The organism is Micromonospora sp. NPDC049529, assembly GCF_055586685.1.
Genome location: NZ_JBVJHT010000027.1, coordinates 1 through 56,361 on the forward strand (window position 1 = coordinate 1; position 56,361 = coordinate 56,361).

Consider the following 56,361-nt stretch of genomic DNA (forward strand, 5'->3'; position numbering starts at 1 on the left):
TGGTGTGGGTGGGGGGGTGTTGTGGGGGGGCGGGGGAGAAAAGAGAACGGCTGGGGGAAAGGCCAACCCAAGAGCAGCGTGCGGGGGGGGGGGGGGGGGGGGGGCCGCCCCCCCCGCCCCCCCCCCCCACCGTGCGTCTCAGGCCGGTGGTCGCGGCAGCTCCAGCCGGGCCACCAGGCGGACCAGCAGGTCCAGGTCCGCACCGGTCAGGCTCTCCAGCAGGTGTACGCCGTCCGTCCGGTCCAGCGGCGCCTCGCTCGGCACCGCGAGTACGGCGGCTCCGGCGGCGACCGCACTGGCCACCCCGGCCGGCGAGTCCTCGATCGCCACACACCGCTCGATCGGCACCCCGAGCAGCCGCGCGGCGGTCAGGTACGGCTCCGGATCGGGTTTGGTGGCCAGCACCTCGTCACCACAGACGATCACGTCGAAACGGTCCCGCCCGAGCGTTTCGAGGGCGATCTCGACCAGTTGCCGCCCGGTGGAGGTGACCAGGGCGGTCGGGATCCCGGCGGCCCGGACCAGTTCGAGCAGCCCGACGGCGCCCGGTCGCCAGGGCAGACCGGCGACGAAGAGCTCGGCCATCCGCTTCTCCAGCCAGGCCGCCCCGTACGCGGGGTCCCGGTCCTGGCCGAGGTCGGTGTTCAGGAGCGCCATCGAGCTGGCCATGCTGGAGCCGATCATCGCCATCCGGGCGGGCGCGGAAAGCCGACCGCCGTAGTGTTCGGCGAGTTCGTGCAGGGCGACGTCCCACAGCTTCTCGCTGTCGACGAGCGTGCCGTCCATGTCGAAGAGCACGGCGGCGGGGTGCTGGCCAGTCAGAGGATCCTCCCGAATACGAGTACCAATCCCACGATCATGCCAAGCACTGGTCGCGGCGGTGTGCGTACACCGGGTGAACTGTGGCCGATGCCTCAGGAGGTGACGGTCCCGGTCGTGCGGTCAGGTGAGGTCGCAGGCGGTGTACGAGCGTTCGTAGCCGCGGAAGAAGGAGTCCATCCGCTGTTCGGCGGTGCCGTGCGAGCCCTCGTCGAACCACGGCTGGTCCGGGTCGTCGCCGACGGCGACCAACCCGTCGCGCAGTTCGTCCAGGTCGCCGGCCTGGAGGGTGAGCTGCCCGCCCTGCACCGAGTCACCGAGGTACGCCCCGGCCATGCAGTCGGCCTGCAACTCGGACTGGATGGTGAACTGGTGCTGGATGCGCAGCCGGGCCTGTACGGCGTGCGCGTACTCGTGGCCGAGCAGGAAGAACAGGAACGCGTCCCCGACCTGCCGGAACGCGGCGACGGCCCAGTTCACGTCGTACGCGATGAAGTCCCCGGCGGGGCAGTAGACGGCGTTGTTGCGGGGCAGTTCCTGCTGGGCGCAGGTGACCTCACCCGAGCGGGAGTACGCGAGCACCCGCCGGACCGGCTCGAACCGCTCACCGGACTCGGTGAACCGCTCGCCCCAGTACTGCTCGGCGAGGCGTACCGCACCGGCGAGGTCCCGCTCGAACTCCTCGACCGTCATCGAGCCGTCGACCGGCTCACCCGACGAGGGCGCCGGAGCCGGAGCCGGCTGCCGCTCGCCCGGGTTGCCGGGGCCGACCGCGCAGGCGAGCGTGACCACCAGCGCGGCGACCAGGCCGAGCGCGGCCACGCCCCGGCTGGTTCGGTGTCCGGTTGCAACGCTCACGGTGGCCTCCTCGGCTGATCAGGGCCGGCCGAACCATCGCACGGGGACGATCCGGGCCCGTGGTTCGGCGGTAGGTCCATAATCGCCGGCCGGTCGGATCCGTACCAAGTTCCACAGTGGCGTACCCGTCGGATGACGCCGGAGCCGGCCGGCCGCTGACGATGCGGCCGACCGGCTCCGGGTGTTCCTCCGATCAGGCTGGCGGTGCCGACGGTCTCCCCGTGGTGGCGCGGCCGGGCGTCGGTCACCTGCTGGCGGCGGCGACCGGGGTCGGCAGGGTCGCCGGGGTCGGCGCCGAACCGTCCACGGCCGGGCGGGACGCGCGTCGCACGGTCGGCACCAGCAGCGCCGCCGCGACGGCGAGCACCGAGAGCCCGGCCAGCAGGGCGAACCCGTGGGTGTAACCGGCCTCGCGGGGCAGCCCGCTGGCCTGGAGGTGACCGGTGACGATGCTGCTCATCATCGCGGCACCGATCGCGCCGCCGATGGTGCGGATGTTGGCGTTCATGCCGACCGCGGCACCGGTGTGGTGGGCCGGCACGCTCTTCACGATCAGGTTCGTCATCGCCGAGTAGGCCAGCCCGATGCCCAGGCCGAAGACGGCGGCGGCGGCGCCGAGCTGCCAGCGTTCGTCGTGTGCCACGACCAGTGCGGCGCAGGAGAGCACGCCGAACGCCGACCCGGTGACGAGTTGGGCCTTGGCGCTGAAGACCCCTTCGAGTCGCCCGCTGAGCAGGCCGGCGACGAACATGGTGACCAGCATCGGCAGCATCAGCAGGCCGGCCTCGGTGACGCTGGCGCCGAAGCCGTATCCGGCCGCCGTGGGAGTCTGGGTGAACTGCGGGAGGAAGCCGTAGAGGGCGAACATCGCCCCGCCGAACAGGAGCGCGACCAGGTTGGTGGCCCAGACCGCCGGCAGGCGCATCATCCGCATGTCGATCAGCGGGTTGGTCGAGCGGACCTCGGTGGCGGCCCAGGCCGCGAAGACCACAACCGCGAGCACCAGCAGCCCGATCACCCCGGTCGACTGCCAGCCCCACTTCGGTGCCTCGCTGACCGCCAGGAGCAGGGCGACGAGCCAGCCGGACATCAGGGCGGCGGAGAGCAGGTTGATCCGGCCCCGGTTGCGTACCGGCGACTCGGGGACCAGCAGGTACGCCGCCAGTGCGGTCAGCGACACGATCATCAGCGGGATCCAGAAGAGCCACCGGTAGCCGAGCAGGCCGACGATCGGTCCGGCGAGGACGACGCCGAGGCCGCCACCGACGGCGACGATGGCCGACATCGCGCCGATGGCGGAGGACATCCGAGCCGGTGGGAACTCGTCGCGGATGATGCCGAACGAGAGCGGGAAGACCGCTCCGCCGACGCCCTGGATCAGCCGGGCGATGATCAGCACCCCGATGTTCGGGGCGACGGCGGCGAGCAGGCAGCCGATCGCGAGGCCGATCAGGGTGATGACCAGGACGCGTTCCTTGCCGACCATGTCGCCGACCCGGCCGAGAATAGGTGTGAAAATCGCCGCCGAGAGCAGGTACGCGGTCAGTACCCAGGTGACCGTGCTCTGTGAGGTGTGCAGATCGTGCTGGATGGTGGAGAGCACCGGGCTGATCAGCGACTGCATCATCGCGAAGAAGCCGGCCCCGGCCGCGAGGACGGCGAAGGTCAACTGTCGAGGGGTACGTCTGGTGGTCGATGCCACGAGAACTTCCTTACGAAGTAGCTGGATGAGATGTTGCCGATGGCCCGACCGGCGCGCCTGGTCGTCCGGTGGGCGGACATCGAGCGAACGTGCTACGCCCACCCCGTTCCGACGGGGAGGTAGAGTATCTGGAGGGCCCCCTCCGCAAAGTACCGGAGGGTTGCCTCCGAAAACATTACCGGAGGGGTGCCTCCGGTCGCAACAGAAGAAGGGAGACCTGGCTGTGACGAGCGCCGCACAGGTACCCGACGCCCCCTCCCGGCGCCCCAAGCGGGCCGACGCGCTGCGCAACTACGAGAACCTGATCTCCGCCGCCCGGGACGCGTTCGCCGAGCACGGGTCCTCGGCGTCACTGGAGGACATCGCCCGTCGGGCGCGCGTGGGCATCGGCACGCTCTACCGGCACTTCCCCACCCGCCAGGATCTCTTCGAGGCCGTCTACGTGGACGAGGTCGAAGCACTGTCCCGCTCCGCCAGCGACCTGGCCGACGCACCGCCCTGGGACGCCCTGGTCGGCTGGCTGCACCGGGTCGTCGGCTACATCGCCACCAAGCGGGCACTCGCCGAGGAGTTGCTGCACGACTCCGAGATCTTCCAGCGGTGCCGTACCGAGGTCTACGACGCCGGGCGGCCGCTGCTCGTACGCGCCCAGACCGCCGGGGTGGTGCGGGCCGACACCAACATCGACGACGTGATGCGCCTGGTCAGCGGGATCACGATGATCAAGGTGGCCGAGCCCGGCCAGCTCGACCGGGTGCTCGACATGGCCCTCGACGGCCTGCGCCCGCAGCCGCCGAAGGGCTGACTCACTCCCCCGGCAGGTGCGTCACGCTGTTGTACTCGGCGAGCACCAACCGTCCGGTCCCGGCCGTCCAACGGGTGAGCGAGGCGTTTGCCACCATCCCGGCCCGGACGACCGTTTCCAACTCCGGCAGCGACAGCCCCTCGACCAGGTGACGCAGCATCAGGACGACGGAGTCGTGCGCCACCAGCAACACGCGCAGGTCGGCGTGCTCCCGGCGTACGTCATCGAGCAGCGACCCGACGCGGGCCGCGACGTCCAGTAGCGACTCGCCGCCCGGCGGACGGTAGTGGAACCCGTCGGTGCCGGCCCGGCGGGCCGCCTCGGCCGGATACCTTGCCGCGATCGCCGCGCTGGTGAGCAGCTCCAGCTCACCCATCACCCGGTCGCGCAGCCGGTCGTCGATCAGCGCCACCGGCAGGTCCGGGCCGCCCCCGGCCCGCGCCGCGTCCGTCGCCAGCTGCCAGGTCTGACAAGCCCGGCGGTACGGCGAACAGAGCACCACCTGCGGCCGACGATCAGCCGCAAGGGCGGCGAACCGGTGACCGAGTGCAACGGCCTGCGCCTGCCCGAGCGGCGAGAGGGGGATGTCGGCGTCCCGTCCGGTGACCCCGCTCTCCACGCTGCCGGCCGCCTCGGCCAGGGCGAACGCCGCGTTCGCCGTGCTCTGCCCGTGCCGGACCACCGTCAACTCCGCGACCTCGGTGGGTGCGGACCGGCCAACCACGGCACCCTCCCCTCTCCTGCCAGCTAGCGGGTCAACGGTTACGGCGGCGGCGCGACATCGCCCAGAGCACGCCGCCGAGCGTCGCGGCGAACAACGGCAGCAGGCAGACGACCGACAGTATGAGCAAATGCCACGGCTTGATCGCACCCATTCGCCGAACCCTACGGTGATCTCTCCCGTTCGGGTGACCCGGCGGTGCCGGGCTTGGCCGGTCCAGCAACCGCCACCCGCCGGCCGTAGTGCTTGGTCAACTGCGCTACCTCGATCAGCGGACCAACATCCCAGTCGGGGCTCAGCGGCGCGACGGACCGAGCCACTGCCCCGACGCTGTGCCGGTCGGTCGTAACATACCCCCGCAGTTGGTGTCGACAGATACATCACGACGGGCGCGAAACGCCGACTCCGCGCCGGTACGAATCTGAGATCGGCCGATAGGTTTGGAAGGTTGCGCCCGGTCCACCCACCGACACCGCCCGACCCCGGAGGATCAACCCGATGGCAAAAATCATCTCCACACTGTTCATCTCGGCCGACGGTGTGGCCGAGATCGACCCCGACTGGCACTTCCCGTACTTCGACGCGAACATGGGCCGCGCGGTCGGCGAGGACTACGACACGGCGGACGTGCTGCTCATCGGCCGGGAGACCTATGACAGCTTCGCCGGGGCCTGGCCTGACCGCGAGGCCGCGGGTGGGGAGGACGCACCGTTCGCCAAGCAACTCGGTGACGTACGCAAGGTGGTCGTCTCGCGCCAGCCGCTGGAATTCTCCTGGCGCAACTCCGAGTTGCTCAAGGGCGATCTGCTCGACGCCGCCAGCGCGCTCAAGGCCGACGGCGGCATCAGGGGCATCCTCGTCCCCGGGTCGATCTCCGTGGTGCAGCAACTGCTCGCCGCAGGGCTGGTCGATGAACTGCGCCTGTTGGTCCATCCGGTGGCGGCACGGAAGGGCCGCAGGCTGTTCGACGACGGCGATGCGCCGTACCACCTGAAGATGACGGCGACGGAGGTGTTCCCGACGGGTGTGATCCGCGTGATCTACTCGCCGACCGGAGAACCCGCCAAGGTCGGCTACGACGAGGTCACGGACCAGGTACCCGCAGGAAAATAGTCACCAAGGCCACCCACTGGACCTTGGGATCCGATGCCGGTGTCCGCCGGTGCGACTGCGGTCCGCGAGGAGTGGTACGGCGACGCATTGGGGCACATCGTCATGCTTGACCCCGAGGGCAACGAGTTCTGCGTCGCCTGAGGCCGTGGTGGGGTGCGAGTTCGAGGGCGGTGGAGATGGCGGGACACGTTGCCGTACCCCTGGTGTGTCTCCCACGGACCTGTCGTCCGGTGTCACTGGCAGCCTGAGGTGATGCGTTCCCTTGGTTGGCCGTACGACTTCCGTGGAGAGCCGTGGGCGGACATCGCGACACGGCTGCACGCCGTCCTCGACAGCAGCACGACCTATGAACCGGTGCTCGACATCGTCGACAGCGTGATCGCGTTCGAGGCCGACAATCTTCTGGCGGGCATCACCTCGATGACCGACCTCATCGTCACAGCCGTACCCGTCACACCAGCACCGGTCGACGTCATCGTGGTCCGGTCCGCCCACGACTGGGTAACCATCGAACACCTCGCGCACGCCGGCCGTAACGACCGGATAGCCAGACCGGCTCAAGACGGGGTTGCCCTGTTCTGGCGATTCGTGATTGAAAAGTTCGGAGTTCACCCCACGCCGACCGGCGCACCACCCGAACAGCCAGTCAGATTGCCGGACGACACGCCATAGACGCTACGACAAGGCGTTCGCAACGCGCTTCGCTGCATCCGTGTACGGTCCGAAGCGGCGACGTAACGGGGACCGCCAACGCGCTACCCGGCCCAACGTGGGAGCCGACATGACGCGACGCACCACCTTTGCCGTGAATCCTCGCTTCGGAGTCGAGGTCCGACGCCTACGCGAGGCCGCCGGCCTGTCACTGCGTGACCTCGGCATGGCCACCACCTACTCGCACACCTACCTGTGGGAGTTGGAGACCGCCCGGAAGCGTCCGAGGCCGGAGGTGGCCGCGCGGCTTGACAAGGCACTGGGTGCAAACGGCCAGCTCATCGCTCTGGTCGCCGACACGGCGGCGCCCCCCGATGACCTGGATCGGTTGACCGACGTCGCCACCCGGTCACGGGCGATGGACCCGACGGCCGCCGACTCCCTACTGACGATGCTGTCCCAACCGCGTCGCTCTGATGAACTGATCCGGTCCGAGCCGATGGTGATTCACCAGGAGCACGTCCTGGACGAGCGGACACGGGGAAGGGACTTCTCGGCGTTCGCGTCTCTGATGGAGCCGGTAGAGGACGGCACGGCTGAGGGCCAGACTCTCCAAGCACCGAGTGGGCGGTATTTCCCAGGCGTGCCGGTAGAGGTGGAGGTGTATCCGGCAGTCGACGACGGGCGGATCCTCGCGACAATCCCACACGGCGACGCTGGACGCTCGTGGCCTCGTCCTCTGCGGCGTCGTCTGGTCGCCGGACGGGTCACCGCAGCCGACGGCGAGGGATTGTTCGCGTTGGATTCCCGCCAGGCATTCCGGCGGCTGGTCGACATCGGCGACGACGCCCGCCTGCTCATCCCGCGCGTCTACCGGCTCGACACGATCAGCGGGGCGGTCCTGTGGGCGGTAGCGAACCTCGATCAGTCGCTGCTCCTGGACGATGCTCGACTGGACACCTCCCGAACCGCTGCCGCTGAGTACACCCACCTGACCAAGTCCGCCGGCAGCGGCGACGTCGGCCAGGATCTGGACATGGTGTCGCGGCTGTGGCTCGGTTCGGCGTTCTGCGCCGACCACATCAGCCGCCACTCCGGCAACCTGATGGAGGTTCCCATTTTCTGGACGCGGGAACAGCGCGGTGAGGAGGCGAGTACCTGGCTGTTGTTTGAACACAAGTTCCGCTACCTGGAGACGATGGCGGCACGATTCACGACCAACTCTCAGCGGTCGACGAGATTGTTCTGCGTCCCGCAGACCGCCGTTGCCGCATCGACGGAGTCGGAACGGATCCTCCTGCTGCTGGCCGTGGCGTTGATGGAGTCGTTCGGCATCAACGTCGCGATGACCGACGAGCCCGACTACGGCGCTTTGCCCGGCTTCGTCTTGACCCAACAACGGGCGATCGTGGCGACTTGGATCGGTGCGGACGGTGTGTGGCAGGTTGACGTCACGAACCGGCCTTCAGCTCTCGCCGAGTACCGCGCTGCCGTCGGACCTGTGCGAGCCCATTCCCTGATCGCCGCCGATACGCCAGGGTCACGGCTGCGGGTCCTCGCCGATTACCTGGGCCTCGACTGGGCCTGGCTACGGGGACGGTGTGCCGAACTTGGCGAACACGGCCTCAAGGGAATGGCTGAGCCACGCAGCCGCCTGCTGTCCCTCGACGGTGTTGACCAGGCGTGCCGCTTCGTCGGCGCGATGCCGTAATAGGCTCCCCGGACGTCCACCGCATAGCCCGTCGGAAGGAATCCGCGTGCCCTCGACGTCGAAAACGCCTGCGCCTCGGGTCGTGGTGTTCGGCCTCGGCGGCACCATCGCCATGACCAGCGCCAACGGCGACGGTGTCAGCCCCAGCCTGTCCGCCCGGCAACTCGTCGAGGCCGTACCCGGACTTGCGGAGACCGGAATTGAGATTGAGGTGGTCGACTTCCGTCGCCGCCCCGGTGCCTCGCTCACGTTCGCGGACATCACCGACCTCTCCGCTGCGGCAACACGCACGCTCGACTCGGGTGCCACAGGAGTGGTGATCACTCAGGGCACGGACACGATCGAGGAAACCTCGTACCTGCTCGACCTGCTGCATCGCCGACCCCAGCCCCTGATCGTCACCGGCGCGATGCGAAACCCCACTCTCGCCGGGGCGGACGGGCCCGCCAATCTCCTCGCCGCGATCCAGACCGCCGCCTCGCCGGCCGCTCGCGAGCAAGGCTGCCTGGTCGTCTTCACCGACGCGATCCACGCTGCCCGCTGGGTCACGAAGACCCACTCCACCAGCGGCGCGACGTTCCGCTCCCTCGACACCGGCCCGCTCGGATACATTCTGGAGGGCACGGCGCGGATGCTAAGCCGAGTGCCGCACCGGCTGACGCTGCCGTTCCCCCAACTCGGCGAGCACGTGAGCGTCGGCCTCTACACCGTCGCTCTCGACTCCGATGTCACCCTCCTGGACGCCATCGGCCCACACCTCGACGGCCTCGTGGTCGCCGGCTTCGGCGTAGGCCATGTCCCGGAGCCCCTCGTCAACACCCTCACCGATTTCGCCGGGCGGATTCCGGTGATCCTCGCCTCCCGAACCTCGGCCGGATCCACCCTCACCCACACCTACGGCTTTCCCGGCTCCGAACAGGATCTCCTGGCCCGTGGCCTTATCCCCGCAGGCTGGCTGCATCCCTACAAGGCCCGCATCCTGCTCCGCGTCCTCCTCGCGACCGGGGCAAAACCAGAGGACATCGGCACCGCAGTCACCACTGCGGGTGGACTTACCGAACCCGCCATCTGGCCCTGGCCGATGCCCATCGCCGACACAGGTCAACCGGAGAGGGGAACAGCGCATGCGTAGCCACGAACTCACCCAGGGACGCATGATCGGTGTTGTCTTCGACCACGGCGACGACTTCTTCACCGCTCTGACCAACACCTGCCGCGCCCACGGCATCAGGCAGGGTTACATCCCGATGTTCATCGCCGGACTCTCCACGGCCCAGGTTGTCGGCACCTGCCAACGCCTCGACAACCCCGACGCTCCGCTCTGGTCACACGTCGACCTGGCCAACATTGAGGCTCTCGGCGGCGGCACCATCGCCTGGGACGACGCCGCCCAGGCAATCAAGCCTCACATCCACATCACCGTCGGCCTCAAAGCACAAAGCGCCACCGCTCACACCAGCCACCTTCTCGCAGCCAGCGTCCAGTTCCTCACCGAAATGCTCATCATCGAGATCAGCCACCCCAACATGCACCGCGTACCGAATCCTGACCTCTACGACGTACCGCAACTGCACTTTCGCCCATGATCGTCGTAGCGACAATTCCGGGAATCTTTGCTGGTCGTCGCCTCGTAGACGATTCACGCATCGCGAAGTGACTCACCCTGCCGCCAGCAATTACGCCGTCCTGTGATTGGCCGACGTGGCGGGTACGGCATCTCCTGAAGTGACTCTGAATGTGGCCGTCAGCCAGGCTGTTTGCTGACGTGTGCCTGCTATCGGTGATCGGCCAGAGAGGGAACGCTTAGCCGCAAGGCGTGGCGACCTAACCTGCACGAGGAGTGGATGAGTCGCCGCACTTCCTGATCGCGTCGGGCCGGCTGCCCCCGTGGCTGGCCCGACGCCCCCGGTCACCCGACGGAGGTACGCGATGCGATGGCTCGATCCGCCCGACCCACCACCGGTACAGCCCGGCCCGGCAACCGAGTACCCCGACCGGACCGGTGCGTACCGGCCGGCCGACGCCCCGCCGGTCCCGATGCCACCGCTGGCCAAGGACACCCGGGCCCTGGTCCGGATCCTGTGGAACACCCGCCGCCCACGCTGGGTCTGGCGGCGGCGATGAACAACCAGCAGCACCCGCTCACCCGAGCCTCCCGATACCTGTGGCCGACCCTGCTCGGGATCGCCCGGTCCACCGTGCGCCGTCACGATGGCGGCGAGGAATGCGGATTGTGCCCGTCCTACAAGCCCGGCCGCTGTACCCGGCTCCGATGGGCGCGGCTGATGGTGGTTGACCCGGCGATGCTGGCCGCCGAAGCGGAGACGCGATCGTGACCGGTGTCATTCGAGTACCGGCCGACGCACGGTCTATACCGGCCGACACACTCCTCCACCTTCAGCCGGGCGAGTGGTACCTGGTCGGTGCCCTCGGCACGGAGGCGACCACGCTGCGAATGATCAGCATCGACCCTGAGTATCCGCGTATCCGCGATGGCGAGTTGGAGGTGTGGGTGTGGGCGCACCGGTCATGCAGGGATCCGAACCGGCCGGGGCACGTGGACTGCTGGGGCAACTACGTACGCGTCTCCGCCCTACTACGGGAGACGGAGGCTCTGCGGTGAGCCGGCACGATGAGCCGCTCACCGAAGCCGGGATCTGGGAGGCGGCCACCCGCACTATCCGAGCGCACCAACTCAGCGGCTGGTGCTACACCTGCACCACCGACGGCTGCCGGCAGCTCCGGTGGGCGTACGACGTTCAGCTCGTCAGGCACGGCGGCCGGGCGGCGACGGCGTCGCAGGTCCTGGCCGCCGAGTCGTGACCGAGCCGGAGCCGGACCGGTCGGCGCTAACGAAGGTCACGGTCAATCTGACCCCACGCGCTGTCGACGCTCTGGGCGCGGCGTGCACCCGGACCAGAGACACGAAGACGGACACGATCAACCGGGCCCTGGTCGTGTACGACCTGGTCCTGGAACTACTCGAACGCGGTGGCGGAAGCCTGACCGTGGTCCAACCGGACGGCGGCACCGAGCGGGTCCACCTGCTCTGATCACTGCGTTTCATCGGTCGATGTGACCTTTCACGCGAGTCTGCTCATCCGAGCCAGGCTCAACCCGAAGGTGGTCACCGCCCACGCCGGCCACAGGGGAGGCGATGACTTGGAGGTTCTACGCGCACCTCCGGCCGCGACGACGACTGTCGCGAAACGCCGTGGACGACGTGTTTCGACGCATGCACCGAAGGGCCTCCGAGAGAGACACCGTGATCTATGTTCACACAGGCCAAGCTCTTATGCCCGACCCTCCCCTGCCATTCCGCGTCGAGCTGGCAGGGGCAAGTGGACCATCGACACCCGACCCCTTGATGCTCAGGCAACGCCCACGGCGGCTACACCTGCGCCACCCAAGGGCTACTTGCACAGACAGTCCCCCGCCGTCCGTGACGGCCCGGGCCCAGTGCGCCCGGGTCGCCACTCAATCGGACACTTGACCTGGAGGAATGAAGAATCGCGGCCAGCATTGACCTGCTGGGCCAGGTAAATCCAGAAAAGTGCGTTATCGCCTGAGATATTGACTACTGGCAGGTGGATGGAGCGGCAACAGAAGAACTACGAGATCGGGTTGCCCACCCCGCACTACCTGGACGAATCTCGGTCTAGCAGCGGACGGCTCTCGGCGTCTCGCACCGCCCCTCCATCCTTGGCACTCTCGCGGACGGAATGCGGGCTGCCCAAGCATGCGCTCCCAAGGCCGCTCGACTCGGCCTGCCAAACTGCGTCTATGCAGTTCAGCGAAGCGTCGGTCGTCGCCCTGGCCGCCATCGGCGGCAACATAATCCTGACCTGGGCGACTCTCCGGAGTCAGCGCAAGTCACTCCACTTGGATCGGGTCTGGGAGCGGCGTACCACTGCTTACGACGACCACGTTGCAATGCAACGCGCGACGGAACAAGCTCGAAGTGAGGCGGTGGGCGCCGAACGATGGGAAACGGCACCGGCGTTGCCTAATCCGGACGAACAATCCTCTACCATCAGCAGAGTCGAGCTGTACGGCTCAGAGCCAGTTCGTGAGGCAGTGACAGACTGGGTCGGGGCCGATCGAGACTGGCATGCCAGCTACAACGCGTGGAGATCGCACCAGATGACCCCACACAGACGCGATACGTCCGCGGCTGAGGTAGCCGCCCGCGCCGATGAGCTCAAGGCCAACGCTAAAAGAGACGGGTTCCGAACAGGGGTTCTTGCTGGAGCTGTCACCGACACCATCCGACGTGAGGTACTGACCGCTCGGCCTCGCCGCCTCTATATCAAGTATCGGATGGAGCGAGACCTTGCCGAGATGGATCGATCGGAGGATAGGATCGGCGTATACGTACCACCGTGGTGGCCTCCCGGATGGGCTAATCGCATCGGCCGACTGCTCGGCATCGCTCGCGGGAAGGTGTAGCTTCCCAAGCGGCCAAACCCTCAGTGGGCGCATCGACGGCACCGGCAGACGAGCGGTAAAGCTCGGCCGGCAGTGGCAGTGCAGTGGAATTTGGAGATCAGGGACGGTTGATCAGGCGGCTGCGCATCTGGTCAGCTAGTCCACCATCATGATGCGGCGGCGGCGTCAGCGGGGAGCTTGGCTCTATGGATGGCGGTACCGCCGCAAGCCAGCACTGTCAGCTTGGGAATCGCGCCACGCTGGCCTCACTGGCATACCGTGGGCCGAGCCCGGCCGGAGGCGCACTGACCCAACCCCATACCATCCGGCGGTTCCTTGGACCTTCGCTTTCCGCACCAGCCGCTGGGCATGTTGCGTGCCCGAAGTCCGAGCGTCAGCGGCCCGATGGACGCGGACCCAGCCCGTCCAGGGCCGCCATGAAAACGTACAGGAAGTTCTCACAGGCATGCCGCCGGCAGCCAAGCCGAGGACCACTCCTTAGCCGGACAGGGATGGCCACCATACGGCGATCCGCAGTACGGCCCGATCATGGCATGGGGGGCACTCGACGGCCTTCCAGCGAAGGTCAAGGCGTGTATGGCGGCTACTTGGCGTTGAACTGGCACGAGCAGCCGACCTATCCGACAAGGGGTACCCATTCAGGCGCTGAGCTGCAAAAAGGTTCGTCATTGATGGTCGTTACTAGTCACTCTTGGTCCACCTTCGACGGCCCGGCGCGGACTGAGAAAGACAGCGGGCTCTCGGCGCGAGCGCTGATGCAGGCAACGGCAGCCCTACCCTCCGACGACAGCCAATGGAGAGCCGGAGGGGTAGGTGGCCCGGTAGGGCAAGACCAGCCACCGTCCCCCTCACCACAGGAGGAACCCAGCAGCTGTGCTCCAAGCATTCGCGCCCTCCCTGCGGCGACGCGGCAGCTACCACCCTCGCTTAGACAGCATGACGACGGTGGACCAACCAAGGAATAAGAGTAACCGACAGGACCGTAAGCGTTAGTGCCCCCACAAGGGCGATGGCGTACGGTGAATCTGCAGGCAATGACTCGTTGTCCTTGAAGCCACCAGGCAGGAAGAAAGCACCAATGCTGACAAGAAAAAATGATGCAGCGCTTATGGTGACTCCGAAATTCACAGCCCTATTCGACAACTTTCCTGCCGCTTGGAGCCATTCATGTAGACCAGTCACCTGCACATCAGGCAAAGGTTTTTTGGCGCATCTGTAGATGGCCTCCCCGCAGTCAACAGCGTTATTGCATATTTGTCACCAACGCGTAGCAGCGCTGGGCCGACCCTCAGCACTTCGTCGACGTAGCTTAGGGGAAGGTCGCTTGGTTCTTGACTTAGAATCGACCCACCGACATGAAGAGAGAACTCCAGAGACTTTCCGCCGTCAAAGTTGGCGCTCGCAATGTCGTGTGTTCCGCCCGGAACGAGGACCAAGGTCGTAATGTGCGGACTCACGACCTCGGATCCATTATAACGGACTTCAAAACTGCCACTACCAGCGCCGATCTTATCCGGCAGCAATGCATGAGGTCCTTCGTACCCGAAGAGCAGCCTTCTGCGTGGCGGCCTCAATGTACGCCGACCGACCAGAACTGCAAGAATTCCTACAGCAACGCCACCGGCAGCGATTGCTAGATCGGCAATGTCGATAACCAACGGTGCTCCTCTATAACTCTACCCAGCAGGACCTGTACGGCACGCCACGCATTATCATCGCCATCCCGTTCGCCGTCGACCCGCACACTGTGGAGCGGGCCGGCGTCCGGGGCGCCATGACAAGCGGGCCTTGACGCCCGTACGGACGCTGGCGCCTCGGGCGGTGGTCTGCTCGGCTTCGCCCAGGTCGACGGTGGGCGGGATGGCTCCCAGCTCAACCACCCACGGACCCGGCGGCGCTGGCCTCACCGGCGTACCGGGGCCGGGGGATCCCCCGCCGGAGGCACAGTAACCGCAACCCCGCACTCCCCCCGCCTGCTCGCCAACGGCGCGGCGTGCGTCGAGCACGCTGCGCGACCCCTGGCCGGCCCGGCCGGCTGCCGGCCCATCAACAACTCCCACTCTCGGCGCTGTCGTCTCCGGCGGCCCCTTGGGCTTCCGCTTTCCGCGCCGGCCACCGGGCGTGTTGTGTGGCCGGAGTCGGAGCGACGGACGCGCCCAGGCGGCGGCGCGAGCGGGCCGCCTTGAAACGTACAGGAAGTTCTCACAGGCATGCCGCCGGCAGCCAAGCCGAGGACCACTCCTTAGCCGGACAGGGATGGCCACCATACGGCGATCCGCAGTACGGCCCGATCATGGCATGGGGGGCACTCGACGGCCTTCCAGCGAAGGTCAAGGCGTGTACGGCGGCTACTTGGCGTTGAAGTAGTTGGCGTCGGGGTGGTGGACGATGATGGCGTCGGTGGCCTGTTCCGGTTCGAGTTGGAACTCCTCGGAGAGGCGTACGCCGATGCGGTCGGCACCGAGCAGGTCGACGATCTTCGCCCGGTCTTCGAGGTCGGGGCAGGCGGTGTAGCCGAGCGCGTACCGGCAGCCTCGGTAGTCGTTGTGCAGCAGGCCGGCCAAGTCCGTCGGATCGGAACTGCCGACCGTACGACCGCCGGGCAGGACCAGTTCGTTGCGGACCCGGCGGTGCCAGTATTCGGCCAGTGCCTCGGTGAGCTGTACGGACAGCCCGTGCACCTCAAGGTAGTCGCGGTACTCGTTACGGGCGAACATCTTCGCGGTGTACTCGCTGACCGGCTGCCCGACGGTGACCAGTTGCAACGCGACCACGTCCAACTGTTCCCCGCGCGGCTTGAAGAAGTCGGCGAGGCAGAGTCGGCGTTCCTGCCGTTGGCGGGGGAAGGTGAACCTGGCCCGTTCGGTGTGCCCGTTCTCGTCCAGCACCACCAGGTCGTTGCCCTCGGAGTACGCCGGGAAGTAGCCGTAGACCACCGCCGCTTCGAGCACCTTGTCGGAGATCAGCCGGTCGAGCCAGTAGCGCAGCCGGGGCCGGCCCTCGGTTGCGACCAGTTCCTCGTACGACGGGCCGTTGCCACCTCGGGCACCGCGCAGCCCCCACTGGCCGACGAACGTCGCCCGCTCGTCCAGCAGGGCCGAGTAGTCGGCCAGCGGCACACCCTTGATCACACGGGTGCCGAAGAACGGCGGTGTGGGCACCTCGATGTCGGTGGCGACGTCGGAGCGGACCGAGGAGTCGTTGATGTCCGGCAGGGCGTCGGTGACCATCGTCCGCTGCCGCTCCCGTCGGGCTCTGCGGGCCGCCAGGGCCGCCTCCCGCTCCGGGTCGACCACTGCGGCACCACCGCGCTTGGCGATCATCACCCGGTCCATCAGGGACAGTCCCTCGAACGCGTCGCGGGCGTAGTGCACCTGGCCGGCGTACGTCGACCGGAGGTCGTCCTCGACGTAGGCCCGGGTGAGCGCGGCCCCGCCGAGCAGCACCGGCCAGCGTTCGGCGACCCCGCGCGACGCCATCTCCTGGAGGTTCTCCTTCATGATGACGGTGCTCTTGACCAGCAGGCCGGACATGCCGATCGCGTCGGCCCGGTGCTCCTCGGCGGCGTCGAGGATCGCGGTGATCGGCTGCTTGATGCCGATGTTGACGACCTCGTAGCCGTTGTTGGACAGGATGATGTCGACCAGGTTCTTGCCGATGTCGTGGACGTCGCCCTTGACCGTGGCAAGCACGATTTTGCCCTTGCCGCCGTCGTCGGCCTTCTCCATGTGCGGTTCGAGGTAGGCGACGGCGGTCTTCATCACCTCGGCCGACTGGAGCACGAACGGCAACTGCATCTGGCCGGAGCCGAACAGCTCGCCGACCACCTTCATCCCGTCGAGCAGGGTGTCGTTGATGATCGCCAACGCGGGCCGTTGCGTCAGCGCCTCGTCGAGGTCGACTTCGAGGCCCTTGCGTTCGCCGTCGATGATCCGGCGCTTGAGTCGTTCGTCCAGTGGCAGCCCGGCCAGCTCCTCGGCTCGGGTGGCGCGGGCCGAGGCGGCGTCGACGCCCTCGAAGACCTGGATGAAGCGCTGCACCGGGTCGTACGCGGGTTGGTCGTCGATGGCCGGTCGACGCCGGTCGTAGACCAGGTCGAGGGCGGCCTCGCGCTGCTCCTCGGGGATCTTCGACATCGGCAGGATCTTGCTGGCGTGCACGATCGCACTGGTCAGACCGGCCTGCACGCACTCGTGCAGGAAGACCGAGTTGAGCACCTGGCGGGCCGCCGGGTTGAGTCCGAAGGAGACGTTGGACAGCCCGAGGGTGAAGTTGACGCCGGGGTACCGCTTCGCGATCTCGCGGATCGCGTTGATCGTCTCGATGCCGTCGCGCCGGGTCTCCTCCTGGCCGGTGGCGATCGGGAAGGTGAGCGTGTCGACCATGATGTCGCCCAGCGACAGCCCCCACCGGCCGGTGAGGTCGTCGATCAGGCGGGAGGCGACCCGGACCTTCCACTCCGCCGTACGGGCCTGGCCCTCCTCGTCGATGGTCAACGCGACCACGGCGGCGCCGTGCTCCTTGATGATCGGCATCACCCGGGCGTAGCGGGATTCGGGTCCGTCGCCGTCCTCGAAGTTGACCGAGTTGACCACGCACCGGCCGCCGAGCATCTCCAACCCGGCCTCGATCACCTGCGGTTCGGTCGAGTCGAGCATGATCGGCAGGGTGGAGGCGGTGGCGAACCGGCTGGCGAGCTGCCGCATGTCCTCGGCACCGTCCCGGCCGACGTAGTCGACGCAGAGGTCGAGCAGGTGCGAACCGTCGCGGGCCTGGCTGCGGGCGATCTCGACGCACGCCTGCCAGTCACCGGCGAGCATCGCCTCCCGGAACGCCTTGGAGCCGTTGGCGTTGGTCCGCTCCCCCACCATCAGCACGCTGGCGTCCTGCGCGAACGGCACGTGGTGGTAGATGGACGCGACACCGGCCTCGGGCACGGGCTGGCGCGGCACCGGGGTGGCCCCGGTCAGCCGTTCGGCGACCGCCCGGATGTGCTCCGGGGTGGTGCCGCAACAGCCGCCGACCAGGGAGACGCCGTACTCGTTGACGAACCGGTCCAGCGCGTCGGCCAGCTCCTGCGGTGTCAGCGGGTAGTAGGCGCCGTCGGCGGTGAGCTGCGGCAGGCCGGCGTTCGGCATCACCGACAGCGGCACCCGGGCGTGCTGGGACAGGTAGCGCAGGTGCTCGCTCATCTCGGCCGGGCCGGTGGCGCAGTTGAGCCCGATCAGGTCGATGCCGAGCGGTTCGAGGGCGGTCAGCGCCGCCCCGATCTCGCTGCCGAGCAGCATGGTCCCGGTGGTCTCGACCGTGACGTGGCAGATCAACGGCACCGTACGGCCGGCCTGCGCCATCGCCCGCCGGGCACCGACCACAGCGGACTTCACCTGGAGCAGGTCCTGGCAGGTTTCGATGATCAGCGCGTCGACCCCGCCGGTGAGCAGCCCGGTGGCGTTCTCCAGGTACGCCTGGCGCAGCGTGTCGTAGCGGCTGTGCCCGAGGGTGGGCAGCTTGGTGCCGGGGCCGATCGAGCCGAGCACGAATCGCGGCTTCTCCGGCGTCGACCAGTGGTCGGCGGACTGTCGGGCGATCCGGGCACCGGCCTGCGCCAGCTCGACGATCCGGTGCTGGATGTCGTACTCGCCGAGGTTGCCGAGGTTGGTGCCGAAGGTGTTCGTCTCGACGCAGTCGGCCCCGGCCTCGAAGTAGGCGTCGTGCACCGACCGGACCACCTCGGGCCGGGTGACGTTCAGTACCTCGTTGCAGCCCTCGTAGCCCTCGAAGTCGTCCAGGCTGAGGTCGGCCGCCTGCAGCATGGTCCCCATCGCGCCGTCGGCGATGAGAATCCGGGCGGCAAGGGCGTCGAGCAGCGAGTTCGGCACCCACCCAGGCTAATCCGAGTCGTGGCGACGGGCGGTTGCACAACACACACTCCGCCAGTATGTGATCTGCGTCGCCATCGTCCGGTCCGTACCCGAACATCCGACCTGGGCGATCCGGGTCGCCGTACGGCCGGTTCGACCGGGCCGGGAGCGGGCCCGGCCGGCAAGGTCGCGCGCGGGCGTGGGGTGTCGGCGCGGCCGGCGGGCCCCATCCCGAGCAGAGACGTAGGCTGACGGACGTGAGGGACATCAGGGACAGCGCCACCGGGCACGGCGCGGGGACGGCCGGGCTCGGCGACAACCGGTTCAGCGTTATCCGGCTCGACATCGCCCCGCGCGGTGACGGTGACGGCGAGGTGCTCGCGTGACCGAGTTCGACGGCCTGCCCACGTTGCGCTCGCCGGTGGCCATCGCCGCCTTCGAGGGCTGGAACGACGCCGCCGACGCCTCGACCGCGGCGGTGGAACACCTGGAGCAGGTCTGGCAGGCCCGGCAGATCGCCGAGCTGGACCCGGAGGACTTCTACGACTTCCAGGTGAGCCGGCCGACGATCACGATGGCCGAGGGCGAGACCCGCCGGGTCGAGTGGCCGACCACCCGGTTCATGCTGGCCAGCCCCGAGGGGACCGACCGCGATGTGGTGCTGATCCGCGGGATCGAGCCGAGCATGCGCTGGCGGACCTTCTGCGAGCAGATCCTGGAGCTGTGCCACAGCCTGGAGATCAACCGGATCGTGCTGCTCGGTGCCCTGCTCGCCGACGTGCCGTACACCCGGCCGTTGCCGATCAGCGGGAGCGCGTCGGACAAGGACGCCGCCGAGCGCTACCAGCTCACCCCGACCCGGTACGACGGCCCGACCGGGATCGTCGGCGTGCTCCAGGACGCCTGCACCCGGGCCGAGGTCGACGCGGTGTCGTTCTGGGTGCACGTGCCGCACTACGCGAACAATCCGCCCTGCCCGAAGGCGACGCTGGCTCTGCTGCACCGGGTCGAGGAGGTGCTCGACCTGCCGGTGCCCATGGCCGACCTGGCCGAGGAGGCCGCCGAGTGGGAGCAGCGGGTGCGTTCCGCCGCCGAGCAGGACGCCGAGCTCGGCGAGTACGTCCGGGAGCTGGAGGAGCGGGTCGGTGACGCCGGCATCCAGCCGTTGACCGGGGACGAGATCGCCCAGGAGTTCGAGAAGTACCTGCGTCGCCGGGGCGGTTCCGCCGGCCCGACGGCGGGTTCCTGGTAGGCCTCGGCCGAACGGGCGGTAGCAGACCCAAAAAGGTGTATGTCAGATAGCCGACAGACGCATGCCTGCCGCCCGTTCAGATGATGATATTTCTGGATGCTCACCCCTACGCCCCTTATGGGGCTCGTGACCGGTTTCTGGAGCTTCAAGACTTTCGCGGCAGCGGTCGAACTCGGCCTGTTCACCCGGATCGCCGGTGGACGGGAGCTGACGGTGCAGACCGCCGGCACCGAGTTCGGCATCGCCGAACGCCCGGCCGACCTACTGCTGTCCGCCTGCGCCTCGCTGGGCCTACTGGAGAAGACCGACGGCGGCGGCTACCGCAACTCGGCGCTGGCCGAGGAGTTCCTGGTCGCCGGTAAGCCGTACTACTTCGGCGGCCAGGTGCGCTACTGCGACGAGCGCACCTACCTGCCCTGGCACCGGATCGGCGAGGCACTGCGGACCGACAAGCCGCTCACCTGGGACCCGCAGGCCAAGGAGTCGGTGTTCGACGCCGACGACCCGGAGATGCTCGCCCTGTTCTGGGAGGCGATGTACTCCACCTCGATCTTCACCGCCCGCGCCCTGGCCGGCGCGCACGACTTCACCGGCCACCGGCGGCTGCTCGACGTCGGCGGCGGGGCCGGTGCCTTCTCGATCGAACTCTGCCGGCAGCACCCCGGCCTGCGGGCCACCGTCTTCGACCTGCCGCACGTCTGCGCCCAGGCCGACACGAAGATCGACACCGCCGGCCTGGCCGGCACGGTGGACACCGTCAGCGGGGACTTCCTCGCCGACCCGGCACTGCCGGAGGGCTACGACGCGGTCCTGTTGAGCATGATCCTGCACGACTGGGACGAGCCGACAAACCAGCTGATCCTGGCGAAGTGCTTCGCCGCGCTCTCCCCCGGCGGCACGATCATCATCTCCGAACTGCTGCTCGACGACGACCGGGCCGGGCCGTCGTCGGCCGCGCTGATGGGGATGAACATGCTGGTGGAGACCGAGGGCGGACGGAACTACTCGGGCGCCGAGTACCGCGCGTGGCTGGACCGGGCCGGGTTCACCGACATCCGTACGGTCGCCTTCGAGGCGCCGGGCGCGAACGGCGCGGTACTCGCCCGCAAGCCGTGACGGCAGCGCAGGCCGTAGCGAAGAGCGTGGGCCGTGACGACGGTCCGGCGGCAGTGAACGCGTAACCCCCTCGCGGAAGGTCCGGCCCTCGGCGTGTCGCTGTGGGCCGGACCACCTCGCGTACGGCATCCTAGGAACCTAGTGGGCGAAGATCGGCGCGAGGGAGGAACCAGGTGCAGATCAATCCGGGGGCGGCCGAGTTCCCGCACCGGCAGATCGCGGCCCAGTTGCGTACGCGGGTCCGACAGGGCGACTGGGCGGCCGGTGAACGGCTGCCGAGCATCCCGGCCATCGCCGAGATGTTCGGGGTCGCCAAGCAGACCGTGCAGCGCGCCATCGACCAGCTCCGGGTCGAGGGCGTCCTGATCACCAAACCCGGCTCCGGCACCTACGTACGCGGCACCCGACGCCGGCTCAACCGGCTCTCCCGTGGCCGCTACGGCGGTCACCGGGGCTACCACGCCGACCTCGCCGCCCGCTACCGGCAACACCTGATCCAGGTCGGCCGGGCACCGGCGCCGCCGGAGGTGGCCGACGCGTTCGGCGTGCCGGACGGCACCGAGATGGTCATCCGGCGGCACCTGGTCCGGACCGAGGACACCCCGGTCGAGGTGGGCGCCTCCTGGTTCCGGGTGGCCGACGCCGCCGGCACCAGCCTGGAACGGATGGAGGCGTTCGGCCGGCCGCTCTACCAGGAGGCCGAGGAGGCGATCGGGCGCGGGTACAGCTCGGCCACCGACACCATCAGCGCCCGGCAGCCCAGCCGGGAGGAGGCCGAGATCCTCCAGATCCGGCCGGACACGCCGGTGCTGCACCTGCTGCACGTGGCGTACGACGACCGGCACAAGCCGATCGAGGTGGCCCAGGCGACCTGGCCCGGACCGATGACCACGCTGACCGAGGAGTACCGGATTCCGGGACCGGCGGCCGAGCCGGAACCCGACCCCGGTCTGGTGCTGGGCTGACCGGGATCGGGACGACGGCGTTCGGTTCGGGACCGGGCTAGAGCTTCACTCCGAGCAGGGCGTCGACGGTGTCGGCGAAGAGCGCCGGGGCGGCCGGGTCACCACCGTCACCGGCGAGGGCGCTCTCCGCCCAGGCGTCCAGCAGCACCAGCGCACCCGGAGTGTCCAGGTCGTCGGCGAGCCGGCCCCGTACACCGGCCAGCAGCTCGACCCCGGACGGCCCGGAGCCGGCCGCGGCCGCCTCGCGCCACCGGGCCAGCCGCTGCTGGGCGGTCTTGAGCACGTCGTCGGTCCAGGTCCGGTCCGACCGGTAGTGGTCGACGACCAGACCCAGCCGCACCGCCATCGGGTCCACCCGGTCGGCCCGCAACCGGGACACGAAGACCAGGTTCCCCTTGGACTTCGACATCTTCTCGCCGTCCAGGCCGATCATGCCCGCGTGGACGTAGTGCCGGGCGAACGGCGACTCACCGGTCAACCGCTCGGCGTGCGCGGCCGAACACTCGTGGTGCGGGAAGAGCAGGTCGTTGCCGCCGCCCTGGACATCCATGGTGTTGCCGAGCAGGTCCAGTGCGATCGAGGCGCACTCGATGTGCCAACCGGGCCGACCGGGACCGAGCGGGCCGCCCTCCCAGGCCGGCTCGCCGTCGCGTGCCCCGCGCCAGAGCAGCGGGTCCAACGGGTCGCGCTTGCCCGACCGGTCCGGGTCGCCACCGCGCTCGGCGGAGAGGACGAGCATCTGCTCGCGGGTCAGGTTCGACTCGTAGCCGAACCGGGGCGCGGCGGCGAGGTCGAAGTAGACGTCCCCGGTCCCGTCCTCCAGGCGGTACGCGGCACCGTCGTCGTACAGGGTGCCGACCTTCTCGACGATCGCCGGGATCGACTCGACCGCGCCGACGTAGTGCGCCGGTGGGATGATCCGCAGCGCCTCCATGTCCTCCCGGAACAGCGCCGTCTCCCGCATCGCCAGCACGACCCAGTCCTCGCCGTCACGCGCGGCCCGTTCCAGCAGCGGGTCGTCGATGTCGGTGACGTTCTGGACGTACCGCACCTCGTGCCCGTTGTCCCGCCACATCCGCTGCACCAGATCAAACGTGATCATAGTGGCGGCGTGCCCGAGGTGGGTCGCGTCGTACGGCGTGATGCCACAGACGTACATCGTCGCCGGCCCGGTGGGGCGACTGGGGTGAACGGCGCCGCGCGCCGAGTCGAACAACGCCAACGGCTCACCGGTTCCCGGTAGCCGTGGCACCTGATGCCCCGTCCATGCGTCCATGACGGCCAGCCTAACCAGCCCGGCCCGGCCCGTCGTGACAGCCCGAGGTGATCAATGCGATAGCGCGCACGGTCGCCCCGGCGCGGGCCGTCCGATTGTCGCCGCCACGCGGGACCGGCGACCTCAGATCGGCGGCCACGGGATGGCCGGCCAGTCGACGGGGGGTACCGGGAACCGGCCCGTCTCCAGCAGCCGGTTCACCCGCGCGGACACCTCGGCGACCTCGCTGATGGTCAGGTGTTCGGCCAGCTCCGCGCCGAGCGCCCCGGCAAGCCCGGCGGCGAGCTCGCCGAGCACCTCGACCGCGTCCGGCGGCAGGATCCGGCGGGACCAGCCCCAGAGCACCGTACGCAGCTTGTCCTCGACGTGGAAGCAGACACCGTGGTCGACCCCGTAGATCCGGTCGTCGGGCCCGAGCAGCACGTGCCCGCCCTTGCGGTCGGCGTTGTTGATCACCGCGTCGAAGACCGCCATCCGGGCCAGGCGCGGGTCGTCGGCGTGGGCGAGCGCGTACGGCACGCCGTCGTCGTCCTGGGCCGCCGCCACCCGGAACCACCTCGGCGGCAGACTGTCCGCCGGTACGAAGCCGACCACCGGTTCGGCGTCGGCCGGCTCGTCGATCCAGAGCTGGCAGGCACCCGGCCCGAACGGGCCGTCGCGCAGCACCGTCGGCGGCACCACGTCCCAGCCGCTGGCCCGTGACACCAGGTAGGCGCTCACCTCGCGGCCGGCCAGCGTGCCGTCGGGAAAGTCCCAGAGCGGCCGCTCACCGCGCACCGGCTTGTAGACGCACCGGGCGGTCACCCCGTCGAGGGTCAGGAAGCCCCGCAGGGTGGTGTTGGAGGCGTCGGCCAACCGCCCCTCCAGCTCGAACTCACCGCCCCGGAGCAGGCGTAGCGCGTCGCTCTCGTCGAGCGCCGGCTGCACGTCGGAGGCGGTCACCGCAGCGGCACCCGGTTCGCGGGGTCGACGATCATCAGCGGTGGTAGCCGTTGTGCCGGGGGCAGAGGTGACCGGCCGGGTCGAGGGGCTGGCCGCAGAGCGGGCACGGCGGCCGACCGGCGTTCACCACCCGGCGGGCCCGCTCGATGAACTCCCGCGCCGCCTGTGGGGTCAACCGCACCCGCAGCCGGTCGAGGTCGTCATCGGGCTCCTCGTCCTCGTCGTCGGTCTCGTCGACCTCGTCGGGCTCACCGAGCTCAACCTCCGCCTCGGCCTCACCGGCCGCGATCGCCTCGATGACCACGGTGGCCGTGTCGACGTCGAAGGCGAGGCCCAGGGTCCCGACGCGGAACTCCTCGTCGACCGGGTTGTCCAGCGGGTCGTTGTCGGAGGTGACCACCACCGGATCGGGCAACTCGACCCCGAACCGGCGTTGCGCCTCGGTCAACAGCTCTTCCAGCTTTTCGGCCAGCAGCGACACCTGGACCTTCTCCAGCGCTACGCTGACCACCCGGCCGCCGCCCTTGGCCTGGAGAAAGAACGTCCGCTCCCCCGGCGGGCCCACGGTCCCAGCGACGAACCGCTCTGGCGGCTCGAAGGCGTGCACCTGGTGGGTCATACCCACGACCCTATCCGGCCCGATCCGCCGCCGCGCAGCGCACCGACCCGAATCGCCGGCCACCCCCGCTCGGGCCCGGTCGTGCCTGGTAGCGCCCGTGCGCGGGGCCGGTCGACGGGGCCGCTCGGGTCGACCGGGCTCATCGCTGCAACCCCGGCTCACCGCTGCCGGCACCGCCGCCGACCGCGGCGTCGGAGTCGGCCGGACGGGGCCGGCGTCGGCGGGTCCGCCGGGGCGGCACCAGGTTGCCCAGATCGCCGGCGGAGTCGTTGAGCCGGAGCACGAACGGCCGGGTCGGGGTGTAGCGGATCGCGGTCACCGAGGCCGGGTCGGCCACGATCCGCTGAAAAAGATCAAGGTGTACGCCGAGCGCGTCCGCCACGATCGCCTTGATCACGTCGCCGTGGCTACAGGCCAGCCAGATCGCCTCCGGCCCGTGCTCGGCGGTGACCGAGGCGTCCCAGCGGCGTACCGCCGAGACGGCACGGGTGGCCATCGCCGCCATCGCCTCGCCACCGGGGAACACCACCGAACTCGGGTGCTGCTGCACCACCGGCCACAGTGGATCCTTGGCCAGTTTCTTGAGCGGCTGCCCCTCCCAGTCGCCGTACCCGCACTCGATCAGGTCCTCCTCCAGCGTGGGCGCGACCCCCGGCAGCGCCAGCTCCAGGGTCTGCAGGCAGCGGATGAGCGGGCTGCTGACCACGGCCGCCAACGGGAGCGGGCGCAGCCGGGCGCCGGCCGCCACGGCCTGGGCCCGGCCGGTCTCGTCCAGCTCGACCGGCTGGCGCCCGGCCAGTCCACCGCTGGCGTTCGCGGTGGTCCGGCCGTGTCGCAGAAGTAGGAGGGTTGCCACCGGACCACCCTACTTCGGCGGTCCCGACCACCGGATCAGGTGCCGCCGATGCCGCCGGTGATCAGGTCGCACTGATGGTGCCGGTGATCAACAGGGCCAGTACCAGGCTGCCGAGCGCCACCCGGTACAGCACGAAGGCGTACAGGGTGTGGTGGGCGACGTAGCGCAGCAGCCAGGCGATGGAGACGTAGCCGACCCCGAAGGCGATCGCCGTGGCCACGATCATCTGCGCGGGGGTCGGGATGGAACCGTCACCGCTGTTGTCGAAGACGTCCGGGACGCTGAACAGGCCGGACATCACCACCGCCGGAATGGCCAGCAGGAACGAGTACCGGGCGGCGGCCTCGCGGGTCAGGTTGAGGAACAGGCCCGCGGTGAGGGTGCCGCCCGAGCGGGACACGCCGGGCACCAGTGCCGCCGCCTGGGCCAGCCCCATCACCACGCCGTCGCGCATGGTGAAGTCCCTGATCGTCCGGGTCTGCCGACCCCAGTACTCGGCGAAGGCGAGCACGAAGGCGAAGACGATCAAGACGGTGGCGACCAGCCACAGGTTCCGCGCGGCGGTCCGGATCTGGTCGGCGAACACCAGTCCGAAGACCCCGATCGGAATCGAGCCGACGATGACGTACCAGCCCATCCGGTAGTCCAGCTCGCTGCGGACCGACCGGTCCCAGATCCCGACCACCCAGGTACGGGTGATCCGCCAGATGTCCTTGGCGAAGTAGAGCAGCACGGCCGCCTCGGTGCCGAGCTGGGTGACCGCGGTGAACGAGGCCCCGGCGTCCTTGTCGAAGAAGATCGCCGAGGTGATCCGCAGGTGCGCCGACGAACTCACCGGCAGGAACTCGGTGAGCCCCTGCACGATGCCGAGGACGATCGCCTCGATCCAGCTCATCCGCGCACCGCCGTACTCACTCGCCCACCCCGGACAGGTCCAGCGCCTCGGCGGCGGTCCGCAGGGTCCGGATCCCGCTCTCGACGTCGGCGACGAAGAGGGTCACCGACAGGGTGGTCACCCCGGCGGCGGCGTACTCGCGCATCCGGTCGGCGATCCGCTGCCTCGACCCGAGCAGCGAGGTCCGGTCGATGAACTCCAGCGGCACCGCCGCCGCCGCGTCCCGGTGCCGCTTGGCCAGGTAGAGATCCTGCACCTCACGGGCGGCGTCGCCGTAGCCCATCCGGATGGCGAGCTGGTTGTAGAAGTTCTGCTCCCGGCTGCCCATGCCGCCGACGTAGAGCGCGGCGTACCAGCGGACCAGTTCCGCGCTGGCCTCCACGTCGTCGCCGAGCACCAGCGGGACGCTCGGTACGACGTCGAAGCCGGCCAGTTCCGCGCCCGCCCTCGCCCGACCGGCGGCGACCGCGGCCAACTGCTCGGCGGCGAACTCGGGGGCGAAGAAGACGGCCAACCAGCCGTCGGCGATCTCACCGGCGAGTTCCAGATTCTTCGGCCCGACCGCGGCGAGATAGATCGGCACGTGCTCGCGGTGCGGGTGGAACCCGAGCCGCAGCGCCTTGCCGGGTCCGTCGGGCAGCGGCAGCCGGTAGTGGGCACCGTCGTACTCGACCGGCTTGCGGGCCAGCGCCAGCCTGACGATGTCCACGTACTCGCGGGTGCGGGCCAGCGGCTTGGCGAAACGTACGCCGTGCCAGCCCTCGGAGACCTGCGGACCGGAGACACCGAGGCCGAGCCGGAACCGGCCGCCGGACAGCGTGTCGATGGTCGCCGCGGTCATCGCGGTCGTCGCCGGGGTACGGGCCGGGATCTGCATCACCGCCGCACCGAGGTCGATCCGCTCGGTCTGCCCCGCCATCCAGGCGAGCATGCTGGGCGAGTCGGACCCGTACGCCTCGGCGGCCCAGACCACCGAGTAACCGAGCCGGTCCGCCTCCTGCGCCAGGAGCAGGTGATCGGCGGGTGTGCTCCACGCCGTCTGGTAGCCGAGACTGAGCCCGAGTCGCACTGGTCCCCCATCCGTGGGTCGAGTCGCACCAGGGTACGCAATCGCCGGGTGCGACCCGGCCACCCGGTGTCCAACGCGCCGCCCGGAATGGTGCAGCGGTGTCGGAAGGCCGTCATTCGGGCCTTCTCGCAGGTCCGAAACACGCGGCGCGGCACACATCAGCGGGAGCGAGGATATCGGTGCGGCGATGTTCTGAATAAGGTTCACCCATGCAACAGCGACCGCTCGGCCGAAGCGGGCTGGCGGTTTCGCGGCTCGCGCTCGGCACCATGACCTGGGGTCGGGACACCGACGCCGACGACGCGGCCGCGCAACTGAAGAGCTTTCTCGATGCCGGCGGGAATCTGGTCGACACCGCCGACGTCTATTCCGACGGCGACGCGGAGTCGGTGATCGGCTCGCTGCTGGGCACCCTGGTCCCCCGCGAGGACCTGCTGATCGCGACCAAGGCCGGGCTGCGGCCGGGGTCGTCGCGCCGACGGGACGGCTCCCGGGGCCATTTGCTGCGCACCCTGGACGCCTCGCTGCGCCGGCTCGGCACCGACCACGTGGACCTGTGGCAGGTGCACGGGTACGACCCGGACACCCCGATCGAGGAGACGCTCGCCGCGCTGGACCACGCGGTGACCAGCGGCCGGGTCCGGTACGTCGGGGTGTCGAACTTCTCCGGCTGGCAGACCGCGCGGGCCGCCACCTGGCAGGCGGCTTTTCCCGGCCGGGCACCGGTGATCGCCGCCCAGGTGGAGTACTCGCTGCTGGAGCGCGGCATCGAGCGCGAGGTGCTGCCGGCCTGCGCCGGGCTGGGGTTGGGGGTGCTGCCCTGGTCGCCGCTGGGCCGGGGGGTGCTGACCGGTAAGTACCGGCACGGCCGGCCGGCCGACTCGCGGGCCGCCTCGCCGCACTTCGAGCGGTTCGTCGCCAGCTACCTGGAGCCCCGCTGTTCGAGCATCGTCGAGGCGGTCGCCACCGCTGCCGGTGGGCTCGGCGTGTCACCGATGGAGGTGGCCCTGGCCTGGGTACGGGACCGGCCGGGCGTGGTCGCCCCGATCCTCGGTGCCCGTACGGTCGGTCAACTGCTCGGCGCCCTGCAGGTCGAACGGATGACCCTGCCGACGGAGATCGCCCGTGCCCTGGACGACGTGTCGGCGGTTCCGGTCGGCTACCCGGAGCGGGACGGCTGACCGGGAAGTCGTCCCGATCTCAACCCCTGGTGCGGCCGGGCGTGCGTGGGCAGGATAGGGGCATGGACTACGAATACGCACCGCTGCGGTTGCCGTCAAACGTCGATCGGATGACCGCCGCGGCTCAACTGGCGATCCAGGCCGAATTCTCCGGTTGGGAGCTGGCCCGGGTGCGACTGTTCCGGGACGGGACGCGGCAGGTGGTGCTGCGTCGCCGCCTGGCACAAACGTCGCAACCGGGCCTCTCCTACTGATTCCGGGCGTTCGGCCGACTACCGGGCCGACGGCACCCCGTGGTCGTGATCGTGATCGTGATCGGCGTCGTCCTCGGACGGCAGGAACGGGTGTTCGTCGAGCCGGCCGACGAGCTGGTCCTCGGCCCCCGGCCGGAACGGCCCGGCGCTGTCGTCGTCGTCGAACGACTCCAGGTCCAGCGGGACCGCCACCTCGCTGACGATCACCAGCCCGTCGAGCGGCTCCAGCTCCGGGATGTCGAGCGCGCCGAGCGAACCGTCGCCGGTCTGGAGCAGCTCCAGCACCGCCTCGCCGACCCCCTCGACCGGCTCGGACTCCTCGTCCTCACCGGCGGCGGCCCGGCGGGCGGCCTCGGCCACCCGGATCAGCGCCGCGACGCTGGGCACCCGGTAGTCGCGCCGCTGGCGGACCGAGACCACCCGGGGGTGCGGGTCGGTCGGCTCGTTGCCGTCGACCCCGCCCAGGCCGACGCCGAACCGCTCGTCGGCCTCGTTCGGGTCGATCGACTCCACGTCCCAGGGAGTGACCTCGCCGAACGCGTCGAGCAGTCGCTCGTCGTACTCGAACGAGGCGTTGTTGAGCGCGACGTACGCCTGCCAGACGTCGTCGTCGTCGATCCGGCCCTCGGCGGCCTTGACCGCGGCGAGGTGGGCCCGAGCGGTCGCGATGACCCGCTCCAGGGCGGCATCCAGCTCGGCGTGCTGGTCGGTCATGGTGTGGCTTTCCCTTCGAGGTGGCAAAAGGCGGGACATGATGGACCCGCGGCGTGTCGGTAACGCCCTGGTTTGCGAACTGATCCGGCGCGGCTAGCAGTCGCGCAGGAACCGGTCGAGTACCCGCACGCCGAACTGTAGTCCGTCGACCGGTACGCGCTCGTCAATGCCATGGAACAACGCGGAGAAGTTCAGGTCGGCGGGCAGGCGCAGCGGCGCGAAACCGAAGCAGCGGATGCCCAGCCGCTCGAACGCCTTGGCGTCGGTGCCGCCGGAGAGCATGTACGGCACCGGCCGGGCGCCCGGATCCTCCGCCCGCAACGCGGCCGACATCGCCTCGACCAGGTCCCCGTCGAAGGTGGTCTCGACGGCCGGCTGCCGGTGGGTGTACTCCACCTCGATGTCCGGCCCGATCACCTCGCGCAACTGCTCCAGCAGCAGCTCCGACTGGCCGGGCAGGCTCCGGCAGTCGATGGTCGCGCTGGCCCGGCCCGGAATCACGTTGTCCTTGTAACCGGCTTCGAGCCGGGTCGGGTTGGCGGTGTTGCGGATGGTCGCCCCGATGATGCTCGCGATCGGACCGAGCTTGGCGATCGCCAGCTCCGGATTCTGCGGGTCGAACTCGATCCCGAGCAGGTCGGACACCTCCTCCAGGAAGGTCCGTACGGTCGGGGTCAGCACCAGCGGGAACCGGTGCCGGCCGACCCGCGCGACCGCCTCGGCCAGCGTGGTGACCGCGTTGTCGTCGTGCACCATCGACCCGTGACCCGGCCGCCCCTTCGCGTGCAGGCGCATCCAGTCCAGGCCCTTCTCCGCCGTCTGGATCAGGTAGAGGCGCACGTCCTCGTTGACCGAGTAGGAGAAGCCGCCGACCTCGCCGACCGCCTCGGTGCACCCGTCGAACAGCTCCCGGTGCCGGTCGACCAGGAAGTGCGCGCCGTAGTCCCCGCCGGCCTCCTCGTCGGCGGTGAAGGCCAGCACGATGTCCCGAGGGGGGCGCACGCCGGTGCGCTGCCACTGGCGGACCACCGCCAGCACCATCGCGTCGAAGTCCTTCATGTCGATGGCGCCCCGGCCCCACAGGTAGCCGTCGCGCAGCTCACCGGCGAACGGGTGCACCGACCACTCGCTGGGGTCGGCCGGCACCACGTCGAGGTGGCCGTGCACGAGGAGTGCGCCCCGACCGGGATCGGTGCCCGGGATCCGGGCCACCAGACTGGTCCGGCCGGGCGCCGACTCGCGCACCTCGGCACTGATGCCGACCTCGGCGAGCTGCCCGGCCACGTACTCCGCGGCCACCCGTTCGCCGGCGCTGGTGGCGTTGTCCCCGGTGTTGCTGGTGTCGATGCGCAGCAGGTCACGGCAGATGTCGACGACCTCGTCGGTGGCGCTGGGCTGGTTGGACGCGGCATGGCTGGTCATGCGGTTCTTCTTACCAGTTGGCCCCGGCGGGCGGTCGGCTCGGCCCGCCCCCGACCGGGTCACCCGCCCCCGACCGGACCCACCGTACGATCACGCAGGGTCACCGTACGAGGCGGTGTCGGTCGGGGACATCGACCACCGGGTTTGGCCCCCCACGGGTACGGGTATCGCCGTCGGCGTTCCCCCATCCATCTCCGTCACCTTCCATCGTCGCCGTACCGCCCGCAGGAGGACCACCGTGACCGTGCCCCTACCCCCGCTGCCGCCCACCGTCGGCGACGACGACGAGCACTACCGTCCCGGCGGGTCGAGCATGGTCGACCTGCTCGCCGACGAGCACGAGCAGATCGGCGCCCTGTGCCGGGAGTTGGCCGATCCGGCCCTTCCCGCCGACCAGCGGCACCGGGTCGGCGAGGTGCTGATCGCGACCGTCACCCGGCACCTGTCGGCCGAGGAGCAGTACCTCTACCCGAGCGTGCGCAGCGCACTGCCGGACGGCGAGTCGGTCGCGGACCGGGAGATCGCCGCCGACGCGGCGCTGCTGCGCGCGCTGATCGACCTGTCCGGCGCCGCGAGCGACGCGCCGGAGTTCGACCGGGCGGTCATCGAGATCGGCGAGCAGGTGGCCCGGCACAGCCGGGTCGCGGCGACGGACATCTTCCCGGCGCTGCGCTCGATCGCCACCGAGGCCGATCTGATCCGGCTCGGCAACCGGGTGCAGATCGCCGAGGAGGCGGCACCCACCCGCCCGCACCCGGCCACCCCGGCCACCCCACCGTGGAACCGGATCGTCGAACCGGCGGTGGGCGTCGTCGACAAGGTCCGGGACGCGGTCACCGGACGGCAGACGTACGTTGAGGACCTGCCCGACGGCACGCGGCCCTGAGCGGACCGACCGCCGGGCGGTCGGGATCCACCGGGGACGGGAGAGCATGCGGTGCGGGACGCGATCGTGGTGCGCGGCGGCTGGGAGGGACACGTCCCGGTGCCGGCGACGGAGCTGTTCATCCCGTTCCTGCGGGAGCGGGGCTTCGCCGTGCAGGTCTGCTCGGACCTCGACGTCTACACCGACGCGGGCCGGCTGGCCGCCGCCGACCTGATCGTGCAGTGCTGGTCGATCGGGACCATCACCGACGCACAGGCGGCCGGCCTGGCCGACGCGGTACGGGCCGGCACCGGCTTCGCCGGTTGGCACGGTGGGATCGTCGGCGCCTTCCACCACACCACCTACCATCAGCTCACCGGCGGCGTCTTCGTGCACCATCCGCCCGGTTTCGTCCATCATGAACTGACGGTCGTGCCCGAGCGGGCCGGGCACCCGGTCGTCGCCGGTCTCGACGCGGTGGCGGTGCACACCGAGAAGTACTGGGTGCTGACCGACCCGCTCAACGACGTACTCGCCACGGTGACCTTCGATGTCGAGCCCGCCGACCCGGCCGCCGCGGATCCGTCGGGTACGCCGTGGCGGCGCCCGGTCACCGTCCCCGCAATATGGACTCGAAACTGGGGCTCCGGCCGGATATTCGTCTCCACCGTCGGCCACAAGCTGGACGATTTTGAGGTACCCGAGGTCCGCGCCCTCACCGAGCGGGGGCTGCTCTGGGCCGCACGTTAGCCCTGGTGGACCGTTCGGATACTTTTTACTTTTCCTTTGGGGGATCTTTCACTGGCCGAAGGTCTTCCCGTAGATCCCGTCATAGTCCTACCGTCACGCTATGAACCTGGAGCTGCGGCACCTGAAGGTGGTCTGCGCCATCGCGGAGACCGGCAGCGTGACCAAGGCTGCCTCCACGTTGGGACTGGCGCAACCCGCCCTCACCGCCCAACTCCAGCGCATCGAACGCACCCTCGGCGGACCGCTGTTCGAGCGGGACCGCCGGGGCGCCCGCCCGACCGCTCTCGGCGAACTGGTGCTCGCCCGCGCCCGGGTGCTCCTGCCGGCGATGAAGGGGCTCCAGGACGAGGCGGCCCGGCTCGCCGGCACCGGTACGACACTGAGCCGGTACCGGTTCGGCGGGGTGAACAGTCCGTTGGTCGGCCGGCTGGTGCACCGCCTCGCGGCCGACCAACCGCACGCCCAGATCAGCACCTACGCCTCCTGGTACGTCGACGAGCTGGCCCAGATGGTGCTCGGCGGCCGCCTCGACTACGCCCTGGCCGGGGTCTGCGGCGACGCCACCCCGTCGGCGGAGTTCGGCCTGACCTGGCGGGCGATCGCGGTCGACGCCGTGTTCGTCGTCCTGCCCGAGGCGCATCCGCTGGCCTCGTCCGACGAGGTCAAACTCGACATGCTCCGCGACGAGCAGTGGGCGGTCGCACCCGGTGACGGCTGTTTCGGGGACTGCTTCGCGGCGGCCTGCGCGCGGGCCGGCTTCACCCCGCGCAAGATGTACGAGACCGACATCCGGGGCTGTCTGGACCTGGTCGACGCCGGTGAGGCGGTGGCGCTGGCGCAGGCCACCTTCCGGCCGGTCCCCGGTCTGGTGACCCGACCGCTGGCCGGTGCGCCGCTGCGGTGGCGGCTGCTGCTCGGCTGGCATCCGGAGGCGCCGGCGGCCGGGATCGCCGACCGGGTGCTCGGCCACGCGGTGGCCGCGTACACCGACTCCCTGGACCGCAACCCGGACTACCTGGCCTGGCTCACCCGCAACCCGGCCTTCGGGCCGCAGCAGATGGCCGCCGCCTGACCCGACCACCGACCGGGGTCCACGTCGACCCCGTCACCACCCCGGCTGGTATGAGCAAGGTGGTATATACCTGTGTCGATTGCGTGGCCGATAAGTTAAGCCTGCCCTGCTCGACCCAGGTCCGGCAGAGCGGCCGACGGCCGCCCGACACCGGGGCTGACCCCCGGTCGGCAGGGCACCGGACCATCCGCACCGCCGGGTCACCGGGCCGGACGCGCCCGCGTCGCCACGGCCGGACGAAGCAACCCCCATGTTCCCGCTTCGCCCGCCGCGCCGGGATCCGGCACACCCCCAAGGAGACGAACGGATGAAGCGAAGACTCGCCGCAGTGGCAGCGGTGATCCTGCTGCCGGCCGGTGTGCTCGGCACCGTGGCCGTACCCGCGAACGCGGCTGTCGGCACCGGCTCGACGAATGCGACCGGCACCGGCTCGACGAGTGCGGTCGGCGCCGCCGCGACGCCGGAGATGCTGGCCGCGATGCAGCGCGACCTCGGCCTGACCCCCGGCGAGGCGACCGAGCGGATCGCCCGCGACGACAAGGCCAGCCGGACCGACGCCGACCTGCGCAAGGCACTCGGCCGGGCGTACGCCGGTGGCTGGGTGAGCGCCGACGGCGGCGCCCTGGTGGTCGCGATCACCGACGCCGCGCTCGCCGGCCGGGTCACCGGCGCGGGTGCCCGGGCACAGGTGGTCGCCCGCAGCGGGGCCGAACTCGACGGCGTCAAGAACGGACTGGACCGCGCCGCCACCAAGGCGACGCACACCTCGGTCGCCGGCTGGTACGTCGACGTGGCCAGCAACACCGTGGTCGTACTGGCCAAGGACACCGCCGCGGCGGGCGCCTTCGTCAAGGCGAGCGGCGTGGACGCCAAGGCGGTCCGGTTGGTTCCCACCACCGAGTCCCCGGTGCCGTTCTACGACGTACGCGGCGGCGACGCCTACTACATGGGCGGCGGCCGCTGCTCGGTCGGCTTCTCGGTGACCGGGGGCTACGTGACGGCCGGCCACTGTGGCACGACCGGCACCGCGACCCAGGGCTTCAACCAGGTCGCCTCGGGCAGCTTCCGGGGTTCCTCGTTCCCGGGCAACGACTACGCCTGGGTGCAGACCAACTCCAACTGGACCCCGCAGCCGTGGGTGAACAACTACGCCGGTGGCAACGTGACCGTGGCCGGTTCCACCGAGTCGGCGGTCGGCGCGTCCATCTGCCGCTCCGGCTCCACCACCGGTTGGCGGTGCGGCACGGTCCAGGCGAAGAACTCGTCGGTGACCTACCCGCAGGGCACCGTCTCCGGCCTGACCCGGACCAACGCCTGCGCCGAACCGGGTGACTCGGGCGGCTCCTGGCTCTCCGGCCAGCAGGCGCAGGGCGTCACCTCCGGTGGCTCCGGCAACTGCTCCTCCGGCGGCACGACCTACTTCCAGCCGGTCAACGAGATCCTCTCGGTGTACGGCCTGACGCTGCGTACCGGCAGCGGCGGCCCCGGCGAGCCGCCGCCGACCGGTTGCACCGGTTACGAGTCGACCTACACCGGCTCGGTGACCAGCGGCAACAGCCAGTTCCAGCCGGGCGGCAGCTACTACCAGTCGACCGTCTCCGGCACCCACCGGGGCTGCCTCGACGGCCCGTCCGGGGTGGACTTCGACCTCTACCTGCAGAAGTGGAACGGCAGCGCCTGGGTCGACGTGGCCGCCGCCGAGTCCGCCAGCTCGGACGAGACGATCACGTACAACGGCACCGCCGGGTACTACCGCTACGACGTGTACGCGTACAGCGGCTCGGGCAGCTACTCGCTCGGTATCACCAACCCGTAACACCGGTAGCCGGGCCGGTGCGGGGCAGGACCCGCGCCGGCTCGGCGACCGCCCGGATCCGGGCGGGCTGCGGGGTGCGCACCGGACCCCGCATCCCGCCCCTGCGCGATGTCGCCACCCGTTTCCCCGTCCTCGGCGTCCGGCCGGTCCAGCGGCCCGGCCGACAACTCGCGGCGACGGATCCCGTCGGTCGGTGCACCGGCGCGCAGGCCGCGGGCAGGTGCGAATCGCCCCGGACCGGGTACCGGTAGGTACATGACCGACCTCATCCCGCCCGACGACGCCCGGGAGACGGCCCGGCGGGTCGCCGCCGCCCACACCGCGGCCTCCCGCGACGTGGAGGCGTTCCTGCGCCGGGCACCCGACCTGCCCACCCCCGCCGACGTCGCCGAGTACGCCGCCCTGCTCGCCCGTGAGCAGGCGCTGCGCGACGACCGCCGGGACGCGGCCGAGACGGCCGGGCTGGGGGCCCCGAGCATCGGCGGCGAATGACCCGGCCGACGGACGACCAACCGCTCCCTCGACATCCCCGCATGCCCCACCGGGACCCACTTCGTGATCGCGGAGAGTTCGGCTCGCCATAGACTGCCTAACTCTCCACGATCATGATTCACAGCGCGGTCTGCGGGCGCCGGGTGAATGCGGTGTGGCCACTGGCGAGCGCTAGGTGACTGGCGTCGTGGTGCGGCGGGAGGGGTGTCGGGACGTTGGCTCAGCGCTCGGCCAGGGGGTCGTGGCCCAGGTCGAGCAGGGCGCGGCGCCAGCCCTCGTCGCTCGCTCCGCCGTCGGGGCGGGAATCGAGCAGCCCCTCGATCCCGTCCACCGTCTCCCGCATGACGTCGATGTCGTCCGGGGTCAGGTCGACCTTGCGCTTGCGCTTCACCGCGAGGATGTGTCGGCCCGGTTCGGGCAGGTCGAGGTCCGGGCCCGGACCGAACGCCTCCTCCCCCGACCCCTGCGTCATCAGCCAGGTACGCAACTGCTCCGAACTGACGTTGACCCGGTCGTGGAAGTCCTGCCACAACTGTTCGACCTCGGGCTCGATACGTTGCTCGCGGGCCATCACCCCTCCTTCCCGGACGTCGACTTCCCGGACGTCGACGGCGTCTCCGCCCGGTCGTTGCCGGCCTCGTCCGCCTCGCCACGGTCGGCGTCGCCACGGTCCGGCTCGTCGCGCAACTGCGTCCGGTCCGGGTTCGCGGTCGGTGGTTGCAGCACCGCGTCGGTCTTCGGGCTCTTCTCCCGGATCTCCTCAGGTTGGCTCACCGTCCGACTCCCCTCGCCGTGCCACCGTCAGGACCTTCCGTGTCCGCGCACGTCACCCCGGACCGGCCGGCGGCGCTCATTCGCTGGCCGCCGAGGCCGGTGCGGGGTTGCGCCCGCTGTTGTGGCCGCTGTCCGACACGTCGAAGGTGAGCGCGCCGTCGGCGGCGTCCACCGTGATCCGCTGGCCGGGTGAGAGCGAACCGTCCAGCAGCATCCGGGAGAGCCGGTTGTCGATCTCACGCTGGATCGTGCGGCGCAGCGGCCGGGCCCCGAACTCCGGCTGGTAGCCGTGTTCGGCGATCCAGTCCACCCCGGCGGTGGTGAAGTCGACGACGATGTCCTGGGCGTGCAGGCGGCGGCGGGTCTCCTCCAGCAGCAACTCGGTGATCTGCCGCAACTGCTCGCTCTCCAGCCGACGGAAGATGATCACCTCGTCGATCCGGTTCAGGAACTCCGGGCGGAAGTGCTCCTGCAACCGGCGCATCAACCGCTCGCGCAGCTCGATGCTCTCGTCCTCCTCCCCGTCGCCGCCGAAACCGACACTGCGCTGGGTACCGGTGATCAGCTCGGAGCCGAGATTGCTGGTCATGATCAGTACGGTGTTGCGGAAGTTGACGGTACGGCCCTGGCTGTCGGTGAGCCGGCCGTCGTCGAGCACCTGCAACAGGATGTTGAACACGTCCGGGTGCGCCTTCTCGATCTCGTCGAGCAACACCACCGCGTACGGGCGGCGGCGCACCTCCTCGGTGAGCTGACCGGCCTCCTCGTACCCGACGTAGCCGGGCGGGGCGCCGACGAGCCGGCTCACGGTGTGCCGCTCCTGGAACTCGCTCATGTCGAGCCGGATCATCCGGTCGGACTCGCCGAACAGCGCCCCGGCCAGCGCCCGCGCCAGTTCGGTCTTGCCGACCCCGGTCGGTCCGAGGAAGAGGAAGCTGCCCATCGGCCGGTTCGGGTCCGCCAGCCCGGTACGCGACCGCCGCACCGCCTCGGCCACCGCGTTGACCGCGTCGTCCTGGCCGACGATCCGCTCGTGCAGGTGCCCCTCCAGGCGCAGCAGCCGGTCGCGTTCCTCCTCGGTGAGCTGGCTGACCGGGATCCCGGTGGCGCGGGAGACCACCTCGGCGATCTCCTGTGGCCGTACCTCGGGGACCTGTCCGTGGCCGTTGTCGCCCCGGGACGACTCGATCCGCTCCTGCACGCCCTGCAACTTGTCGCGCAGCTGCGACGCCCGCTCGTACTGCTCGTCGGCGACCGCCTGCTCCTTGTCCCGGCGCAGGTCCTCCAGTTCCCGCTCCAGGTCGCGTACGTCGTTGTCGGGGGTGCGGGTGCGCAGCCGTACCCGCGCGCCGGCCTGGTCGAGCAGGTCGATCGCCTTGTCCGGCAGGAACCGGTCGGTCAGGTAGCGGTCGGACAGTTCGGAGGCGGCGACCAGTGCCTCGTCGGTGAAGCGCACCTGGTGGTGGGCCTCGTACCGGTCCCGCAGACCGCGCAGGATCGCCACCGTGTCGTCGACCGACGGCTCCGGCACCAGCACCGGCTGGAACCGGCGGGCCAGCGCGGCGTCCTTCTCGATGTGCCGCCGGTACTCGTTGAGCGTCGTCGCGCCGACCACCCGCAACTCGCCCCGGGCCAACGCCGGCTTGAGCATGTTGCTGGCGTCCATGCCGCCCTCGCTGCCCGCCCCGCCGGCACCGACGAGGGTGTGCAGTTCGTCGAGGAAGACGATGAGTTCCTCGCCGTGCGCCCGGATCTCGTCGATCACCTTCTTCAGGCGCTCCTCGAAGTCGCCCCGGTACCGGGTGCCGGCGACCAGACCGGCCAGGTCGAGTTGGACCACCCGCTTGCCGAGCAGGGTGCGGGGTACGTCGCCGTCGGCGATCCGTTCCGCCAGCCCCTCCACGATCGCGGTCTTGCCGACCCCGGCCTCGCCGATCAGGACCGGGTTGTTCTTGGTGCGGCGGGACAGGATCTCGACCGCCTGTTCGATCTCGTCGGCCCGGCCGATGACGGGGTCGATCTCGTCGGCGCGGGCCAGGTCGGTGAGGTCCTGGCCGTACTGGTCCAGGGTCGGGGTGCCCCGGTCGGGCTTGGGGCCGGGGACGCCGGAGCGCTCCGAGTTCGCGGTCTGCAGCGACTGCGGCTGGATCCGGCCGGCGGCGAGCATCCGCCCGGCCGGCGACTCGGGGTTGAGCGGCAGGGCCATCAGGATGTGCTCGGGGCCGATGTAGGAGGCGCCCATGGCGCGGGAGAGCTGGTGGGCGTCGAGCAGCGCCCGCTTGGCGGCCGGGGTCAGGGAGAGGTTCGGCGGCACCTGCCCCTGCGGCGCCGGCTCGGCCGGGCGCTGCTGGCCGCCGAGCGCGCCCGCCAGCGCGTCCGGGTCGGCGCCGGCCCGGCGGACGAGTTCGCGCAGCGGCTCGCGCTGCAACGCGGCCCAGAGCAGGTGGTCGGTGTCGAGGTCGTTGCTGGAGGCGGAGGCGGCCCGGCGGGCGGCGTCGGCGAGCAGTTCCCGGGCATCGGCGGTCATCAGTCGGGTGATGTCGACCCGGTGGGCCGGGCGGCGGCCCTCGCCGCGCCCGAAGTACCGGGCCAGGAACTCGTCCCAGGGATCAACGCCGGAGTCACCGGGCGGCTGTGTCATCTCGGGTCCCCTTCGACGGGCGCGACACGGTCGGCGTGGCCTACCCGGCGGTTGGCCCGACAAACGTGCGCCGGTGGCAGGCTGACCCCATGCAGACCGAGCCGCTCCTGGTGGTGGACGCCGCGAACGTGATGGGTTCCCGGCCGGACGGGTGGTGGCGGGACCGGGCCGGGGCCGCCGCCCGGTTGCGTGACGCGCTCGCCCCGGTCGCCGAGACGGGCCTGCCCGAGCTGCCCGCCCCGGTCGAGGTGGTGCTGGTGGTCGAGGGGGCGGCCCGCGACATCCCCGGCGCCGACCGGGTCCGGGTGGTGCCCGCTCCCGGTTCCGGTGACGACCGGATCGTCGACCTGGTCCGGGCGGAGGCTCCGGGCCGGCGTTGCGTGGTGGTCACCGCCGACCGGGAGCTGCGGGCCCGGGTGACCGCGCTGGGGGCGGAGGTACGCGGTCCGCGCTGGTTGCGCCCCGCCTGACGGCCGCCGTACCCCGTCTCGGGCAATCTGTCGGAGATCCGACTGAAAGTTGCCTGAAATGGCGGGTGCTGCGGTCCTACCTCGGACTCCACCGGAAGCCACGGTCCGCGTCGGAACGGACACCGAGGCGATAACCGCCCACGGGGGTATGTTGACCCCAGAAGAAAACGAGAGCCCTCCCCGCCACGCCCCCAGGAGGTTCCGCCGTGGCGAGCGTCGCCGAGCTGAAAGCAGCCATCGATGCCGCCCTCCAGCAGATCACCGAGGGCCAGACCGCGGTGCAGGCGGCCAGCGAGAAGCTGACCGAGGCACAGCAGACCCTGGCCGGCGCGCTGGAGGGCAGTGGACACGAGACCGTCAGCGCCGCCCAGGCCTCGCTCACGCAGGCCTCCCAGGAACTGGAGGAGTGTCTCTCCGCGACCCTGGCCGCGGTGGAGCAGGCGCAGCTCTACGTCTCGACGCTCTGAGCCGCCGATGTCCATCGTGGAGGAACTGGGCGCACAGGTCCGAGCCGCCGTCGACGAACTGCCGGTGGCACTGGTGACGGAGACGCTGGACCGGCTCCGGCAGGCCGCCGACCGGCTGCGCTGGGTCCGCCAGGAGTCGGCCGACCCGATGGGGGTCCCCGAGCTGTCCGCGGCGACCGAGCACGCGGAGACCGCCGGGCACGCGCTGCTCGTGGCGAAGGACCAGTTCGCCGCGTACCTGGCCGCGATCGGGCTGGCCGGGGACGGGCCGCCGGCCGCCGGGCAGGCGCAACGGCGGGAGCCGACCGACGACGCGCCGACGGCGGGACCGGGACCCGTACCCGAGCCGCGCGGCGAGGCCGGGCCGGTGCACCGGTGGTGGTCGGTCCGGGTGACCGAGCTGACCGGCCAGCGGGACTCGCCCGAGGCGAAACCCGACCGCGAGATCACCGACGCCGAGGACCTGCTGCGCCGGGTGGCCGAACGGGTCCGCGCCGACGACCGGGGCCAACTGCACGCCCAGCTGCGCGACGTACCGGCCGACGTGGGGCTCGGCATGGCCGCGGTGGCCCCGCCGATGCTGCGCGACCTGGCGACCGAACTGCTCGGGCACCCGCCCCGGGCCCAGGACCTGCCGCGACTGCGCAACGAACTCACCGGCAAGGCCCGCGACCTGTTGCCCGGACTGCCCGCCGAGGTGCTCGAAACGGCGCTGAGCCGGGTCTGCCGGATGCCGCCGCCGAAGAACCCCACCGCCCCGCCGCACCCGGCCGACCCGGCGGTCGCCGCCGGTGTGCTCACCGGCCTGCTGCTCAACCGACTCGGTCGCGACGCCCGGTCGGTGGCCGCCCAGAACCTTCGGGAGTCCGATGGCTGACGTCCGGACCCAGCTCGTCACCCGGGTCCGCGGCATGCTGTCGCACGCGCTCGGCGCCACCCGTGGGCGGCTGACCCAGGCGCGTACCGAACTCGACGGCTCGCGGGACAAGCTGACCCGGACCCGGCGCGCCGCCGCGCGGGTGCCGCAGCGGGTCGGTGCCGAACGGGACCGCCGACTCGACGAGATCGCCGACGAGTACGAGGGCCAACTGATCGACCTGGCCTCGCGTACCGCTCACGCGGCGACCGAGGCGGCGCCGGGGGCGGCCAGCGCGGCCTGGCCGGCGTGGCGGCCGAGCCCGGCCGACCGGCACGAACCCGCCGGGGCGCTGCGGGTCGGCGCGGTCCGGCTGCCCGGCGCCGAACCGGTGCCGGCGCTGGTGCCGCTGCTCGACCGGGGACATGTGCACCTGGCCGGGGACGACCGGGCCGGCTGCGACGCGGTGGTGGCCGCCCTGCTGCTGCGGGCGATCGGCCGCGCCGAACCCGGCGCGGTCCGGCTGATCGGGTACGACCCGGAGCATCTCGGCGGCGGGCTGGCCGGCTTCGCCCCGCTCTCCACCGCCGGCCTGCTCACCTTCGTCGGGCCGGGTGGCCTGGCCCGCCTCCTCGACGACCTGGTGGACCAGATCAGGCGGATCAACGAGACCGTCCTCGCCGGCGAGTACGGCTCACTGCGCGAACTGGCCGCCGCCACCGGCCGGCGTCCCGAACCCTGGCGGGTGGCGGTGCTGCTCGGCGGGGACGAGCTGACCCGGCACGAGCGCGGCCAACTCGACCGGGTGGTCCGCACCGGTGCCGCCTGCGGGGTGCACCTGGTGGTCCGGGGCATCGAGCTGCCCGACGAGCCCGACGTCGAGCGGATCCTGGTCGGCGACGGCCTGACCCGGCTGCGGACCGCACCGGGGCTGGCCGTACGACTCGATCCGCCGCCGCCGGCCGCGCTGGTCACCGACACCTGCCGGGAGATCGCCGCGACGGTCACCGCGGGGCCCGCACCGGCGCCGTTCACCGACCTGCTGCCCCCGGTCGACCAGATGTGGAAGGAGGGCTCGGCGACCGGGCTGACCGTGCCGATCGGCGACGGTCCGCAGGGGCGGCCGGTGCTGCTCACCCTCGGCGACTACCCGCCGCACGCGTTGATCGGCGGCCCGTCCGGCACCGGGAAGACCAACCTGATCTTCGCCTGGATCGGTTCGCTGGCCGCCCGCTACTCCCCCGCCGAGCTGGAGTTCTACCTGCTCGACTTCAAGGAGGGCGTCTCCTTCGCCCGGTTCGCCCAGGGCCGCCGCGACCCGAGCTGGCTGCCGCACATGCGGCTGGTCGGGATCAACGTCAACACCGACCGCGAGTTCGGGCTGGCCCTGCTGCGCTTCCTCGCCGAGGAGCTGCGCCGCCGGGCCGACGCCGCCAAGCGACACGAGGTGACCAAGCTGTCCGAGCTGCGGGCGGTCGACCCGGACGGGCACTGGCCCCGGATCGTGGCCGTCGTCGACGAGTTCCAGATGCTGCTCGCCGGTCGGGACGCGGTCGCCCGGGAGGCCGCCGACCTGCTGGAGGACCTGGCCCGGCGCGGCCGGTCGCAGGGCATCCACCTGGTCCTGGCCTCGCAGGACGTACGCGGCATCGAGGCGCTGTGGGGGCGGCCGGCGCTGGTCGCCCAGTTCACCCTGCGGATCGCGTTGCCCAAGGCGCTGCGCATCCTCGCCGAACGCAACGACGCGGCGCAGGCGCTGCCCCGGCACCACGCCGTGATCAATGCCGAGTCCGGCATGGTGGAGGGCAACCAGGTGGCCCGGATCCCGTCCGCCAGCGACTGGGGCACCTGGAGCGAGTTGCAGAACCAGCTCTGGCGGATGCGCCCGCAGGACGCCGCGCCGGCCCGGCTCTTCGACGGCGACGCGGTGCCCCGGCTGGCCGAGGCGCCGGACTTCGCGGCGCTGCGACCGGTCGACGGGTCGGCCGAGGGCCGGTCGGCGGGGGGTCCGCGCGGCCCGATCGCCCTGCTCGGCGAGATCATCGACGTCCAGGCGCGGTCGGCCGGGATGCGGCTGCCCCGCGCCCCCGGCCGGAACCTGGCGATCATCGGCACCCGGGTCGACGAGGCGTGCGCGGTGCTCGACGCGGCGGCCCGCTCGCTGCACCGACAGCACCCGTCCGGCACCGCCCGGTTCTCCATCGCCTGCCTGGACCCGGACGCCGACTCGGCCGCCCGGACCCTCTACGACTCCCTCGGCGACGACGCGGCCTGGTACGACGAGGAGACGGTCGCGGAGCTGATGGCCGAGACCGCCACCGGACTCGGCCCGGGCACCGCCCCCGGCGAACCGCACTACCTGCTACTGTACGCCGTCGACGCGGCCGCCGGACGGTTGGCGGCGCGGGCCGGTGGGCGTACCGGGCTGGAGCACCTGCGGCAGATCCTGCACGACGGGCCGGAACGACGTACGCACGTACTGGCCTGGTGGCGGGGGGTGGCCCGGATGCGGGCCGACCTCGGTGGCCCGGCGTCGCGGACCGACCAGATCGGCGCCTGGGTGGCGCTGGACGTACAGGGCGGGGAGCTGGGCTCCTCGCTGTATCCGGGCACCGGCGGGCCGGACTGGTATCCGAGGCCGTGGCGCGGGCTCTTCTTCGACCGGGCGGTGCACCGCACCGGGCAGACGATCATCCCCTACGGACCGGCCCGATGAGCGAGACGTACGCCCAGCTGATCCGCCGGCTGGCCGAGGTGACCGCGCGGATGGACGCCGAGCGGGCCGAGGCGCAGAGCTGGTACGCCGGCCAGGTCGCCGCCGCCGAACGCGCCGTACGCGACGCCGAGGCGGCGGTCCGGCGGGCCGAGGTGGAGCTGGAGGCGGCCCGCGAGGAGGCCGAGTCGACCGACGCCGAGGTGCTGCACCTGTGGCAGACCCTGCGGGAGCGGCTCGGTGGCGGCACCCGGCGCATCGGTGACCCGCCGATGCCGACGCCGGGGGCGCCCACCGACCCGAGGATGCTGCTCGACGGGGTGCGGGAGCTGCTGGACCGCAACAAACACCCCGGTGAGCTGCCCGGCTCGACGCAGCCGCTGCTGGCGGTCTTCGGTGTGCTCGGCGCGGCGGTCGCGTACGCCCTGGGGTTCGCCGCCCGCGCCGCCGGCCTGCGCTACGGCGGCGATCTGGCGATCGGGATGCCGGTGCTCGGCGTGGTGGTGACGCTGGTCGGGCCGGTGGTCGGGCTGGCGCCGGCGAAGCTGCTCGCCGATCGCCGACACGCCGGCCTGGACCCGAAGTCGGTGACCGTGGTGCTGGCCGCCGGGGTGCTGACCACCGCGGCACTGTTCGCCCTGGTCCGCTGACCGGGGTCGCCGCTCGCCGGTCGCCGACCCTCGATCGCCGATCGCTGGAACGCACCGGTCAGGCCGGTACGGCCACCGCCTCCCGCAGCAGCCGGCGGGCGAGCAGGATCCGGTCGGCGTCGTCGTCGAGTCCGGGCAGGTCACCGACGCGTCGGACACCACCGTCGAGGAACGCCCGCAGGGCGAGCGCGCACTGTCCGGGGAAGCTGATGGTGCGGTCGAACAGCCGCAGCACGATCCGGTCCGGCTCGTCAGCGCCGGCCGGGCCGAGCTGCCAGTTCAGCCCCTCGCGCGGGGTGAGCCGGGAGTCGGCGTCGAGGCCGGCGATGGCGTCGGCCTGGGCCAGTGGCCGGATCGGTGCCGGCCGCGCGGCCGACCAGACGCGGTCGCGGAGCTTGGCCGCGACGGCGGCCGGTTCCACCGAGTCGAGCCAGTCGCGCAGCGCGGCCACGGTCTCGGTCAGCTCCGGCGCGATCTGCCCCGGTTGCGCGAGGTCGACACCGAACGGCAGCGTGCTGCGCAACCGGGGATCCTCGGCGGCCAGCCCGAGCAGGGTCTCGACCAGCGCGTAGCGGGTGAGGGCGCGGACCCCGACGGTGAGGTGCAACGAGCTGCCCTGCTGGGCCTGGGCGCTGTGCAGCCAACCTCGGGGCAGGTAGAGCGCGTCGCCGGGTTCGAGGGTGACGTCGAGCGCCGGTGGTCCGGCGGCGGTCGCGGAGACCTCGTCGGCCCGGCCGCCCCAGGGTTGACGTTCCAGCGGGTCGACGAGCACCGGTTCGTGGATCCGCCAGTGTTTGGCCCCGTCGACCTGGAGGACGAACACGTCGTGGGTGTCGTAGTGGGTGGCGAAGCCCTGGTTACCGGTGGGGGTCAGGTAGGCGTTGACCTGCAACGGCTGGTGCAGGGCGGCACCGAGTTCACGGGTGAAGTCGATCAGCGGCGGCCAGTTGCGGTGCAGTCCCTGTAGGACGAGGGTGGCGCCGTCGGCGTACAGGTCGAGGATCCGTTCGTCGAGCACCTGGTCGCCGACCTCGGCCCCGGCGCCACCGCCGCCGGTGAACCGGGCCGCCGGCAGCACCTGGCCGTCCTTTGCCACCCGCAGGAACGGGGTACGCAGACCGCGCCGACTGAGCAGTTCGTCGGCGTCGGCGGGGCTGAGCAGGTCGGTGAAGCCGAGCGGGTTGGCGAGTTCCTTGGCGCGGGACAGCAGCGGTGTCCGGCCCCAGTGGGTGGTGACGAAGGCGGCCGGGGGGAGGGCCACGCAGCGGGCCAACGCCGGGCGGCGGTGGCCGCCCGGCGCGTCGTCGGTCATCGTCGGGTCCCGGCTAACGGGCGGCGCTGTCCGCGCCGCCGTCACGCTGGCCCGGGTTGGCCCCGCCGTCGGCCGGGCCCTCGGCGCTGCCGTCGGCACCACCGTCGTGCTGACCGGGCGTGGCGCCGCCGTCGGCCGGGCCCTCGGCGGACCCGTCGGCGCCGCCGTCGTGCTGACCGGGCGTGGCACCGCCGTCGGCCGGGCCCTGTGCGGCGCCGTCGGCGCCCCCGTCGCGGCCCGCGGGGTTGGCACCGCCGTCGGCCGGTCCCTCGCCGGCGCCGCCGCCGCTCGTCCGGATGTCGTCGTCGTCGAGTCTCATCGGGCCCCCTCGGGTGAGTCGCCCCGCCGTCGACCCGGCGGGCGCCGTGCATCCGGTGGTACCCGGTGCACGATCACCCCTAACCCGTCGGCGGGGTCATTCCACCAAGCAGCCTAATTCAGCTCAATTCGCCGCATAGCGGTTCGCCGGGTCCCGCTCGGCACCGGATCGGCGGGGTCAGCTCCTGACCAGCGGTGCCGAGCTGTCCCGGACGACGAGATCGGTGGAGAGTTCGACCCTGGGGGTGTCGACCGGCTCACCCCGGGCCAGCCGGAGCACCGTACGGGCCGCGAGCAGCCCCATCTCGGCCAGCGGCTGACGCACGGTGGTCAACGGCGGCGAGGACCACCGCGCCTCCGGCAGGTCGTCGAACCCGACCACGCTCACGTCGTCGGGCACCCGCAGGCCCCGGCGCCGCACCGCCTCGTACGCCCCGAAGGCCATCTGGTCACTGGAGGCGAAGATCGCGGTGGGCGGGTCGGCGAGGTCCAGCAACGCGGTGCCGCTGGAGTACCCGGACTCGTGGTAGAAGTCGCCCGGTGCGATCAGCTCGTCGACCATCGGGATGCCGGCCGCCTCCAGTGCGGCCCGGTAGCCGTCCAGCCGGGCCCGGCTGCAGAGCAACCGGGGCGGGCCGGCGATGAAACCGATCCGGCGGTGGCCGAGGGAGAGCAGGTGCTCGGTGGCGCGCAGGCCACCGGCCCAGTTCGTCGCCCCGATCGTCGGGATGTCCAGGCTGGGTACGCCCGCCGGGTCGACCAGCACCATCGGCACGTTGAGCCGGCGCAACTCGGCGTGCACCGGCGGGGCGAGATCGCTGCTGACCAGGATCACTCCGTCGGTGGCGCGGGTACGCAGATTCTGCAGCCACTGCCGGGTGGAGGTGGACCGGCGGTGGATCGCCGACACGACGGTGCCGACCCCGGCCGCGTGCGCGACGTCCTCCACCCCACGGATGATCTCCACCGCCCAGGGGCTGTCCAGGTCGTTGAAGACCAGGTCGATCAGGCTCGCACCGGCCCGTGGCCGGGTGGCCCGACGCCGGTAGCCGTGCCGGCGCAGCAGTTCCTCGACCCGCTCCCGGGTCTGCGGCGCGACATCGTTGCGACCGTTGAGCACCCGGGACACGGTGGGCACCGACACCCCGGCCTCCTGGGCGATCGCGGTGATGGTGATCCGGCGTCCTTCGTCGACCGTCACGAGGCAGCTCCTTCGTCGAGGCTCCAGCGTACGACCGAAACACTTTCGCGGTCGCGCCGGCACCTCGCCCGGGACGATCACCGCTTGCCGGGCCGGCTGCCGAGGCGACGGCCGGTGTCGGCAGCTCTGGCGATTTGCACCAGGTTACGGAACTGTTCCGGAAGCTGGTCCTCCGAGACTAGCCGATCAGGCCCGCGCCGGGGTGTTCCCGATGATCTCCTCGACGACACTCGTTGACGGTGGCGGCGAACCTGCGAGCGTCCGGCGAGGGTGCGTTCACCCGCCGGACGCTGGCAGCAGGCCGGCCGTGCCGGAGAACGCCGGCTAGCGCCGCAGTCGCACCCGACGCGCGTCGGTCCACGAACGCAGCAGCCACTCCACCGGGCCGAACCGGAACCGGGTCAGCCACCAGGCGCTGAACACCAGTTGACCGAGGAAGATCCCGATCGCGATGAGCAGCGTCGGCAGCGGGGCGACCCGTCCCACCAGACCGAACCCGACCCCGGTGAAGATGAGCAGACCCGCGGCCGACTGGCCGAGATAGTTGGACAGGGCCATCCGCCCGGCCGGCGCCAGCACCGCGCCGAGGCGGGACCCCCACCCGGTGTGGAAGGTACGCAGCGCGGTGGCGACGTACGCGGCCATCAGCAGGGGCGCGGTCAGGACGCTCAGCACCAGCCCGGTCAGGTTCGCCGTCCCGCCACCGACGGTGAAGACCAGCGCCCCGGCCAGACCGACCGGGTAACCCACCCACTGCACCCGCCGCAGCAGGACGCCGTGCCGGGTGACGTCGGCGAGCAGCCGTACCTTGCCGGCCGCCAGACCGACCAGGAACGCGCAGAGGGCCAGCGGCCCCTGGAATACCAGGGCCGAGAGCATCGCCGGCAGCGAGCGCAGGTGTTCGAGCAGCACCGACCCGAGGCCGCCGCCGAACGCCTCGGTGGACCGGGCACCCTCGGCGAGCGCGACCGCCGGGTCCGGGACCAGGCCGACCCCGCGTACGGCCACGAGCGCCACGAGGAGCGCGACCACGCCGAGCAGGGCAGCCGCCGAGGTCAGGGCACGCGCCGGACGGATCTGGCGCACCGCGAGCAGCACCAGCCCGAGCAGGGCGTAGGTGGCGAGGATGTCGCCGTGGAAGAGAAGGACGGCGTGCAGGATCCCGATCACGAAGAGTCCGGCCAGCCGGCGCCGGAAGCGCGGGGCGAAGGCGAGACCACGCCGTACGGCGGAATCGATCTGGAGGGTGAAGCTGTAACCGAACAGGAAGGAGAAGAGCAGGTAGAACTTCATGGTGAAGAGGAATTCGACCAGCCAGCGGGTGACCTGGTCCAGCCACGAGTCGTACGCCGGGTCGGTCACGAGTTGGAACGGGTAGCCCGACGCGAAGAACGCGATGTTGACGATCAGGATGCCGAAGAGGGCGAAGCCGCGCAGCGCGTCGACGTCGCCGATACGCGCTCCGTCACCGGGTTCCACCGGGTCGTCGGTCGGTGGATCCACTCGCACCGGACTGGTCAATCGATCCATGGTTCGCTCCCCCGAGACTGGACTGACTACTCACCGCAATCACCGTAGGAAGCGACGGGCTCGATCGACAGCCGGCAGGCGGGAGGATCCGGGGTAGGGCTGTCCTACCCCGGCGGAGGGGTCCATCGTGGAGTGTGCGGGCGGGTGTACCGTGTCGCCGCATGACGGTGCTGCAGGAGTTCGTCGCCGCCCTTGCCAGCGGCCGGATCGAGGTCGTGGACCTCACCGCCCCGCTGTCGGACCAGACCCCGATCCTGGGCCTGCCGGAGCAGTTCGGCCAGACCTGGCCGTTCCAGCTCTCCGAGATCAGCCGGTACGACGACCGTGGCCCGGCCTGGTACTGGAACAACTTCTCCACCGGCGAGCACACCGGCACCCACTTCGACGCGCCGATCCACTGGGTCACCGGCCGGCAGGCCGCCGACGTGTCCCAGGTGCCGGCGAGCCAACTGGTCGCACCTGCCGTGGTGATCGACCGGGCCGCCGACGCCGCCGCGAACCCGGACTTCCTGCTGGAGATCGCGCACGTGCGGGAGTGGGAGGCGGAGCACGGCCCGCTGCCGGCCGGCGGTTGGCTGCTCTACCGCACCGGCTGGGACGCGTACGGCGACGACGCGCGGCGGTACGCCAACGACGGGCGCACGCCGGGGATCTCGGTGGAGTGCGCGCGCTGGCTGGCCGAGCAGTCGCCGATCCAGGGTGTCGGGGTGGAGACGGTCGGCACCGACGCCGGTGCGGCGCACTCGTTCGACCCGCCGTTCCCGTGCCACTCGTACCTGCTGGGTCAGGAGAAGTACGGGCTCACCCAGCTGCGCAACCTGGCCCAGTTGCCGCCGACCGGGGCGGTGGTGATCGCCGGTCCGCTGCCGATCGTGGCCGGCTCCGGCAGCCCGTGCCGGGTCCTCGCGCTGGTCGAACGGTAGACGCGGTCCGACGATGCGGGTGTCCGAGGTGGTCGGCCGGGTCCTGGCCGGGCACGGCGTACGGCACGTCTTCGGTGTGGTCGGCAGCGGCAACTTCCACGTGACGAACGCGCTGGTGGCGGCCGGTGCCCGGTTCGTGCCGGCGGCGCACGAGGGCGGCGCGGCGAGCATGGCGGACGCCTTCGCCCGTACCTCGGGCGCGGTGGGTGTGCTCTCGGTGCACCAGGGTCCGGGGCTGACCAACGCCCTGACCGGCATCACCGAGGCGGCGAAGAGCCGCACGCCGATGCTGGTCCTGGCCCCGGAGGCGACCGCGCCCCGGTCCAACTTCTTCCTCGACCTGCCGGCCCTGGCCGCCTCGGTCGGCGCCGACTTCGTCCGGGTACGGGCGGGGCACGCCGCCGAGGACACCGGTGCGGCGTTCCGGGCCGCCGCGGGTGGCGCGACGGTGCTGCTGGGCCTGCCGCTGGAGGTGCAGCAGGTGTCGACCGAACCGTGGTCCGGTCGGCTCGTTCCGGTCCCGTCCGTACCGCCGCCGATCGAGCCGGCCGTCGAGCCGCTGGTGGCGGCGTTGCGTGCGGCGCGGCGGCCGGTGTTCGTCGCCGGCCGGGGTGCCCGTACCGCGCGGGAGCCGTTGGTCCGGCTCGCCGACGCGTGCGGCGCCCTGCTCGCGGTCTCCGCCGCCGCCCGGGGGCTGTTCGTCGGGGATCCGTGGAACCTGGACGTGGCCGGCGGCTTCGCCACCCCGCTCGCGACCGAGCTGATCGGCGAGGCGGATCTGGTCGTCGCCTGGGGCAGCACGTTGAACATGTGGACCACCCGGCACGGCGGGCTGATCCCGGCGGGCGCGGTGGTGGCGCAGGTCGACCGGGATCCGGCCGCGTTCGGGGTGAACCGACCGGTCGACGTGACGGTGACCGGCGACGTCGCCACGGTGGCCGGGGCGGTGCTCTCCCGGCTGGCGGGGCACCCCGCACCGGACCGGTCACCGGCCGGGTGGCGTACGCCGGAGCTGGCCCGCCGGATCGAGCGGGAGGGTCGCTGGCGCTCGGTCCCCTACCCGGACGAGAGCGGGTCCCTGCGCTGCGGCGCGTCGGCCGGAATCGATCCCCGGACGCTCTCCATCGCCCTGGACGACCTGCTGCCGGCGCAGCGGACCGTGGTGGTCGACTCCGGCAACTTCATGGGTTACCCGTCGATGTTCCTCGACGTGCCGGACGTGGCCGGGTTCTGCTTCACCCAGGCGTTCCAGTCGATCGGGCTGGGTCTGGCCAGCGCGCTCGGCGCGGCGGTCGCCCGCCCGGACCGGCTGACCGTGGCGGCCCTCGGTGACGGCGGTTTCCTGATGTCGGCCGCGGAGTTGGTCACCGCCGCCCGGTTGGCCCTGCCGCTGGTCGTGGTGGTCTACGACGACGCCGCGTACGGCGCCGAGGTGCACCATTTCGGCCCGGACGGGTACCCGCTGGAGACCGTGACGTTCCCGGAGACCGACCTTGCCGCTATCGGTCGGGGCTACGGGTGCGTGGGTGTGACCGTGCGGAGCGTCGACAATCTCGGGCCGGTACGGGACTGGCTCGCCGGTCCCCGCGACCGGCCGCTGGTGGTGGACGCGAAGATCACGGGTACGCGGGGTTCGTGGTGGCTGGAGGAGGCGTTCCGGGGCCACTGAGCCGCGTTTAGCGATGCATGTGCACGCGGATGCTGGTGGCGCCCGGACGGGTGTGCACCCGGACCAGATCGCAGAGTTCGTTGACCAGGAAGAGCCCGCGTCCGCCGTCCTGGTCCGGCGCGGCCGGGATCCGACCGGCGAGCGGTTCGGCGATGTGCCCGCTGTCGGTGAGCTGGCAGATCAACTGCGCGCCGTCGGTCCAGACCGCCAGAGTCCCGGTCGCTCCGCCGTGCTCGACCGTGTTGGCGGCCAGCTCGTTCACCGCCAGGGTCAGGTCGGCGACCCGGTCCGGTGCCAGCCCGGCGGCGAGGGCCTGCGCGGTCACCAGCCGGCGCAGGGCCCACAGGGTGTGGAACTCGATGTCGATCGTCTCGGCGTACCCGGGTGGGGGCGACAGCGGCAGGTTGAACCCGGCGGCCACCGTCAGCGGATCGGTGTAGTGCGGGCTGTCCCAGGCGGCGGTGGCGGTCCGCACCGTGGGATGGGTGCGGTACGCGTCGTCGAGCCAACTCCGGTCCAGCCGACCGGTGTCGTACGGACACAGGATGGTCGCCCGACGGCCGGTGAAGGCGGCGTTGATCAGGGCTTCGTGCTGGGCACAGGCGGGGTATTCGTCGGCGGTCCGCCCGGCCCAGACCGGCTCCCCGATGATGCGCACCGGCGTGTCGGGGTGGGCGTCGGCGAAGGCGAGCAGCACACCGGGGATGATCCGGCCGGGGTTGCGCCCGGCCACGCCCATGTCGTGGAACTGGACCCCGGTCGCGTCGCCGCCGAGGGCGGCCCGGATGAGGTCGAGGTTCTCCTCGGGTACGGCGACCATCACCGGTTCCCCGGCCGCCAGGCCGGCGCGGATGAACGGGACCGTACCGGCGAGGTATTCGTACCGGCTCGCGTAGAACAGGGCGGGGTGCACGAACGCGCCGGGACTGGTGGACTCGCGCATGGCCCGACCGCCTCCCCTGCCCCGCCTGTTTCCGATCAGCGCAGCAGCGGCCCGACCGGTTGCACGGAGGTCGTCCGAACGCCGGGCCGACTCCGCCGCCCATCACCTTAGCCGCCCGTTGCATCGGTGCATTCCCGGTGGCGGGCAGGAACCGCGGCCCCTCGGCCAGGAAACAGTCACGGTCGGCCGAGTCCGGAAACACCCGCGTATCCGCTGATCGGATCCGGCGGAACTGCCCGGTGCCGTCGAGCCGATCGGGCGCGGGTGTCGGAATCGGGACTGACTCGCGCCGATCCACCCGCCCGGTTCAGGGGGTGGCGTACGCGTGCAGCGGTCCCGGAGCCGGTCGGGCGTCGAGCGTGCTCGGGTCCACGCTCCACGCCCCGGCGAGCCGCATCACGTCGTGCTCGGACACCAGGATGTCGGGCTCCCCGTCCAGCGCGGGCGGCAGCCCCATCGACTGCTCGACGTCGTCGGGGTCGCCCCGCCACTCGGTGACCTCGCCGATCTCGCCGAGGAAGCCGAACGCGCGCACCGCGACGCCGTCGACCGCGCGGGCCCAGCGGTGCAGCTCGGAGACCCGGTAGGTGGCGAACAGCTGCACCTCCGTACCGAGCGTGGCGGAGAGTTCGACCACGTCCACGACGGTGTTCGGCCGCAGCAGCCACCGGCCGGTGGCGAGCAGCCAACGGGCGTCGCGGGCTCCGGGCAGCGGCGGGGTGAGCACCAACCGGTCGTCGGTCAGGTAGGCCAGGTCGATGCCGTCGCGCCAGGAGACCGTACCGAGGTCGCGCAGGGCCAGGGCCCCGGTGAGAGCCTCCACGTCGGCATCCCGGACCGCCAGCCACGCCTGTTTGTGGCCGAATCCGACCATGGTCTCCCCCTGCATGCCCCGCACGTTACCGACCTTCGTCGCGCCGACGCGGCGACTTACCGGCGCGAGCGCACGATCCGGGCGTCCGGGTCCGCCGCCGGCCGGCCGGTTCGGGGTACGACCCGAGCCGGGACACGTCGGCGGATCTCGATGCGTAAGGATGATTCGTTAGTTCCGTTCCTGATCACGCATTTCGTCCCCGGAAGGACTGGACATGGAAAAGCCCAGCATCGGACCGATCGAGGGTGCACCCCCGGCCGACCTGGTCATCGAGGACATCACCGTCGGCGACGGGCCGGAGGTCGGGCGCGGCCAGTGGGCCTCCGTGCACTACGTCGGCGTCTCCCACTCCACCGGCGGCGAGTTCGACTCGTCCTGGGGCCGGGGCGAGCCGTTCGGCTTCCAGGTCGGCGCCGGCCGGGTCATCGCCGGCTGGGACCAGGGCGTGGCCGGTATGAAGGTCGGTGGCCGGCGCAAGCTGACCATCCCGCCGCACCTCGGGTACGGCAACCAGGGCGCCGGCGGAGTGATCAAGCCGGGCGAGACGCTGGTGTTCGTGGTCGACCTCGTCGACGTCAAGTAGCACTCGTCGACCTCACGTGGCAGCCGATCCCGCCGACGACCCTCCGCCCGTGCCGGTGGGTCGTCGGCGGGCGGTGACGGCGGCCACAGCGCCGGGTCGGTGGTGGACCGTGCTCGGGCCACTGGTGATGGTAGCCCTGTTCACCGGGGTGAGCGTTCCGATGGTGGGCCGGCGGTCGCTGGACCGCCGGCCCGGCTGTCGGGAACATCTCCGGGCGGTGCCCGCCCTGCTGCCGCGACTCAGGCGGTGACCGGCACCCGCTCCTCGATGAAGTTGAGCAGTTCGCGGTTGACGTCGTCGGCGTGGGTCCAGGGGATGCCGTGCGGCGCGTCCTTGAGCACCACCAGCTTGCTGCCGTTGACGGCCTGGTTGAGCCGCTTGCCGGTGACCGGGAAGGGCAGCACCCGGTCGGCGTCCCCCTGGATGATCAACAGTGGTACGTCGATCCGGGGCAGGTCGTCCCGGAAGTCGGTCAACCAGGCCGGGATGCAGGCCACGGTGGCCGTCGGCGACGCCATGATCGCAGCGTTCCAGTTCGCCCGGACCACCTCGTCGCTGACCAGCTTGCCGGCGTTGACGTCGAGGTTGTAGAAGTTCTGGAGGAACTGGGTGAACCAGACGTAGCGATCCTTGATGATCTGCTGCATGAAGCCGTCGAAGAGGCTCTGTTCGACGCCCTCGGGGTTGTCGGCCGTCTTGAGCAGGAACGGCGGGATCGGCGAGACCAGCACCGCCCGGTTCACCCGTGCCGACCCGTACGCGCCCAGGTAGCGGGTCACCTCACCGGTGCCCATCGAGTGCCCGACCAGGGTGACGTTGCGCAGGTCGAGGGTGCTCATGATCTCGTCCAGGTCGGCCGCGAACGTGTCGTAGTCGTAGCCCATGGTGGGCTGGCTGGACTTGCCGAAGCCCCGACGGTCGTAGGTGATGGCCCGGTAGCCGGCGTCAACCAGGGCCGCGACCTGCTTCTCCCAGGCCGTGCCGCCGAACGGGTAGCCGGGGATGAGCAGAACCGGCTGACCCGCGCCGTGGTCCTCGTAGTAGATATCGATGGACGCGGAATTCTCCACCCCGACACTGATGTACGGCATCTCGACATTCCTCTCGCGTGGACTCGTCCATGCATGGCGGGGGTCGGTCGATCGGTGCCACGTGAGAGGGGCGCAGCAGCCTGAAGCTAACACGGTCCGGGACGGGTGGTGGCCGGGTCGCCAGGTTGGGTCGGCGTCCGGCGCTCGGGACCGCAAATTTTCGGGCTCGACCCGATAGTTCAGGTCGGTGTCGCACCTCGTGCGGTCAGTGTTGTCTGGGGCGTAACTCCGTCGGTGTCCGGGGCGGCGAGCCGAGACCGGAGCCGGGCGCCCCCTCGACGCGACGCGCAGTTTCCGGAAACATATCGGAAGCAATGGCATCAGCTCCCGGCACGACGACGTCACGGGCAGGGCGTCGGGCACATGCCGGAACAAGCGACAGGAGGCTGCCATGAGCAGCGATCCCCGGGCCAGTGACGGCCACCGCACCCTGACGGCGACCCCGTTGGCACCCTGGCGGGACCCGAGCCGACCGGTTGACGTACGGGTCGACGACCTTCTCGGCCGTATGTCGCTGGAGGAGAAGATCGCCCAGTTGTACGGCGTCTGGGTCGGGGCGGAGGTGACCGACGGGGACATGGCCCCGCACCAGCACGACATGGTGGACGAGACCCCCGACTGGCGGGACCTGATCCGGGTCGGACTGGGACAGCTCACCCGGCCGTTCGGCACCGCGCCACTCGACCCCGCCCTCGGTGCGCGGGCACTCGCCCGGATGCAGGCCGAGATCGTCGCCGCGAACCGCTTCGGCATCCCGGCGATCGCCCACGAGGAGTGCCTGTCGGGTTTCATGACCTGGGGGGCCACCGTCTACCCCACCCCGCTGGCCTGGGGTGCCACCTTCCACCCGGAGCTCGTGGAGCGGATGGCCGGACAGATCGGGGCCGCCCTGCGGCAGGTCGGCGTACACCAGGGGCTGGCCCCGGTGCTCGACGTGACCCGCGATGCCCGCTGGGGCCGGACCGAGGAGACCATCGGCGAGGATCCGTACCTGGTGGCGACGATCGGCACCGCGTACGTGCGGGGGTTGCAGTCGGCCGGGGTGGTGGCCACCCTGAAGCACTTCGCCGGCTACTCCGGCTCCCGCGCCGGCCGCAACT

55 protein-coding genes (1 of these 55 only partly in view) are annotated in these 56,361 nt (G+C 71.0%); 31 read left to right on the top strand and 24 right to left on the bottom strand.

All coding sequences use genetic code 11. The features are described 5' to 3' along the window. Positions 1–138 precede the first annotated feature (138 nt). From ACZ6QQ_RS32985 to ACZ6QQ_RS32995, 3 genes are all read right to left on the bottom strand, one after another. Positions 139–798, bottom strand: coding sequence for an HAD family hydrolase (locus ACZ6QQ_RS32985; RefSeq protein ID WP_465881617.1), 660 nt, complete (start codon positions 796–798; stop codon positions 139–141). Positions 799–942: 144 nt separating this feature from the next. Beyond that, positions 943–1,677, bottom strand: coding sequence for a neutral zinc metallopeptidase (locus ACZ6QQ_RS32990; RefSeq protein WP_465881619.1), 735 nt, complete (start codon positions 1,675–1,677; stop codon positions 943–945). Positions 1,678–1,921: 244 nt separating this feature from the next. Beyond that, positions 1,922–3,379, bottom strand: a complete 1,458-nt coding sequence (locus ACZ6QQ_RS32995) for an MFS transporter (protein ID WP_465881620.1) — start codon at positions 3,377–3,379, stop codon at positions 1,922–1,924. A gap of 223 nt (positions 3,380–3,602) precedes the next feature. On the opposite strand from ACZ6QQ_RS32995, the gene ACZ6QQ_RS33000 reads away from it, so the two are divergent. After that, positions 3,603–4,184 (top strand): TetR/AcrR family transcriptional regulator, encoded by a 582-nt coding sequence (locus ACZ6QQ_RS33000; protein ID WP_465881621.1) that lies wholly within the window; start codon positions 3,603–3,605, stop codon positions 4,182–4,184. A gap of 1 nt (position 4,185) precedes the next feature. Here the strand turns inward: ACZ6QQ_RS33000 and ACZ6QQ_RS33005 are convergent, their stop codons facing one another. Next, a complete protein-coding gene (locus ACZ6QQ_RS33005; RefSeq protein ID WP_465881622.1) occupies positions 4,186–4,908 on the bottom strand; it encodes a histidine phosphatase family protein in 723 nt (240 codons plus the stop codon). 161 nt (positions 4,909–5,069) lie between these two features. After that, positions 5,070–5,225 carry a hypothetical protein gene (locus ACZ6QQ_RS33010; RefSeq protein ID WP_465881624.1) on the bottom strand — a complete coding sequence of 52 codons (156 nt, stop codon included), beginning with the start codon at positions 5,223–5,225 and terminating at the stop codon, positions 5,070–5,072. Positions 5,226–5,403: 178 nt separating this feature from the next. On the opposite strand from ACZ6QQ_RS33010, the gene ACZ6QQ_RS33015 reads away from it, so the two are divergent. The 10 genes from ACZ6QQ_RS33015 to ACZ6QQ_RS33060 all read left to right on the top strand — a co-directional run bounded on the left by ACZ6QQ_RS33015 (position 5,404) and on the right by ACZ6QQ_RS33060 (position 11,433). Then, on the top strand, positions 5,404–6,018 hold the full coding sequence (locus ACZ6QQ_RS33015) for a dihydrofolate reductase family protein (protein ID WP_465881626.1): 615 nt from the start codon (positions 5,404–5,406) through the stop codon (positions 6,016–6,018). Between the two features lie 33 nt (positions 6,019–6,051). Next, complete coding sequence (locus ACZ6QQ_RS33020; protein WP_465881627.1) at positions 6,052–6,159, top strand: VOC family protein; 108 nt, start codon at positions 6,052–6,054, stop codon at positions 6,157–6,159. Positions 6,160–6,270: 111 nt separating this feature from the next. Continuing rightward, on the top strand, positions 6,271–6,690 hold the full coding sequence (locus ACZ6QQ_RS33025) for a hypothetical protein (protein WP_465881628.1): 420 nt from the start codon (positions 6,271–6,273) through the stop codon (positions 6,688–6,690). A 109-nt stretch (positions 6,691–6,799) separates the two neighbouring features. Next, positions 6,800–8,380 carry a helix-turn-helix domain-containing protein gene (locus tag ACZ6QQ_RS33030; protein ID WP_465881629.1) on the top strand — a complete coding sequence of 527 codons (1,581 nt, stop codon included), beginning with the start codon at positions 6,800–6,802 and terminating at the stop codon, positions 8,378–8,380. 85 nt (positions 8,381–8,465) lie between these two features. After that, positions 8,466–9,512: an asparaginase gene (locus tag ACZ6QQ_RS33035; protein ID WP_465881766.1), complete on the top strand. Its 1,047-nt coding sequence runs from the start codon at positions 8,466–8,468 to the stop codon at positions 9,510–9,512. Then, positions 9,505–9,966, top strand: a complete 462-nt coding sequence (locus tag ACZ6QQ_RS33040; RefSeq protein WP_465881631.1) for a PPC domain-containing DNA-binding protein — start codon at positions 9,505–9,507, stop codon at positions 9,964–9,966. The genes ACZ6QQ_RS33035 and ACZ6QQ_RS33040 overlap by 8 nt, the downstream gene beginning before the upstream one ends. A gap of 343 nt (positions 9,967–10,309) precedes the next feature. Further along, entirely contained in the window at positions 10,310–10,504 is a 195-nt protein-coding gene (locus ACZ6QQ_RS33045; RefSeq protein WP_465881632.1) for a hypothetical protein, read from the top strand. Continuing rightward, positions 10,501–10,716, top strand: coding sequence for a hypothetical protein (locus tag ACZ6QQ_RS33050; protein ID WP_465881633.1), 216 nt, complete (start codon positions 10,501–10,503; stop codon positions 10,714–10,716). Before ACZ6QQ_RS33045 ends, ACZ6QQ_RS33050 begins: the two co-directional genes overlap by 4 nt. A 283-nt stretch (positions 10,717–10,999) precedes the next feature. Beyond that, the gene (locus ACZ6QQ_RS33055) at positions 11,000–11,203 is read left to right on the top strand and encodes a hypothetical protein (protein ID WP_465881634.1); all 204 of its coding nucleotides are present in this window, start codon (positions 11,000–11,002) and stop codon (positions 11,201–11,203) included. Beyond that, a complete protein-coding gene (locus tag ACZ6QQ_RS33060; protein ID WP_465881636.1) occupies positions 11,200–11,433 on the top strand; it encodes a hypothetical protein in 234 nt (77 codons plus the stop codon). The genes ACZ6QQ_RS33055 and ACZ6QQ_RS33060 overlap by 4 nt, the downstream gene beginning before the upstream one ends. 3,744 nt (positions 11,434–15,177) lie before the next feature. Here ACZ6QQ_RS33060 and metH read toward each other — a convergent pair. After that, positions 15,178–18,696 (bottom strand): methionine synthase, encoded by a 3,519-nt coding sequence (metH, locus tag ACZ6QQ_RS33065; protein WP_465881768.1) that lies wholly within the window; start codon positions 18,694–18,696, stop codon positions 15,178–15,180. A gap of 251 nt (positions 18,697–18,947) precedes the next feature. Here metH and ACZ6QQ_RS33070 point away from each other — a divergent pair, with 251 nt between their 5' ends. The 4 genes from ACZ6QQ_RS33070 (at position 18,948) to ACZ6QQ_RS33085 (ending at position 22,023) form a co-directional block, all read left to right on the top strand. After that, the gene (locus tag ACZ6QQ_RS33070) at positions 18,948–19,076 is read left to right on the top strand and encodes a hypothetical protein (protein ID WP_465881638.1); all 129 of its coding nucleotides are present in this window, start codon (positions 18,948–18,950) and stop codon (positions 19,074–19,076) included. Continuing rightward, positions 19,073–19,942, top strand: coding sequence for a PAC2 family protein (locus tag ACZ6QQ_RS33075; RefSeq protein WP_326558626.1), 870 nt, complete (start codon positions 19,073–19,075; stop codon positions 19,940–19,942). Before ACZ6QQ_RS33070 ends, ACZ6QQ_RS33075 begins: the two co-directional genes overlap by 4 nt. 96 nt (positions 19,943–20,038) lie before the next feature. Further along, positions 20,039–21,058: a methyltransferase gene (locus tag ACZ6QQ_RS33080; RefSeq protein WP_465881639.1), complete on the top strand. Its 1,020-nt coding sequence runs from the start codon at positions 20,039–20,041 to the stop codon at positions 21,056–21,058. Positions 21,059–21,231: 173 nt separating this feature from the next. After that, complete coding sequence (locus ACZ6QQ_RS33085) at positions 21,232–22,023, top strand: GntR family transcriptional regulator (protein WP_465881641.1); 792 nt, start codon at positions 21,232–21,234, stop codon at positions 22,021–22,023. Between the two features lie 37 nt (positions 22,024–22,060). Here the strand turns inward: ACZ6QQ_RS33085 and mshC are convergent, their stop codons facing one another. From mshC to ACZ6QQ_RS33115, 6 genes are all read right to left on the bottom strand, one after another. Continuing rightward, on the bottom strand, positions 22,061–23,299 hold the full coding sequence (mshC, locus tag ACZ6QQ_RS33090) for a cysteine--1-D-myo-inosityl 2-amino-2-deoxy-alpha-D-glucopyranoside ligase (RefSeq protein ID WP_465881642.1): 1,239 nt from the start codon (positions 23,297–23,299) through the stop codon (positions 22,061–22,063). Positions 23,300–23,422: 123 nt separating this feature from the next. Next, positions 23,423–24,241: an SCO1664 family protein gene (locus ACZ6QQ_RS33095; protein ID WP_465881644.1), complete on the bottom strand. Its 819-nt coding sequence runs from the start codon at positions 24,239–24,241 to the stop codon at positions 23,423–23,425. A gap of 34 nt (positions 24,242–24,275) precedes the next feature. Next, positions 24,276–24,860, bottom strand: a complete 585-nt coding sequence (locus ACZ6QQ_RS33100) for a DUF3090 domain-containing protein (RefSeq protein ID WP_465881646.1) — start codon at positions 24,858–24,860, stop codon at positions 24,276–24,278. Positions 24,861–24,999: 139 nt separating this feature from the next. Continuing rightward, positions 25,000–25,716 carry a histidine phosphatase family protein gene (locus ACZ6QQ_RS33105; protein WP_465881647.1) on the bottom strand — a complete coding sequence of 239 codons (717 nt, stop codon included), beginning with the start codon at positions 25,714–25,716 and terminating at the stop codon, positions 25,000–25,002. Between the two features lie 61 nt (positions 25,717–25,777). Next, complete coding sequence (locus ACZ6QQ_RS33110) at positions 25,778–26,611, bottom strand: undecaprenyl-diphosphate phosphatase (protein ID WP_465881649.1); 834 nt, start codon at positions 26,609–26,611, stop codon at positions 25,778–25,780. A gap of 16 nt (positions 26,612–26,627) precedes the next feature. Further along, positions 26,628–27,680 (bottom strand): LLM class F420-dependent oxidoreductase, encoded by a 1,053-nt coding sequence (locus ACZ6QQ_RS33115; RefSeq protein ID WP_465881650.1) that lies wholly within the window; start codon positions 27,678–27,680, stop codon positions 26,628–26,630. A 209-nt stretch (positions 27,681–27,889) separates the two neighbouring features. Here ACZ6QQ_RS33115 and ACZ6QQ_RS33120 point away from each other — a divergent pair, with 209 nt between their 5' ends. Next, positions 27,890–28,861 (top strand): aldo/keto reductase, encoded by a 972-nt coding sequence (locus tag ACZ6QQ_RS33120; RefSeq protein ID WP_465881652.1) that lies wholly within the window; start codon positions 27,890–27,892, stop codon positions 28,859–28,861. A gap of 62 nt (positions 28,862–28,923) precedes the next feature. After that, the gene (locus ACZ6QQ_RS33125) at positions 28,924–29,115 is read left to right on the top strand and encodes a DUF5703 family protein (RefSeq protein WP_326558636.1); all 192 of its coding nucleotides are present in this window, start codon (positions 28,924–28,926) and stop codon (positions 29,113–29,115) included. Positions 29,116–29,133: 18 nt separating this feature from the next. Here ACZ6QQ_RS33125 and ACZ6QQ_RS33130 read toward each other — a convergent pair whose 3' ends face one another. Further along, positions 29,134–29,829 carry a hypothetical protein gene (locus tag ACZ6QQ_RS33130; RefSeq protein WP_465881653.1) on the bottom strand — a complete coding sequence of 232 codons (696 nt, stop codon included), beginning with the start codon at positions 29,827–29,829 and terminating at the stop codon, positions 29,134–29,136. Positions 29,830–29,922: 93 nt separating this feature from the next. Then, entirely contained in the window at positions 29,923–31,251 is a 1,329-nt protein-coding gene (locus tag ACZ6QQ_RS33135; protein ID WP_465881655.1) for a M20/M25/M40 family metallo-hydrolase, read from the bottom strand. Positions 31,252–31,489: 238 nt separating this feature from the next. Between ACZ6QQ_RS33135 and ACZ6QQ_RS33140 the strand changes: the two genes are divergently transcribed. The 5 genes from ACZ6QQ_RS33140 to ACZ6QQ_RS33160 all read left to right on the top strand — a co-directional run bounded on the left by ACZ6QQ_RS33140 (position 31,490) and on the right by ACZ6QQ_RS33160 (position 36,246). Next, positions 31,490–32,137: a hemerythrin domain-containing protein gene (locus tag ACZ6QQ_RS33140; RefSeq protein ID WP_465881656.1), complete on the top strand. Its 648-nt coding sequence runs from the start codon at positions 31,490–31,492 to the stop codon at positions 32,135–32,137. A 51-nt stretch (positions 32,138–32,188) separates the two neighbouring features. Beyond that, positions 32,189–32,866, top strand: coding sequence for a ThuA domain-containing protein (locus ACZ6QQ_RS33145; RefSeq protein WP_465881658.1), 678 nt, complete (start codon positions 32,189–32,191; stop codon positions 32,864–32,866). A gap of 100 nt (positions 32,867–32,966) precedes the next feature. Beyond that, entirely contained in the window at positions 32,967–33,938 is a 972-nt protein-coding gene (locus ACZ6QQ_RS33150; RefSeq protein ID WP_465881659.1) for a LysR family transcriptional regulator, read from the top strand. Between the two features lie 307 nt (positions 33,939–34,245). Beyond that, the gene (locus ACZ6QQ_RS33155) at positions 34,246–35,754 is read left to right on the top strand and encodes a S1 family peptidase (protein WP_465881661.1); all 1,509 of its coding nucleotides are present in this window, start codon (positions 34,246–34,248) and stop codon (positions 35,752–35,754) included. 255 nt (positions 35,755–36,009) lie between these two features. After that, positions 36,010–36,246, top strand: a complete 237-nt coding sequence (locus tag ACZ6QQ_RS33160; protein WP_465881662.1) for a hypothetical protein — start codon at positions 36,010–36,012, stop codon at positions 36,244–36,246. Positions 36,247–36,466: 220 nt separating this feature from the next. On the opposite strand, the gene ACZ6QQ_RS33165 is transcribed toward ACZ6QQ_RS33160, so the two are convergent. The 3 genes from ACZ6QQ_RS33165 to ACZ6QQ_RS33175 all read right to left on the bottom strand — a co-directional run bounded on the left by ACZ6QQ_RS33165 (position 36,467) and on the right by ACZ6QQ_RS33175 (position 39,661). After that, the gene (locus tag ACZ6QQ_RS33165; RefSeq protein ID WP_465881663.1) at positions 36,467–36,817 is read right to left on the bottom strand and encodes a DUF3140 domain-containing protein; all 351 of its coding nucleotides are present in this window, start codon (positions 36,815–36,817) and stop codon (positions 36,467–36,469) included. Beyond that, on the bottom strand, positions 36,817–37,020 hold the full coding sequence (locus ACZ6QQ_RS33170) for a hypothetical protein (RefSeq protein WP_465881664.1): 204 nt from the start codon (positions 37,018–37,020) through the stop codon (positions 36,817–36,819). The genes ACZ6QQ_RS33165 and ACZ6QQ_RS33170 overlap by 1 nt, the downstream gene beginning before the upstream one ends. Positions 37,021–37,096: 76 nt before the next feature. Next, positions 37,097–39,661, bottom strand: a complete 2,565-nt coding sequence (locus ACZ6QQ_RS33175) for an ATP-dependent Clp protease ATP-binding subunit (RefSeq protein ID WP_465881666.1) — start codon at positions 39,659–39,661, stop codon at positions 37,097–37,099. A gap of 89 nt (positions 39,662–39,750) precedes the next feature. On the opposite strand from ACZ6QQ_RS33175, the gene ACZ6QQ_RS33180 reads away from it, so the two are divergent. The 5 genes from ACZ6QQ_RS33180 to ACZ6QQ_RS33200 all read left to right on the top strand — a co-directional run bounded on the left by ACZ6QQ_RS33180 (position 39,751) and on the right by ACZ6QQ_RS33200 (position 44,817). Then, positions 39,751–40,131, top strand: coding sequence for a hypothetical protein (locus ACZ6QQ_RS33180; RefSeq protein WP_465881667.1), 381 nt, complete (start codon positions 39,751–39,753; stop codon positions 40,129–40,131). Between the two features lie 206 nt (positions 40,132–40,337). Further along, positions 40,338–40,598: a hypothetical protein gene (locus ACZ6QQ_RS33185; protein WP_121160520.1), complete on the top strand. Its 261-nt coding sequence runs from the start codon at positions 40,338–40,340 to the stop codon at positions 40,596–40,598. Positions 40,599–40,605: 7 nt separating this feature from the next. Beyond that, positions 40,606–41,475 (top strand): hypothetical protein, encoded by an 870-nt coding sequence (locus ACZ6QQ_RS33190; RefSeq protein WP_465881669.1) that lies wholly within the window; start codon positions 40,606–40,608, stop codon positions 41,473–41,475. Continuing rightward, the gene (locus ACZ6QQ_RS33195) at positions 41,468–44,170 is read left to right on the top strand and encodes an FtsK/SpoIIIE domain-containing protein (protein ID WP_465881671.1); all 2,703 of its coding nucleotides are present in this window, start codon (positions 41,468–41,470) and stop codon (positions 44,168–44,170) included. Before ACZ6QQ_RS33190 ends, ACZ6QQ_RS33195 begins: the two co-directional genes overlap by 8 nt. After that, a complete protein-coding gene (locus tag ACZ6QQ_RS33200) occupies positions 44,167–44,817 on the top strand; it encodes a hypothetical protein (RefSeq protein WP_465881673.1) in 651 nt (216 codons plus the stop codon). The genes ACZ6QQ_RS33195 and ACZ6QQ_RS33200 overlap by 4 nt, the downstream gene beginning before the upstream one ends. 58 nt (positions 44,818–44,875) lie before the next feature. On the opposite strand, the gene ACZ6QQ_RS33205 is transcribed toward ACZ6QQ_RS33200, so the two are convergent. The 4 genes from ACZ6QQ_RS33205 to ACZ6QQ_RS33220 form a co-directional block, all read right to left on the bottom strand. Then, on the bottom strand, positions 44,876–46,129 hold the full coding sequence (locus ACZ6QQ_RS33205) for a cupin domain-containing protein (protein ID WP_465881674.1): 1,254 nt from the start codon (positions 46,127–46,129) through the stop codon (positions 44,876–44,878). A 13-nt stretch (positions 46,130–46,142) separates the two neighbouring features. Then, on the bottom strand, positions 46,143–46,448 hold the full coding sequence (locus ACZ6QQ_RS33210; RefSeq protein WP_465881675.1) for a hypothetical protein: 306 nt from the start codon (positions 46,446–46,448) through the stop codon (positions 46,143–46,145). Between the two features lie 177 nt (positions 46,449–46,625). After that, the gene (locus tag ACZ6QQ_RS33215; RefSeq protein ID WP_465881676.1) at positions 46,626–47,648 is read right to left on the bottom strand and encodes a LacI family DNA-binding transcriptional regulator; all 1,023 of its coding nucleotides are present in this window, start codon (positions 47,646–47,648) and stop codon (positions 46,626–46,628) included. 324 nt (positions 47,649–47,972) lie between these two features. Continuing rightward, on the bottom strand, positions 47,973–49,178 hold the full coding sequence (locus ACZ6QQ_RS33220) for a DUF418 domain-containing protein (protein ID WP_465881677.1): 1,206 nt from the start codon (positions 49,176–49,178) through the stop codon (positions 47,973–47,975). A gap of 161 nt (positions 49,179–49,339) precedes the next feature. Between ACZ6QQ_RS33220 and ACZ6QQ_RS33225 the strand changes: the two genes are divergently transcribed. Continuing rightward, positions 49,340–50,101, top strand: a complete 762-nt coding sequence (locus tag ACZ6QQ_RS33225; RefSeq protein ID WP_465881678.1) for a cyclase family protein — start codon at positions 49,340–49,342, stop codon at positions 50,099–50,101. A 13-nt stretch (positions 50,102–50,114) separates the two neighbouring features. Further along, positions 50,115–51,770 carry a thiamine pyrophosphate-binding protein gene (locus tag ACZ6QQ_RS33230; protein WP_465881679.1) on the top strand — a complete coding sequence of 552 codons (1,656 nt, stop codon included), beginning with the start codon at positions 50,115–50,117 and terminating at the stop codon, positions 51,768–51,770. Positions 51,771–51,777: 7 nt separating this feature from the next. Here ACZ6QQ_RS33230 and ACZ6QQ_RS33235 read toward each other — a convergent pair whose 3' ends face one another. Together ACZ6QQ_RS33235 and ACZ6QQ_RS33240 are read right to left on the bottom strand one after the other, a co-directional pair. Then, complete coding sequence (locus tag ACZ6QQ_RS33235; protein ID WP_465881680.1) at positions 51,778–52,713, bottom strand: anti-sigma factor RsbA family regulatory protein; 936 nt, start codon at positions 52,711–52,713, stop codon at positions 51,778–51,780. 307 nt (positions 52,714–53,020) lie between these two features. Beyond that, complete coding sequence (locus ACZ6QQ_RS33240; protein ID WP_465881682.1) at positions 53,021–53,602, bottom strand: hypothetical protein; 582 nt, start codon at positions 53,600–53,602, stop codon at positions 53,021–53,023. A gap of 199 nt (positions 53,603–53,801) precedes the next feature. Between ACZ6QQ_RS33240 and ACZ6QQ_RS33245 the strand changes: the two genes are divergently transcribed. Beyond that, positions 53,802–54,170: an FKBP-type peptidyl-prolyl cis-trans isomerase gene (locus ACZ6QQ_RS33245; RefSeq protein WP_465881683.1), complete on the top strand. Its 369-nt coding sequence runs from the start codon at positions 53,802–53,804 to the stop codon at positions 54,168–54,170. Between the two features lie 239 nt (positions 54,171–54,409). Here the strand turns inward: ACZ6QQ_RS33245 and ACZ6QQ_RS33250 are convergent, their stop codons facing one another. Continuing rightward, positions 54,410–55,261, bottom strand: coding sequence for an alpha/beta fold hydrolase (locus tag ACZ6QQ_RS33250; RefSeq protein WP_465881685.1), 852 nt, complete (start codon positions 55,259–55,261; stop codon positions 54,410–54,412). Positions 55,262–55,652: 391 nt separating this feature from the next. On the opposite strand from ACZ6QQ_RS33250, the gene ACZ6QQ_RS33255 reads away from it, so the two are divergent. After that, on the top strand, positions 55,653–56,361 hold the start of the coding sequence (locus tag ACZ6QQ_RS33255; protein WP_465881687.1) for a beta-xylosidase/alpha-l-arabinosidase. 1,700 nt of this gene lie beyond the right edge of the window; only the first 709 of its 2,409 coding nucleotides appear in the window; the start codon lies at positions 55,653–55,655; its stop codon lies off the right edge, out of view.

What these genes read in the sequence shown, in the direction of transcription:
- ACZ6QQ_RS33015 (WP_465881626.1), top strand. Translation starts at nt 5,404, where the DNA reads ATGGCAAAAATCATCTCCACACTGTTCATCTCGGCCGACGGTGTGGCC.
- ACZ6QQ_RS33020 (WP_465881627.1), top strand. Translation starts at nt 6,052, where the DNA reads ATGCCGGTGTCCGCCGGTGCGACTGCGGTCCGCGAGGAGTGGTACGGC.
- ACZ6QQ_RS33025 (WP_465881628.1), top strand. Translation starts at nt 6,271, where the DNA reads ATGCGTTCCCTTGGTTGGCCGTACGACTTCCGTGGAGAGCCGTGGGCG.
- ACZ6QQ_RS33030 (WP_465881629.1), top strand. Translation starts at nt 6,800, where the DNA reads ATGACGCGACGCACCACCTTTGCCGTGAATCCTCGCTTCGGAGTCGAG.
- ACZ6QQ_RS33040 (WP_465881631.1), top strand. Translation starts at nt 9,505, where the DNA reads ATGCGTAGCCACGAACTCACCCAGGGACGCATGATCGGTGTTGTCTTC.
- ACZ6QQ_RS33045 (WP_465881632.1), top strand. Translation starts at nt 10,310, where the DNA reads ATGCGATGGCTCGATCCGCCCGACCCACCACCGGTACAGCCCGGCCCG.
- ACZ6QQ_RS33050 (WP_465881633.1), top strand. Translation starts at nt 10,501, where the DNA reads ATGAACAACCAGCAGCACCCGCTCACCCGAGCCTCCCGATACCTGTGG.
- ACZ6QQ_RS33080 (WP_465881639.1), top strand. Translation starts at nt 20,039, where the DNA reads ATGCTCACCCCTACGCCCCTTATGGGGCTCGTGACCGGTTTCTGGAGC.
- mshC (WP_465881642.1), bottom strand. Translation starts at nt 23,299, where the DNA reads ATGGACGCATGGACGGGGCATCAGGTGCCACGGCTACCGGGAACCGGT.
- ACZ6QQ_RS33100 (WP_465881646.1), bottom strand. Translation starts at nt 24,860, where the DNA reads ATGACCCACCAGGTGCACGCCTTCGAGCCGCCAGAGCGGTTCGTCGCT.
- ACZ6QQ_RS33110 (WP_465881649.1), bottom strand. Translation starts at nt 26,611, where the DNA reads ATGAGCTGGATCGAGGCGATCGTCCTCGGCATCGTGCAGGGGCTCACC.
- ACZ6QQ_RS33120 (WP_465881652.1), top strand. Translation starts at nt 27,890, where the DNA reads ATGCAACAGCGACCGCTCGGCCGAAGCGGGCTGGCGGTTTCGCGGCTC.
- ACZ6QQ_RS33125 (WP_326558636.1), top strand. Translation starts at nt 28,924, where the DNA reads ATGGACTACGAATACGCACCGCTGCGGTTGCCGTCAAACGTCGATCGG.
- ACZ6QQ_RS33130 (WP_465881653.1), bottom strand. Translation starts at nt 29,829, where the DNA reads ATGACCGACCAGCACGCCGAGCTGGATGCCGCCCTGGAGCGGGTCATC.
- ACZ6QQ_RS33135 (WP_465881655.1), bottom strand. Translation starts at nt 31,251, where the DNA reads ATGACCAGCCATGCCGCGTCCAACCAGCCCAGCGCCACCGACGAGGTC.
- ACZ6QQ_RS33150 (WP_465881659.1), top strand. Translation starts at nt 32,967, where the DNA reads ATGAACCTGGAGCTGCGGCACCTGAAGGTGGTCTGCGCCATCGCGGAG.
- ACZ6QQ_RS33155 (WP_465881661.1), top strand. Translation starts at nt 34,246, where the DNA reads ATGAAGCGAAGACTCGCCGCAGTGGCAGCGGTGATCCTGCTGCCGGCC.
- ACZ6QQ_RS33160 (WP_465881662.1), top strand. Translation starts at nt 36,010, where the DNA reads ATGACCGACCTCATCCCGCCCGACGACGCCCGGGAGACGGCCCGGCGG.
- ACZ6QQ_RS33165 (WP_465881663.1), bottom strand. Translation starts at nt 36,817, where the DNA reads ATGGCCCGCGAGCAACGTATCGAGCCCGAGGTCGAACAGTTGTGGCAG.
- ACZ6QQ_RS33175 (WP_465881666.1), bottom strand. Translation starts at nt 39,661, where the DNA reads ATGACACAGCCGCCCGGTGACTCCGGCGTTGATCCCTGGGACGAGTTC.
- ACZ6QQ_RS33180 (WP_465881667.1), top strand. Translation starts at nt 39,751, where the DNA reads ATGCAGACCGAGCCGCTCCTGGTGGTGGACGCCGCGAACGTGATGGGT.
- ACZ6QQ_RS33190 (WP_465881669.1), top strand. Translation starts at nt 40,606, where the DNA reads ATGTCCATCGTGGAGGAACTGGGCGCACAGGTCCGAGCCGCCGTCGAC.
- ACZ6QQ_RS33195 (WP_465881671.1), top strand. Translation starts at nt 41,468, where the DNA reads ATGGCTGACGTCCGGACCCAGCTCGTCACCCGGGTCCGCGGCATGCTG.
- ACZ6QQ_RS33200 (WP_465881673.1), top strand. Translation starts at nt 44,167, where the DNA reads ATGAGCGAGACGTACGCCCAGCTGATCCGCCGGCTGGCCGAGGTGACC.
- ACZ6QQ_RS33205 (WP_465881674.1), bottom strand. Translation starts at nt 46,129, where the DNA reads ATGACCGACGACGCGCCGGGCGGCCACCGCCGCCCGGCGTTGGCCCGC.
- ACZ6QQ_RS33210 (WP_465881675.1), bottom strand. Translation starts at nt 46,448, where the DNA reads ATGAGACTCGACGACGACGACATCCGGACGAGCGGCGGCGGCGCCGGC.
- ACZ6QQ_RS33220 (WP_465881677.1), bottom strand. Translation starts at nt 49,178, where the DNA reads ATGGATCGATTGACCAGTCCGGTGCGAGTGGATCCACCGACCGACGAC.
- ACZ6QQ_RS33225 (WP_465881678.1), top strand. Translation starts at nt 49,340, where the DNA reads ATGACGGTGCTGCAGGAGTTCGTCGCCGCCCTTGCCAGCGGCCGGATC.
- ACZ6QQ_RS33230 (WP_465881679.1), top strand. Translation starts at nt 50,115, where the DNA reads ATGCGGGTGTCCGAGGTGGTCGGCCGGGTCCTGGCCGGGCACGGCGTA.
- ACZ6QQ_RS33235 (WP_465881680.1), bottom strand. Translation starts at nt 52,713, where the DNA reads ATGCGCGAGTCCACCAGTCCCGGCGCGTTCGTGCACCCCGCCCTGTTC.
- ACZ6QQ_RS33240 (WP_465881682.1), bottom strand. Translation starts at nt 53,602, where the DNA reads ATGCAGGGGGAGACCATGGTCGGATTCGGCCACAAACAGGCGTGGCTG.
- ACZ6QQ_RS33245 (WP_465881683.1), top strand. Translation starts at nt 53,802, where the DNA reads ATGGAAAAGCCCAGCATCGGACCGATCGAGGGTGCACCCCCGGCCGAC.
- ACZ6QQ_RS33250 (WP_465881685.1), bottom strand. Translation starts at nt 55,261, where the DNA reads ATGCCGTACATCAGTGTCGGGGTGGAGAATTCCGCGTCCATCGATATC.